We start from the raw sequence: 55,647 nt of genomic DNA, 5'->3' as shown, positions 1-55,647 counted from the left end.
AACTCCGGCCGGCTCGCGGCGCTCGAACGCGAACTCGACACGTTCACCGGTCCCGTCCGAAAGTACGCCGTCTTGGTCATGACCGGTGAGTCCGATGCCGCGCGGTTCTCCGTCCGAACGAGCGAGACGGGCGTCGTCCTCGGCGTCGTAGCTGACGGAGAGTACGTCCGCGAGGCCTACCGCGCCGGGCTCCGCAACCGCGACCAGAGCACGGTCTCCTACGAGGAGGCGCTCGACATCGTCGCGGAGAGCTACCCCACCATCTACTCGAGCCGCGCCGCGCAGAACGGGACCAACGTCATCAGCGCCGGTGACAGCCACCGCGTGCGAATCAACTACGACCGCGGTCAGTTGACCGCCTACGTCGACGCCGGGAGCGGGCGGGTGTTCAAGGAATCGCAGACCCGCCCCCTCGGTTCGATTGCGACCGGGGCCGTCGCGACCGAGGTCAAAGACGGCCTCGCGCTCACTGTCGACCGGACCTACCCCGGCGGACCGCTCCGAATCCAGCTGAACGAAAGCGGGAGCGACGACCCGGTAGACGCGAACGTCACCATCGGGCTCGAAGCCAGCCAAGAGAGCACGCTTCTCGGCCACACCGGCACCGACGGGACGCTCTGGACCGTCTCGCCGTCGTCCCCCTACACCATTACGGTGATTAAGGGCAACTCGGCGGTCGTGCTCACCACTTCACCGACGCCGATGCCCGACCTCGTCATGAACACGACCGCGGAGGCGAACGACAGCGCCGCGATGATGACCTCGACGCCGACCGAGTCGACGAGTTCCGCGTCGGTCGGTTCGGAGGGCGCACCGCCCGGTCCGCCGGCGGTCATCTGACCGGAGCTTCTTATCCCATGACGGGGCCACCCCGTCTCGATGTCCCGTCAGTTCCGCCGCTCGACTCGCGGCTCGTCCGTGCTCCTCGGGAGCGTGCTCCTCATCGGTCTCGTGGTCGTCGTCGCGGCCGCCGTCGGCGCGGCGGCGTTCGACGCGGCCGACTCCTCGCCGACGCCGACCCGGCCGACGGCGCTGTCGCTCGCGGTCTCGGGCGACACGCTGTCGCTGACCCACGAGGGGGGCGCGCCACTCGACGTGGAGTCACTCGCGATTCGAATCTCCGTGGACGGAGAGCCGCTCGCCCACCAACCGCCCGTGCCGTTCTTCTCGGCCAGCGGGTTCCGTCCCGGACCGACCGGTCCGTTCAACGCCGCGGCCGACTCCCGGTGGACCGCGGGCGAGACGGCGACGCTCGAACTCGCGGGGACGAACGACCCGGACATCGAACTCGGCGCGACGGTAACCGTCCGCGTCTTCGACGGGGAGACGCCGGTCGCGGCGCTCGAAGCGAGCGCGTCGTGAGTCAGGGGTGACGAAAACGAGCGTCCGAGTCGAACGCGGCGGTCGCGATTTATTCCTCTGGTGCGCGCGCGATGGTCACGATGGCCCGCGGACTGCCGGGCTGGCGCTGGAGGATGTGGTGTTCGATGTCGACGAAGCCGGCGGCCTCGAACATTCGGTCGGCCTCCTCCTCGTCGTAGAACAGCATGATGGCGTCCGCCAACTTCTGGAAGACGCCGGATTTCGGGTCGTCGGGACCGACGACGAGGACTTTGCTCCCCGGCTTCACCACGCGTCGGAACTCCTCGAGCGCGGTGACCGGGTTCGGCCAGTACTCGATGGAGCCGGACGACCAGATGACGTCGAAGGAGTCGTCGGCGAAGGGGAGCCGCTCCGCGTCCCCGCGATAGAACCTGACCTCGTCGTTCTTGCCGAACTTCTCCCACGCCTTCTGCATCTGGTGGATGCTCTGGTCGAGGCCGTGGACGTCGTCGGTGTAGCGGAGCAGTCCCTCGGTTCCGAAGCCGGTGCCACAGCCCACGTCGAGGACGCGGTCGCCCTGCTGGATGTCGAGCATCTCCAGCGCCTCGTCGCGCATCTCCTCGTTCCAGATGAACGGGTTCACCCGGTCGTACACCTTCGAGAGGTACTTGTAGAACAGGCGGGCCCGCGCTTTGTTTTCGAGGACTCCCATCGCGCCGGGATTAGGACTCACCGATGATAACGGTGCGGATTCGCCGCGCCGGTCGGCGTTCACGGGGGGGTAAACCGCCGCGTTCCCCGAGCGTCTGTCACAGACTTTCCGCAAACACCTTATACAGCGCTTGTGCAACGTTCCTGTGATACGAGTATGCCGAGACAAGAGGTTCTCGAACGAATCAAAACGGCCGAGCAGGAGGCCGACGACATCGTTGAAGAGGCCGAGGCCAAACGTGAGGAGCTCGTCGCGGAGGCGCGTCGCGAAGCCGATGAGATTCGCTCCGAGGCCGAAGAAGAGGCCGCAGAGCTCGAATCCGAGCGTCTACAGGAGGGACGCGCGGAAATAGAGACGGAGCGGGAACGCATCCTCGAAGAAGGCGAGGACGCCCGCGACGAATTGGTTGCCGAGGCGGAAGACCACATCGACGACGCGGTCGAATTCGCCATCGGCAAATTCGAGGAGGCGGTTGATGCTCAGACCTGAGCAGATGAGCAAGGTCTCGGTGACCGGTTCCAAGGGCGTCATGCCCGAGGTCATCGAGGCTGTCCACGACCTCCGACTGCTGCACGTCACCGAATACGACGGCTCGTGGCAGGAGGAGTTCGGATTCGAGACGGGGTCGCCCATCGAAGGCGCCGAGAGCGCGTCCGACAAGCTCGTCACCGTCCGCTCGCTCAAGAGCATCCTCGGGGTCGAAGACACCGACTCCGGCCGGCAGCGCATCGTCCCCGACGACGCGCTCGGCGAGCCCCTCGAAGAGATTCGAGCCGAGGTCAACGAACTGGACGACCGCCGCTCAGAGCTCGAAAACGAGCTCCGCGCGGTGGACGAAGAAATCGACGCGATGGAGCCGTTCGTCGACCTCGGGCTCGACCTCGACCTGCTTTCGGGGTACGAGACGCTGCAGGTCGTCGTCGGACAGGGGAAGGTCGAACCCGTCGAGCGCGCCGTCGTCGACGCCGACGAGATCAACGCTTACGAGATCTTCTCGGGCGAGCGAACGCACGCCATCTTCGGCCGCCCGGTCGACGGTGCCGACGAGATGGCGCTCGCCGACGCGCTCGTCGGCGTCGAGTTCGCCACGCTCGAAGTCCCGGACGCCTCGGGAAGCCCCGAAGAGCACATCCGCAACCTCGAACAGCAGAAGCGCGAAATCGAGTCGAAGCTCGAGACCGTCGAGTCCGAGCTTCACGACATCGCCGTCGAGGAGGGCGAGTTCCTCCTCGCCGCCGAAGAGCGCCTCGCAATCGACGTCCAGAAGACGGAAGCACCGCTCTCGTTCGCGACGACGGAGAACGCCTTCGTCGCCGAGGGCTGGATTCCGAGCGAGCGGTACAACACGTTCGCGAGCACGCTCAAAGACGAGGTCGGCGAGCACGTCGCGGTCGAGGAGCTCGAACGCGCCGAGTTCTCGCGTGACGGGCACGACCACGCGCGCGAGGATGTCGCCGAGAGTGGTGGCACGGTCGCCGCCACCGACGGCGGAACCGTCTCGATGTCCAGCGACGACCCGCCGGTCGTCCAGAAGAACAGCGGCGCAGTCAAGCCGTTCGAAATCCTCGTTCAGGCGGTCAATCGCCCGAGCTACTACGAGTTCGACCCGACCATCATCCTGTTCCTGACGTTCCCGACGTTCTTCGGGTTCATGATCGGTGACCTCGGGTACGGTGTCATCTACACCGCCATCGGCTTCTTCCTCTACTCGAAGTTCGATGACGGCGCGATCAAGAGCATGGGTGGCGTCACCATCGCCGCGGGGCTGTTCACGACGTTGTTCGGCATCCTCTACGGCGAGATATTCGGCTTCCACCTCATCACCGAGTACTTCTGGGAAGGCGTGCTCGGGATGTCGCACCCGCCCATCGAGAAGGGACTGTCGCCGGCCACCTCTGAGTGGGCCCTCGGTTGGCTCACCGTGAGCGTCGCCGTCGGTATCTTCCACGTCAACGTGGGGTACATCCTCGACTTCTTCGAGAACTACGAACTCCACGGCGCGAAGGACGCAGTCCTCGAAAGCGGTTCGTGGATCCTCATGCTGAACGGCCTGTGGATCTGGATCTTCAGCGACGCGCTCGGTGGCGTGCCGCCGGAGTTCCTGTTCACCACGTTCGCGGCTGACGGGCTCATCCCGCTCGGCTTCTCCGGCTTCTCGTTCATCGTCGGCTGGGCCGGCTTCGGGATGTACATCCTCGGCGCGGTGCTCCTCGGGATGGCCGAACTGGCCGAACTCGTCGAGTTCGCCGCCCCGCTTTCGAACGTCCTGTCGTACACGCGTCTCGGCGCGGTCCTCATCGCGAAGGCGTCGATGGCGTTCGCCGTCAACCTGCTCGTCTTCGGCGTGTACGTCGACGACCACGGCGGCTGGCACTTCGGGCTCGGCGGGATGCCCGACTCCGCCGCGGTGGCGGCACTCGGCGCGGGTGAAACGCTGAGTTACCACGGCTACGAAGTGACCGAGGTCCTGTTCGGCGGCATCTTCCACACGGGTGCCGCGGGCGTCGTGGGCGGACTGCTCGTCCTCGTCGTCGGTCACCTGGTCGTCCTCGCGCTCGGCGTCACGAGCGCCGGCCTACAGGCCGTGCGTCTCGAGTACGTCGAGTTCTTCAACAAGTTCTTCGAGGGCGGCGGCCGCGAGTACAACCCGTTCGGGTACGACCGCGAGTTCACGACCGAAGACTAACCCTCTCCGGCGATTCTTCTTTGACTTCGTTCGCTCGGAGCGGCCGCTTTTGCAATGACGACGATTCCGCCGTCGTAGACAGACCGTCCAGACGTTTTGGGAACCTTTATGATACGGCTGACGCCACATGCAGACGTTCGGAGACGACAATCCGGTACTCAGGAACACACAATGATTGAAGCAATTGAACCCCTCATGACTGCACTGCAGAATGAAACCGCTTCCTCGCCCGCTATCACCGCCGACGCTGCGGCGGCCCTCTCCGTCGGTATCGCCGCCTTCGCCGCAGGCTATGCGGAGCGTGGCATCGGTTCCGCTGCGATGGGCGCCATCGCGGAAGACGAGGACCTCTTCGTTAACGGGCTGGTCCTTACGGTTCTCCCCGAGACCCTCGTTATCCTCGCACTGGTCGTTGTCTTCGCGGCCTAAGCACCCCCTCTCTTTCCCATTATGAGTTTGGACAACGTCGTTGAGGACATCCGAGACGAAGCCCGCGCACGCGCAGAGGACATCAGGCAGGACGGCCAGGATCAGGCGGACGAAATCGTCGCCGAGGCCGAGGCCGACGCCGAAGAACTCCTCGAATCGCGGAAGGCGGACGTCGAGCAACAACTCGAACGGGAGCGCGAACAGGCGCTCTCCAGCGCGAAACTCGAAGCCAAGCAGGCTCGACTCAGCGCCCGTCGTGACGTGCTCCAGCGCGTCCGCGAGCAGGTCGAAAGCGAGCTCGCCGAGCTGGAAGGCGACCGTCGCGAAGAGCTCACCCGCTCGCTGCTCGACGCGGCGTCGGTCGAGTTCGAAGACGAAGACGAAGTCTCCGTCTACGGCCGTGCCGACGACGAGGACCTGCTTTCGAGCATCCTCGAAGACTACGACGGCTACGAGTTCGCCGGCGAGCGCGACTGCCTCGGTGGCGTCGTGGTCGAGGGCTCGAACTCGCGCGTCCGGGTGAACAACACCTTCGACTCGGTCCTCGACACAGTCTGGGAGGACAATCTGAAGGAAGTGAGTGCGCGACTGTTCGACGACCAATGAGCACTACAGGCGGCTCGAATCCCGAATACGTCATCGCTCGCGTTCGAGCGCGACGTAGTGCCCTGTTCGGCGACGAGGAGTACCGCAAACTGGTCCGCATGGGACCGGCCGAAATCGCTCGGTTCATGGAGGAATCGGAGTACGAAACCGAGGTCAACGCGCTCGGCAGCCGTTTTTCCGGCGTCGACCTCATCGAGTACGCGCTGAACCAGAATCTGGCGAAGCAGTTCAACGATATCCTCGACTGGGCAGACGGCCGCCTCTACGACCTCATCGCGCGGTACCTCCGGAAGTTCGACGCGTGGAACGTGAAGACGATTATCCGCGGCATTTACTCCGGCGCATCTCGCGAGGAGGTCGAATCCGATCTCATCCGCGCCGGCGAGTTCGACGACCGGCTCTTCTCGCGGCTGCTCGACGCAGGCGAGATGGAGGAGGTCGTCAACATCCTCTCCGGTACCATCTTCGGCGACGGCCTCGCGGCCGCCTACGAGGAGTACGAGGAAGTCGGCGTCCTCGTCCCCCTGGAGAACGCGGTCGACCGCGCCTTCTACGAGCAGCTGCTCGAGGGTCTGGTCGTCGGCGAAGAGGCAAAGCAGTACCGCGAGTTCCTCGAAGCCGAAATCGACTTCCGAAACGCTCGCAACGCGCTCCGCATCGCTCGCAGCGGTGCCGACCTCGACCCCGTCGACTACTTCATCGAGGGCGGCACGCTGTTCCGCGCGTCGGAGCTCGCGTCGCTGGCGACCAGCCCGGACGAGCTGGTGTCGAAGATTCGTGACAGCCGGTACGGCGACCGCCTCTCGACGGCCCTTTCGGACCTCGAAGAGGCCGACAGCCTCATCGGCTTCGAGCGCGCCCTCGACGCGGCGCTCTTGGAGTACGCGGACACGCTCGGTTACGTGTTCCCGCTTTCCGTCACGCCAATCGTCTCGTACATCCTCGCCAAGGAGCGCGAGGTCGACAACATCCGGGCCATCGCCCGCGGCCGCGAGGCCGGGCTGGACCCCGATGCAATAGAAGAGGAGCTGGTCATCCTATGAGCCAGGAAATCGCAGTTATCGGCAGTCCGGACTTCACCACGGGCTTTCGGCTTGCGGGCGTCCGCAAGTTCGAGAACGTCCCGGACGAAGCGAAGGACGACGAACTCGACGAAGCCGTGACGCGAACGCTGGAGGACGAGGACGTCGGCATCATCGTGATGCACGAAGACGACCTCGACCACCTCTCGCGCAACGCCCGGCAGTCGGTCGAGCGCAGCATCGAGCCGACGCTCGTGACGCTCGGCGGTTCCGGCGGCGCGAGCGGCCTCCGTGACCAGATCAAGAGAGCAATCGGTATCGATCTGATGGACGAATAACCAAACATGAGTCAGGCAACACAAGATTCCGTTCGCGAGGACGGAGTCATCGCAAGCGTGAGTGGTCCGGTCGTGACCGCCCGTGGCCTCGACGCCCGCATGAACGACGTCGTCTACGTCGGCGACGAAGGCCTAATGGGCGAGGTCATCGAAATCGAGGGCGACCTCACGACTATTCAGGTGTACGAAGAGACCTCCGGTGTCGGTCCCGGCGAACCCGTCGAGAGTACGGGCGAACCGCTGACCGTCGACCTCGGTCCGGGGATGATGGACGCCATCTACGACGGCGTGCAGCGCCCCCTGGACGTGCTGGAGGAGAAGATGAACTCGGCGTTCCTCGACCGCGGTGTCGACGCGCCGGGTATCGACCTCGAAAAGAAGTGGGAGTTCGAACCCACCGTCTCCGAGGGCGACGAGGTCGCCTCCGGCGACGTCGTGGGAACGGTCCCCGAGACCGTGACCATCGAACACAAGGTCATGGTCCCGCCGGACTTCGAGGGCGGCGAGGTCGTCGCCGTCGAGGAAGGCGAGTTCTCCGTCACCGAGACGGTCGTCGAACTCGACAACGGCGAGGAGATCACGATGCACCAGGAGTGGCCGGTGCGTCAGGCGCGTCCCGCCGCGGAGAAGAAGACCCCGCGCGAACCGCTCGTCTCGGGGCAGCGCATCCTCGACGGTCTGTTCCCCATCGCGAAGGGCGGAACGGCCGCGATTCCGGGTCCGTTCGGGTCCGGGAAGACGGTCACCCAGCACCAGCTCGCCAAGTGGGCCGACGCGGACATCGTCGTCTACGTCGGCTGTGGCGAGCGCGGTAACGAGATGACCGAGGTTATCGAGGACTTCCCGGAACTCGACGACCCGAAGACCGGCAACCCGCTCATGGCTCGGACGTGCCTCATCGCGAACACGTCCAACATGCCCGTGGCGGCCCGCGAGTCCTGTATCTACACCGGCATCACCATCGCGGAGTACTACCGCGACATGGGATACGACGTCGCGCTGATGGCCGACTCCACCTCCCGGTGGGCCGAGGCCATGCGCGAGATTTCCTCGCGTCTCGAAGAGATGCCCGGCGAAGAGGGGTACCCCGCGTACCTCGCCGCGCGTCTCTCCGAGTTCTACGAGCGCGCCGGCTACTTCACGACCGTCAACGGCGAGGAAGGTTCCGTCTCCGTCATCGGCGCGGTTTCGCCGCCGGGCGGCGACTTCTCCGAGCCGGTCACGCAGAACACCCTGCGTATCGTGAAGACGTTCTGGGCGCTCGACGCGGACCTCGCAGAGCGCCGTCACTTCCCGGCGATCAACTGGAACGAGTCGTACTCGCTCTACCAAGAGCAGCTCGACCCGTGGTTCGTCGAGAACGTCGAGGACGACTGGGCCGAAGAGCGCCAGTGGGCCGTCGACGTGCTCGACGAGGAGAACGAACTGCAGGAAATCGTTCAGCTCGTCGGTAAGGACGCCCTGCCGGAGGACCAGCAGCTGACCCTCGAAATCGCTCGCTACCTCCGCGAGGCGTACCTCCAGCAGAACGCGTTCCACCCGACGGACACGTACTGCTCCCCCGAGAAGACGTACGGTATCCTCACCGCCATCCACGCGTTCAACGACGAGGCGTTCAAGGCGCTCGAAGCCGGCGTCCCCGTCGAAGAGATTCAGGCCATCGAGGCGGCTCCCCGTCTGAACCGCATCGGTGTGCAGGAAGACTGGGAGGCGTACATCGAGGACCTCAAAGCAGAGATCACCGAGCAGCTCCGCGAGCTGTACTGAGACCATGAAGGAATACCAGACTATCACCGAAATCAGCGGCCCGCTGGTGTTCGCCGAGGTCGACGAGCCGATCGGTTACGACGAAATCGTCGAAATCGAGACGCCCCAAGGCGAAACCAAGCGCGGACAGGTTCTCGAATCCTCCGAGGGCCTCGTCGCGATTCAGGTGTTCGAAGGCACGACCGGTATCGACAGGAACGCGTCCGTCAGGTTCCTCGGCGAGACCCTCAAGATGCCCGTGACCGAGGACCTCCTCGGCCGCGTGCTCGACGGGTCCGGCCAGCCCATCGACGGCGGCCCCGAAATCGTCCCCGACGAGCGTCGGGACATCGTCGGCGCGGCAATCAACCCCTACTCCCGCGAGTACCCCGAGGAGTTCATCCAGACCGGCGTCTCCGCCATCGACGGCATGAACACCCTCGTCCGCGGCCAGAAGCTCCCAATCTTCTCCGCGTCGGGGCTTCCCCACAACAACCTCGCGCTCCAGATCGCCCGTCAGGCGACGGTGCCCGAGGACGAAGACAGCGGCGAGGAGTCCGAGTTCGCAGTCGTCTTCGGCGCGATGGGTATCACGCAGGAAGAGGCGAACGAGTTCATGGAGGACTTCGAGCGCACGGGCGCACTCGAGCGCTCCGTCGTCTTCACGAACCTCGCGGACGACCCCGCAGTCGAGCGGACGGTCACGCCGCGTCTCGCCCTCACCACCGCCGAGTACCTCGCGTTCGACAAGGACTACCACGTCCTCGTCATCCTGACCGACATGACCAACTACTGCGAGGCGCTCCGCGAGATCGGTGCAGCTCGCGAAGAGGTCCCCGGTCGCCGTGGTTACCCCGGTTACATGTACACCGACCTCGCACAGCTCTACGAGCGTGCAGGTCGCATCCAGGGTCGCGACGGGTCCGTCACGCAGATTCCCATCCTCACGATGCCGGGTGACGACGACACGCACCCGATTCCGGACCTGACCGGCTACATCACGGAAGGTCAGATCTACATCGACCGCGACCTCAACTCGCAGGGCATCCGCCCGCCGATCAACCCGCTTCCGTCCCTGTCGCGTCTCATGGACGACGGTATCGGTGAGGGCCTCACCCGCGAGGACCACGCCGACGTGTCCGACCAGATGTACGCGGCGTACGCGGAGGGTGAAGACCTGCGCGACCTCGTGAACATCGTCGGTCGCGAGGCGCTGTCCGAGCGCGACAACAAGTACCTCGACTTCGCCGAGCGCTTCGAAGCCGAGTTCGTCAACCAGGGCTTCGACACGGACCGGTCCATCGAGGACACCCTCGACATCGGCTGGGACCTCCTGTCGATGCTCCCGAAGTCCGAGCTCAACCGTATCGACGAAGAGCTCATCGAGGACTACTACCACGAAGACGCCGAGTCGGTCGAAGCGGAAGCCTAGACCGCGACGAACGCCGCGTTCGTCCCTCGGTTCGATTCTCCTCTTCTATTCGCGCCCCGAGCCGTGCGGCCGCGCGCCGTCCGCCGTCCGCCGTCCACCGTCCGCGAGAACTTCCTTATGGCTCGGCGACCACACCCCCGTATGGACGCCACTTCGTCTCGCGCGCACGTCCTCGCGGTCGTCGGTCCCGCCGTCGACCGGGAGCGACTCTTCGACGCGCTCTCGCCGCTTTCGGTGTCGTTCGCCGCGTCCGTCGATGCGGTGGCCCGGCGCGCCGAGGACGACCGGGTCGACTGCGTCGTGCTTGCGACCGACCGACTCGCGGACGTCGAAGCGGTCCACGGCGCGCTCGCGGTCCCGCTGGTCGTCGTCGTCCCGACCGACGGCGACCTCTCGGCGGCGGCCGCCCGCGACGCCGGCGCGGCCGACGTGGTGCCGGTCGTCGACTCGAACCTCTTCGAGCGGCTTCCCGAACGAGTCGAAAGCGTCGTCGCGTGGCGTCGCCGCGGCGCGACGGCCGCGAGCAAGATAACCGAGGATCTGAAGGAACAGGCGATAGACGAGGCACCGGTCGGCATCACCGTCGCCGACTGCTCGCTTCCCGACCGACCGCTCGTCTACGTCAACGAGGCGTTCGAGGCGATGACCGGCTACTCGGCCGACGCGGCGCTGGGGCGGAACTGCCGATACCTTCAGGGCCCGAACACCGACCCCGAGCGCGTTGCCGAACTCCGCCGCGCCATCGAGGCCGAAGAGTCGGCGTCGGTCGAACTGCTGAACTACCGCGAGAACGGCGAGACGTTCTGGAACCGGGTCGACGTCGCGCCGTTGAGCGGGCCGGACGGCGAGGTGACACACTACGTCGGCTTCCAGACCGACATCACGGAGCGCGTGCGCGCGGAGGCGGCCGCCGAGCGGTACGCCGAGAGAGTCGACGAAGAGCGCGAGCGTCTCCAGACGCTCGTCGAGCACATCGAGGGCTTGTTGGCGGACGTGACGAGCGCGCTCGTCCGCGCGGAGAGCAGACAGGAACTCGAAGCCGCCGTCTGCGACCGAGTCACCGCCGCCGGGTCGTTCACCTGCGCGTGGGTCGGTCACTGCGACCTCGCACCGGCGGTCATCGTCCCGAACGAGCGGGCCGGAACCGACACCGAATTCCTCGACGGCCTCGAAATCGACCGGTCCGACCCCGACGACCCCACCGCTCGCGCCGCGGAGACGCGGACCGTCCAGTCGGCGACCGTCGGTGACGGGAGCGTCTCCGGGGAGGCGCTCGTCCCGTTCGACTCGGTCATCGCGGTTCCGCTGGCCCACCGCGGGACGCTCTACGGCGTGTTGACCGTCTACACCGACGCCGCGGAACTCGACGACCAGGTTCGGGTGGTCTTCGGGACGCTCGGTCGGGCGGTCGGCGCGGCCATCGACGCGTTCGAGAGCCGGCGGTCCCTGCTGTCCGACGAGCGGCTCGAACTCGAAATCGAGGTGCGCGACGAGACGCAGCCGCTGGTCCGACTCGCCGCCGCGGGGGACTGCGAACTCTCGTACCGCGGCTCGGCCCAGCACGACGACGGGACCGTGAGTCTGTTCGTCTCGACGGACCCCGCGACGGAGTTCGACGAGGCCGACACCGCGCTCGACGGTCTTCGGAGCGTCGACGTCCTCCCCCGCGGTGACGACGCCGAACTCTACGAACTCACCTTCGCCGACGGGTCGCTCGTCCACCTCGTCGCCGACGCGGGCGGGCGACTCGTCGACCTCGAAGTAGACCGCCTCGGCTGTCGACTCACGGTCGTCGTCCCCGACCGCGTGGCGGGGCGGGCGCTCCTCGACGACTTCAAGTCGGTCGCGGCGAACGCCGAACTCCGCTCCGTGACGAACCGCTCCGAACCGCCGGAGGCGCGCCGCGAGTTCGTCGCGAGCGTCAACGACGACCTGACCGACCGCCAGCAGTCGGCCCTCCAACTCGCCTATCTCGGCGGGTATTTCGAGTGGCCGCACGCCGTCACCGGCGACGAACTCGCGGAGACGATGGGTGTCTCGCGGGCGACGTTTCACCAGCACCTGCACGCGGCGGAGCGAAAACTCATCTCTCGATTCTTCGACGGGGAGCCATACTAACGGGTCTCTTCGTTTTTCGATAGCCGCTCGATGTCTACCACTCTCGGTACGTCGACATCAGCACCGTGGCGACCCGCGAACTGAATCGCGGTCGTCGACCAACAGACGTGACACCACTCCGTCACGACGGATTTCGGGCGGTCCGGCCGGCCAGACAGTAAAAGATTAACACCCCAGGCGAACAACCCCCGCCAACGATGGCCGAAGACGTCAAGCCGACCCGCAAGAACTTGATGGCGATCGAAGATCGCATCGAACTCTCCGAGCGGGGCCACGACACGCTCGAACAGAAGCGTGACGGGCTCATCATGGAGTTCATGGATATCCTCGACCAGGCCCAGGACGTGCGGGCCAATCTCAACCAGGACTACGAGCGCGCGCAGAACAAAATCAACATGGCCCGCGCCATGGAGGGCGACGTGGCCGTCCGCGGCGCGGCCGCCGCGCTGAAGGAGTACCCGGAAATCACGACGCAGTCCAAGAACATCATGGGCGTCGTCGTCCCGCAGATCGAGTCCTCGCGCGTGAAAAAGACCCTCGACCAGCGCGGCTACGGGCTGCTCGGCTCTTCGGCCCGCATCGACGAGGCCGCCGACGCCTACGAGGAGCTCCTCGAATCCATCATCCTCGCCGCGGAGGTCGAGACGGCGATGAAGAAGATGCTCGAGGAAATCGAGACGACGAAGCGCCGCGTCAACGCGCTCGAGTTCAAACTCCTGCCGGAGCTCTACGAGAACCAGGAGTACATCGAGCAGAAGCTCGAAGAACAGGAACGCGAGGAGATCTTCCGCCTGAAGAAGATCAAGGCGAAGAAGGAAGAAGAAGAGAAGGAAGAACGCGCCGCCGAGGAAGCCGCCGCCGAAGCGGAAGCGGCGACGGCCGACTGAGGCCGACCCCGCGCGACCGTTCTCTCTCTAGTTCTCTCTCGGTCGGGTCTCCGACCGTTTTTCACCGTCTCGGCGCGTAGAGACTTCCATGTCCTGTCCCGACTGCGACGGTGAACTCGCCGTCTTCGCAGTGCCCGAACCGCTCGAGTCTCACGCGCCCGAGGCGGCGCTGACCGTCGGCTTGTGTGCCGGCTGCCTCCGACTTCACCCGGCGGAGACGGCGCCGACCGACGGCGACTCGCGCCCGCTCGCGGACGTGCTTCCCGAGGGCGACGCGGGCGCTTCGGTCGCGCTCCTCGTCGGCATGCTCGACTCGCTGGCGCTCAACCGCGCCGGCATCGTCGACTGCGTCGAGTTCGCCGAACGGTCCGGCATCGACGTGCATCTCACGCTCGACCGACTCCAGCGGGAGGCGGCCGACCCTCACTTCGACGTCGCCCGTCGGCAGGCGCAGTTGGACGCGTTCCTCTGAGCGCCGCCGCTCCGTGCTGTCTGACACCGTGGCGCGCGAAGACGCCGAGGAGGAGTCGTTTAGACGCCGGTGGAGTACCGGAGGATGCCGGCGATACCGCCGAACGCGTCGTAGAGCTGTTCGCCTTTCTCGAAGTCCGTGCTGATGAACTTCGTCTCGGTGCCGCGCTGGTCGGCGAGGTCCATGAGCCACTCGATGACGTCCTCGCGCTCTTTCAGTTCGGCCTCCGAGCCGCCTTCGCACTCGTGGGTCGGCGTGTTGTGACGGTGGTCGACGAGTTCGTACTCCTCTTGGCCGTCGCAGTCGTAGATGGCGATGTCCTTCCGCAGGTCCTCGGAGATGAGGAGGCGGTCGACCGACCCCATCACGAGGTTCTTCCGGGTCGCCTCGAATCCGTAGGTGGACTCGTTGCCGCGGTGGAGCTTCTCGAAGAACTCCTCCATCTGCTTTTTGTCCTTGATGACCTCTTGGTCGGCCAGCGCGTCCTGGCCGGCGTCGACGAGGTCGTACAGTCCGGACTCGTCGGTGTAGGCCACGTCGAACTTCCCGACGACGAGGTCCTGCAGTTCGTGGTGGAGGTAGTCGCCGTCGAGGAACTCGTCTTTCGTCGGCGAGGGACCGCCCACGAGGATGCCGTCCATCTCGTGTCGCTTGGGGACGAACAGGTCGTTGGCCATCCCGGCGACCTCCTGATAGAAGTTGTCGATGGCTTCGAGGCGGAGGCGGGCGAAACGCTGGGCGGACTGACCACCTTTGCGCTGCTTACCGGGGACGAGCGACGAGGCGCTCTTGACCGGCTCGACGCGCTTGCCCTTGAGCCAGCCGACGTTGGCCTCGCGGCGGTCGAGGACGATGAGCCCGAACAGGCCCTTGTCCATGAGCATGTCCTCGAGCGGTCCGGTGAGGAAGTTCGAGTCGCAGTGGTACCGGAACGACTGAATCGGCTCCGGCGGGCTCTCCAGCACCTTCGTGACCATGTCCGTCTGGCCGCCGCCGGAGTTGACCGCTCCGGAGAACATGACGATACCGCGGTCCGGTGGGAAGGTGTCGTAGTACCGGAGTCGGTCCTTGATGCTCGTCAGGGCGTCTTGGACGTTCGTTCGCGTCTGCTTCGATTTGATGTTAGACGCTTCGCTGTGCTCCGTGATGACGTGTTCGACCACGTCGGAAATCTGCTTGTCTTCGGGGATGTAGATGGTGACGAGCTGCGTTCCTGACCCTTCGTACTCTCGCAGGTCCTCGATGACCTTCTTGAATTCGTACTTTCGGCGGTCCTCGCTCGCCTCCTCGGCGTCGCTACTCATCACTCCACCTAGTCCCTCCAGCGGCTAAGTAACCTTTGACTGGGCACGTCCCGCGGTATCTCGCCGCATGAGCGGCCCTACGAACTGATTGTGGAGACCAGCGCGGTCGGAGAACATTTATGTGGCTGTCATGGGTGGACTTCGACGTTGGAATTATGGCCCGGGTGTACGCAGTTGCCAGCGCGAAAGGCGGGGTTGGAAAGACGACGACCACGGCCAACCTCGGGACGACGCTCGCGATGGCCGGTCACGACGTCGTCGTCGTCGACGGTGACCTCGGGATGCCGAACCTCGCCGGCGCGCTCGGCGTCGACCCGGACGGGGCGACGCTTCACGACGTATTGACAGGCGAGGCGGCGGTCGAGGCGGCCGTCTACGAGGGACCGGCGGGACTCTCGGTGCTCCCCGGCTCGAACGCCCTCGAAGCGTTCGCGACGGCGAACGCGAAGGAGCTCGAACCGGTCGTCTCGGCGCTCGAAGCGAGCTACGATATCGTCATCATCGACACCGGCGCGGGGCTGAGCGACGACACCTTCGTCCCGTTGAAGCTCGCCGACGAGGTCGTCTTGGTCTCCACGACGGAGCGCGAGTCGCTCGGGGACACCGAGAAGACCCGACAGCTCGCAGAGCGCATCGGCGCCGACGTGGTCGGCGTCGTCCTCACGCGCGTCAACCAGTCGAACCCGAACGCCGACGTGGTCGCCTCGCTCCTCGACGCCGGCGTCATCGCCGTCGTCCCCGAGGACCCGGCCATCCGCGAGGCGCTCAGCACGCAGGTTCCGGTCGTCGCCCGCTCGCCCGACAGCATCGCGGCCGCGGGCTACCGCGCCCTCGCCGAAGCGCTCACCGGCAAGCCGGTGCCGATTCCGGACGACGCGGTCGACTCGGCCGACTCCGAGGTCGCGGCGGACGAGTCGGACACGGAACCCGAACCGGCGGCCACCGCGGAACCCGCTTCCGACGCGGCCAGCGACGACGGCCGAGTCGACGACGAAGCGGACACGCCGGAGGCGAGTGAGCACACGTCGGTCGTTCAGGTCGACGCGGACCCCGAAGCGGACCCCGAGCCGAACCCGGAACCCGAAGTCGAAGCCGAGACCACTGACACGGACCCGGACCCGGCGGTCGAGGACACTGACGCCGACCCCGAACCGGATGACGACCTCGCGGCGTCGATTCCGTTCTCCGGTGGCTCCGTCGAGGCGTCGGACGACTCCACCGAACCCGACGCGGACCCCGCCGAGGACGCGGTCGAAGCGGACGCAGTCGCCGACCCGATGGATGGTGACGACTCCGCCGAACCCGACGGTGTCGTCGAAGCCCCAGACGCTGGTGCGGCCGCCGTCGAAGCCGGTGATGACGACGCGCCGGCCGACCCGCTGGCCGCCGACGCGTCCGACGACTCGATGGTCGCCGCCCCCGAATCGGTCGGCGACGAGGAACCGGAGAGCGACCCGCTGGCGGCGGACCTCGAAGCGGTCACTCGCGGCACCTCGACCGCCGACGACGAGGCCCTCGGTGACGCCGACGACGAGGCCGCCCTGGATGTCGACGCCGACGCCGGTGCGACGGGCGCGGACCCGCTCGCCGAAGGGGCGGTCGAAGAAGAGTCGGTCGGCGACCTGTCGCCAAGTTCACCGTCCGACGACCCCGCCGAGGCTTCCGAGACGCCGGCGGACGATGCTGACCCGGTGACTGCGGGTTCCGAATCTGAGGGTTCCGAATCCGCGGAGTCCGTCCCTGCGGACTTCGACCCCGCCGCCGAGGAGACGGACGCGCACGGCGCGGACGAACCCCTCGTCGCCGAGGCCGAGCCGAGTACTACCGACGCTGAGGCTGATGCGGACGCCGACGCCGACGAATCGCCCGAAGCCGGCGGCGACGAGGAGGGCGTCTACACCACTTCGCTCGTCGAGGAGGTCGAGTCGTTCGACGACGACGAGCGCGACGAGAAGAAAAAGGGATTCTTCAGTCGTTTCCTCGGCTAAACGGGAAGGCCTTTTACTCGCGTCTGCGGAAAGCCCTCTATGGCAGACTCTGAGTCCGTTCCCTTCTGGTGGATAGTCCTGTTTCTCGTCCTCGCGCTCGGCAGCGGTGCCGCCGTCGTCTTCTCGGTCGGCGGGTCGCTCATCGCCGGGGCCGCGGCGCTCCCGATTTTCTTCTGAACCGCCGGAAAAAAGCCGTCTCCGAAGAACTCGCTCAGCCCGCGGTCACATCGACTCGGGCGCTTCCACGCCCACGATAGCGAGTGCGTTCGCCACCGCGTTCCGCGAGGCCTCCACGAGCGCGAGGCGGGCCGCGCCGACCTCCTCGTCGGCGTCGAGCACGGGGCACTCGCGGTAGAAGGTGTTGAACACCTCGGCGAGCTCGCGGGCGAACGTCGCCACGGTGTGGGGTTCGAGGTCGTCGGCCGCGGCCTCGACGACGGCGGGGAACCGCGCGATGGTCGCCAGCAGGTCGCGCTCGGCGTCGGTCGTCAGCACGGTCGGGTCGACCTCGCTCGCGTCGAGGCCGGCGGCGGCCGCCTCGTCGGCGATGCCGCAACAGCGCGCGTGGACGTACTGGATGTACGGCGCGGACTGCGCCTCGAAGTTGAGCGCCTGGTCCCACTCGAAGGTGATGGTCTTCGTGGGCTGTTTGGAGACGATGTCGTAGCGGACCGCGCCGATGCCGACCTGCCGGGCGATGCGGTCGATGTCGGCCTCGCCGAGGTCGTCGTCGCGGGTGCGGCCTTCGAGGCGGGTCTCGACCTCGTCGCGGGCGCGGTCGATGGCCTCGTCGAGGAGGTCGTCGAGCATGACGCCCGTCCCCTTGCGGGTGGACATCGTCTCGCCGCCGGGGAGGTTGACCCACGAGTAGATGACGTTCTCCAGTTTGTCCACGTCGTTGCCGAGGATGTCCAGCGCGGCGCGGAGCTGTCCGGACTGGAGCTTGTGGTCCTCGCCGAGGACGGTCACGGCGCGGTCGTAGTTGTCGAACTTCCACTCGTGGTGGGCGAGGTCACGGGTCGTGTACAGCGAGGTGTCGTCCGACCGCAGGAACACGAGGTTCTTCTCGAAGCCGTAGTCGTCGAGTTCGAGCTGCCACGCGTCTTCCTCGTAGACGGCGTGGTCGGTCTCCTTGAGGCGCTCGGCGAGGTCGCGGGTGCTCCCGTCGAACATGAACCGCGTCTCCTTGACGAACTCGTCGAACTCCGCGGGGAGGCGTTCGAGACACTCGCGCATGCCGCCGAGCACCTGGTCGACCACGGTCTCGACGCGGGCGTAGGTCTCCTCGTCGCCCTCCTCGATGCCCTGGAGTATCTCGGTGATTTCCGCTTCGGCCTGTTCGACTTCCTCGGGGTCGGCCTCTTCGAGGAACGCGTTGCCCTTGCGGTAGTAGCGGACGAGGTCGTACTCGACGCGCTCGCGCGCGGGTTCGCTGTCGAGTTCCGCTTCGTCGAACGTCTCGTAGGCCCACGTGAAGACGGCCATCTGGCGGCCGGCGTCGTTCACGTAGTAGTGGCGGTCGACGTCGTTGCCGGCGAAGTCGAGCAGGTTGGCGACGGCGTCGCCGATGACCGGGTTGCGGGTGCGACCGACGTGGACCGGACCGGTCGGGTTCGCGCTCGTGTGCTCGACGACGACGCTGTCGCCGGTCGCGGGCAGGCGACCGTACTCCTCGTCGGCCGCGGCGGCTTCGAGGGTGTCGTCGTAGTAGGCGTCGGAGACGTGGAAGTTGACGTACGGGCCCTGCGTGTCGACCGCGGCGAGGTAGTCGTAGCCCTCGACGGAGAGTTCGTCTGCGATGTCGACGGCGATTTTCGGCGGCGGCGCGCCGACGACCCCGGCGAGTCTGAAGGCGACGCTGGAGGCGAGCGTCGCGGGTACGTCCTCCGGCGGTTCCTCGACCCCGAGGTCGTCGGTGGGCAGGTCGAGCGACGAGAGCGCCGCAGAGAGCGCCGTCTCGACCTCCTCACGGAACTGTCTGAACATGTACGCGGATTCTCGATAGGCGGCTAAAGGCCTTTCCGAACCGTCCGAGCGACCGCGCGCCGCATCGAACGGTGACGCTCGCTTCCCCGGTCGACGGGGTGGTCTCACCGCCGCTCGCTCCGATACCTTACTGGTTAGGTAATAGTGGTATATCGTAAGCGGACGACATTCAAATCACGGGCGGCGACCCGCCGCTCTCACCACCCCACCCATGAGTCAATGCAACCACTGCGATGCGTTCGTGTCGAACAACTTCGTCCGAGTCTTCGGCGACCAGGACGGCAACGTGTACGCGTGTCCCAGTTGCTCGGCGAACGCGGGTATCTCACAGGTCAGCACCGAGCGGAGAGCGTCCTCCCTCTGAAGTCGCCACCCGGCCGCAGACCTTGACAGGTCCGACGCACGCGGAAGCACGCGCTCGCCACACCACCCACCGCACTACCCACCACACACCCACGGCGCTTTCCGCGTCTCAACGCACCCCCACACCGACCACAGCGGCCGGCACCGGTTCCCCGAATCGCGAGGTTTGGCCGCGTTGCCCCCGGACAACACCCTTTTCGCCGCGATAGACTGACCGACGGACTTACCCGTCCGCGATTGGAACTGTCGCGTATCCACGGCGGTCGCGCCCCGCCGCTTCTCTCCCCGCAAGCCATCTCATTTTTGGAACGCATTCCACTTACGATACGCTTATGGGGCGCGCGTTCGAAGCCGAGGGTATGTCAGAATCGGCAGTCGCCGCGGCGGTCGGGTACGACGAGTTGGCCACGCTCAAACTCGTCGCGCTCGACGGCGGGCGCTCCGGCCCGGTCAAGCTCTCCTGTTCCGGCGTCGCGAACCGACTCGACGTGTCGAACCAGACGGCCTCTCGTCGCCTCCAGCGCCTCGAAGAAGCCGACTTCATCGACCGCGAGGTCGTCGCCGACGGCCAGTGGATAACCATCACCGACGCGGGCGAGTCCGCGCTCAGACAGGAGTACGCCGACTACCGACGCATCTTCGAGACGCCCTCGGTTGTCGTCCTCGACGGCGAGGTCACCGGCGGGATGGGCGAGGGTCGCCACTACATCTCGCTTTCGGGCTACATGGAGCAGTTCAAAGACCGGCTCGGCTACGAGCCGTTCCCCGGCACGCTGAACGTCCGCCTCGACGACGACGCGGTCCGCGCTCGCGCCGGCATGACCGCCCTCGACGCGGTCCCGATAGACGGTTGGGAAGACGACGAACGCACCTTCGGCCCGGCGACGTGTTACGCCGCCTCGGTCGCGGTCGGCGACGAGTCCTACGAGCCGGTCCACATCATCGTCCCCGAGCGAACCCACCACGACGAGTCGCAACTGGAGATAATCGCGCCCGATAAGCTCCGCGACGAACTCGACCTCGACGACGACGACGAGGTCACGGTCCGCGTCGAGGAGGCGGATTACGAATGAGCCGCACCGCCGAGTCGACCGGCGACTTCGACGCCGTCTCGCGCGTTCTCGACGCCTTCCGCGCCGGCGAACCGGTGCTCGTCCACGACTTCGACGACCGCGAGGGAGAGACCGACCTCGTCTACCCCGCGGGCGCGGTCGGCCCCGCCGACGTGGCCCGGATGCGCAACGACGCCGGCGGCCTCGTCTGCGTCGCTCTCCCGAACGACGTGTCAGAGTCCCTCGGCCTCCCGTTCATGGACGACGTGCTCGACCACCCGGCCGCGTCGTCTCACGACCTCGCCTACGACTCTCGGTCGTCGTTTTCCTTCACCGTGAACCACCGCGACTCGTTTACGGGCATCACCGACCGCGACCGCGCGATGACCATCTCTCGACTCGCGCCCGTCGCCCAAGCCGCCCGCGCCGGCGACTACGACGCCGACGACTTCGGCGGCGAGTTCCGCGCGCCCGGACACGTCCACCTGCTCCGCGGCGCGCCGAACCTGCTTTCTGACCGGCAGGGCCACACCGAACTCGGCCTCGCGATGGCCGACGAGGCGGGTATCCCGCCGGCGGTCGTCGTCTGCGAGATGCTCGACGACGAGACCGGCGCGGCCCTCTCGAAGGACGCCGCCCGCGACTACGCCGACCGACACGGCTTCGCCTTCGTCGACGGCGACGGCCTCATCGACGAACTCGTCTGAGCGGTCGAGGGGGGTCCGCCCCGGTTTACCTTCTCACGCGCGCCCGTCGCGCCACGACCACGTCGGTTCCCAGCCGAGCAGCCGCTCCGCCTTCTCGGTCGAGACGAGCGCCTCGTGGCCCGAAAGGGTCGTTCTCACCTCCGCGCCGGGGTAGACCTCGCGGGCGACCCTCGCCGACTCGACGGTCGTCGAGGTGTCGGCGGCCGCGGCCCAGAACACCTCGTGGCCCGCGAAGTCGGCTTCGAGCGCCCGACGGACGAGTCGCGCGGCGTCCTCTCTGCCGAGGTACGAAAAGAGCGTGTTGCGCGCGGTGTGGAAGTGCCCGGCGTCCCGCAGTCCCGACAGCGAGCGGTCGGCCTCGGCGAAGGTCCGGCGGGCCTCCTCTTCGCTCGGCATCCACGGGAACCGGAGGCTGGCGACCGTTTCGGGGGCGTCGTCGCGGCGGACGAACCCCGCGGCGGTCTGCTCGGCGACGTACTTCCCGAGGCCGTAGGGGTTCGAGGGCGTCGCGCGGTGGGTCTCGTCCACCGGGAGGAAGTCGACGCGGGCGGGGTCGGGTTCGAAGCTCCCGCCGATGGCGCTCATGCTGGAGGCGGCGACCACGCGGTCGATGCCGAGCGCGGCGGCGACTTCGAGGACGACGTAGGTCGACTGGACGTTGCTCTCGAAGACGCGGTGGCCGGGGTCGTTCGTCGGCGTCGAGATGGTTCCGAGGTGGACGACCGCGTCGGCGTCGACGTCGCTGAGCGCCGCGGTGAGGTCGCCCGGGTCGAGCGCGCTCACGCGGTAGTCGCGGTCCGCGAGCGACGACTCGCTGTGCCGCGAGAGATTCGTGACGGTGTAGCCGCTCGCGCGGAGGTGGGCGACGACGGTCGGCCCGAGGTTTCCGGTCCCGCCCGTGACCGCGACGGATTCGAGGCTCATACCCCGTCATGGCGGCCCGCGGACAAAACCGCGGGGGACGCGGTGGTCGGGTCGTCATGATTTTAGAGGGGGGCCGCCGAAGGCCACTACATGGGATTTGACGAGATGGATGTCTCGACGATCTGGCAGAGTGGAGAGTACAAGGACTGGGAGGACGCGACGGTGCACGTCCTCACCCACGGTCTCCACTACGGGACGGGCGTCTTCGAGGGGGTTCGCGCCTACGACACCGACCGCGGCCCGGCTATCTTCCGCTGGGAGGAGCACCTCGAACGGCTCTATCAGTCCGCGAAGCCCTACGACATGGAGATTCCGTACACGCGCGAGGAACTCACCGAGGCGACCCTGGAGGTCATCCGGCGCAACGACCTCGACGGCGGATACATCCGCCCCATCGCGTTCTACGGCTACGACTCGCTCGGCGTCAGCCCCAAGGACAACCCGACTGAGGTCGCCATCGCGGCGTGGCCGTGGGGGACCTACCTCGGCGAGGACGCGCTCGAAAACGGCGTCGACGTGATGGTCTCGTCGTGGCGCAAGCACGCCTCCAGCCAGATTCCGACGAACGCGAAGACGACCGGGCTCTACGTGAACTCCATGCTCGCGGGCGAGGAAGCCCGCCGCAACGGCTACGTCGAAGCCATCGTCCTGAACAAGGAGGGCAACGTCGCCGAGGGCCCCGGCGAGAACATCTTCATGGTCCGCGACGGGAAGATTTACACCCCCGGTCTCTCCCAGAGCATCCTCGACGGCATCACCCGCGACACCGTCATCACGCTCGCCCGCGAGCGCGGCTACGAGGTCGACGACAGTGCGACCATCAGCCGCGGCGAACTCAACACGGCCGACGAGCTGTTCTTCACCGGCAGCGCCGCCGAAGTGACCCCCATCCGCAAGGTCGACAACGTCGTCATCGGCGAGGGCACCCGCGGCCCGGTCACGGAGGAACTGCAGTCCGCCTTCTTCGACCTCGTGGAGCGCCGCACCGACGACCACGAAGAGTGGTTCACCTACGTCGACGAGCAGTAGACGCCCGCGAAAACGAGCTCCCTTTTCACGTCACTGTACCGCCGCGTCCCGATAGCGACGGCCGCCGCCGCCGAATCCTTACTCGTTGCTGGGGACGCGCCCGTCGCCGGACTCCTCGGTCACTTCGATGTTGAACTCGTCCACGTGGTCCTGTTCTGCGAACCCGGCCGAGAGGACGCGCGTGAGTGCCTCTTCGACCTTCTCGCCGGTCTCCTCGATGTCTTCGGGGTCGACTTCCATCACGAACCCGGTGGTGATGTTCGGCGCGGTCGGCATGAAGACGATCTCCTTGCCGTCTTTGGTCGTCTTCCCGGTCTTGAACGCGGTCATTCGGATGCCCGGCCACGTTTCGAGACGGACCGGCTTCTGGAGGTCTTCGGTACCAGTGAGAGCGGTTTCGACCGCGAGCTTAGAAGCGTTGTAGACGACGCGAACGAGCGGGACCTTGTTCATGGCGCCGTCGAGGCCGGATTCGAGCAGGCGACCGGCCGTCGTCCGCATCAGGTAGCCGACCGAGAGAATCAAAAGCAGGAAGATGACGATGGCGACGAAGAAGCCGAACACCTCCGAGAGGTAGGCGTACTGGTCGGGGAACTCGAGGAGCGTCGCGACGTAGGGTATCCTGACGATGGCGTTGTAGAAGAGTGCGAGGATGTACAGGATGACGATGAGCGGAACGAGGACCACGAGGCCGCTGGCGAAGTCGCGTCTCCACGAGGACATTGATATCGGGTACGTGAACCCGCGGGCATAAGGGGATTTCTAGTGCGGGACGGGGGCGTACCCGCACCCCACCGCCCTCTCAGACGCCGACGACGGCCCGGAGCGCGAACAGGGCGTTTTCCTTGCGCTCGCGGACCCGGCGGTAGAAGTAGGAGAACCACTTGTCGCCGTAGGGCGCGTACTGCCACACCTCGACGCCCTCGGCGGCGAGTTCGCGCTGGGCGTCCTCGCGCACGCCCATGAGCATCTGCACCTCGTAGTCGCGGTCGTACTCCGCGCCGAGGTCCCGGGCGTAGGCTATCATCTCGGGGTCGTGGCTGCCGACCGCGATACCGCCGTCGTACTCCCGAAACAGGTACGCGAGGAGTTCCTTGTACGCCTCGTTGACCGCCGATTTCTGCTTGTGGGCGACCGCCGCCGGCTCGTCGTACGCGCCCTTGACGAGGCGGATTTTCCCCGGCACGTCGGCGAGGCGTTCGAGGTCCTCGGGGGTGCGCTTGAGGTTCGCCTGCACGCACAGCCCCATCCCGCCGTCGAACTCGCGGGCGAGTTCCTCGAAGGCGTCGAGGGTCACGTCGGTCGTCTCGTGGTCCTCCATGTCGCACCACAGGAAGACGCCGTGTTCGTCCGCCGCCTCGGCGATGCGCCGGTAGTTCTCCTCGAACACGCGGTCGCCCGCGTCGAGGCCGATTTGCGAGGGCTTGACCGACACGCAGGCGTCGATGCCGGTCGAGGCGATGTCCTCGACGAGGCTGACGTACGCCGCCGCGTCCTCGTCCGCGGGGCCGCGTTCGCCGTAGTGCTCCCCGAGGAGGTTGAGGATGACCGCCACGCCGTCGTCGTTCATCCGTCGGGCGTGGTCGAGCGCTCCCGCCGCGGACTCTCCCGCGACGAACCTGCTCGCGATGGGCGGAATCATAACGAACGATTACGACCCTCAGCTATTGAGGGTTATCATCGGTTCGGACGCGAAATCGAACGACCCCGGCGCTTCGAACGGCGACGAACCGTCGGAACTTACATTCTTCGCCGCCGACGGGTCGGTATGGTCGTCTCTCTCGTCGCCACCGCCTTCTGGGCGATGCTGCCCGCGTACGTGCCGAACAACGCCGCCGTCCTCGCCGGCGGTGGCCGCCCCATCGACGGCGGGCGCACGTGGGGCGGCCGGCGCGTCCTCGGAGACGGAAAGACGTGGCGCGGCACCGCCGCCGGGACGCTGGCCGGGACGCTCCTCGCCGTCGTCCTCAACGCCGTCGGGCCCGCGGTCTCGGGCGCACTCGGCGTCTCGCTCCCGACGTTCCCGCTCGCCGCCGGGTTCGGCCTCGCGCTCGGCGCGATGCTCGGCGACATCGGCGCGTCGTTCCTCAAGCGTCGGTCGGGCCGCGAGCGCGGTGCCGCCTTCCCCGGCCTCGACCAGCTCGACTTCGTCGTCGGCGCGCTCGTCCTCGCGCTCGTCGCCGCGCCCGGCTGGTTCTCGGCGACGTTCACCCTCCCCGTGCTCGCGGTCGTGCTCGTGATGACGCCCGTGCTCCACGTCGTCACCAACGTCGGCGCGTACCTGCTCGGGCTGAAAAACGAGCCGTGGTAGGCGGTCGAGCGTCCGCGCGCCGGGTCGCCAACCGACGCGCGCGAGTCGACGAGGTCGGTCCCGCGGTCGCTCGCGCCGCCGCCCCTTCGGTCCCCGCTCGTTCCTGTTACGAAGCCGATATCACCGCGAGACACCGCGATTAACTCGGGATAATCCGGGTCAAACGTCCCGTACTGCGCTGGACGGACGCCTCGGTTCAAGTCCCTCCGACGGTTGCGACTCGGCCAGATGAAGACAGAACGAATCTCACTCATCGTCGGTGGACTCGTGGCCGTCCTCGCGGCCGTCGGGACGGCCGCGCCGTGGCTCGCACCCGGCGGGGTCGACTGGACCGCCGCGGGCGAACTGCTGGTCGTCGGAACGACGGCGCTTTTCACCCTCACGGCCCTCGTCTGGGTCGTCCTCACCTACGTCGTCGGCGCGGGCTACGAGCCCCCGGCCCCGGAGTACGGCCCCGACGAGATTCAGGTCCGCATCCTCACCGTCGACGCCGAGTCGGTCGTCCAATCGACCGTCGACTCGCTCCCGGCGTCGTTCGACGAGGTCCACGTCGTCGCCGAGACCGACATCGACGTCGCGGGCGCAGCGGTCCACGCCGTCCCTGACGAGTTCGACTGCGACGCCGTCCGGAAGGGCCGCGCAATCGAGTGGGCGCGGCGGAACCTCGAAACCGACCGCGAGTACGTCCTCTACCTGGACGAGGACAGCCTGCTGGAGTCGTTCGACGGGCTTCCCGGCTCCGACGTGGTCCAACTGCGCGAGCGGCCGCGTCGGACCGACTCGCTGTTTTCCTACCTCGCCGACGTCTACCGGATGGGCGTCCAGATAGAACAGCGCGCCTTCGCGCGCCTCTCGATTCCGCTGTTCGCGTGGGGCGGCGGTATCGCCGTCCGCCGAGAGGTCGAAGAGGCGGTCACGTGGGACCGCGAGACGCTCGTCGAGGACACCGCGTTCGTCTGGGCGGCCGCACAGGAACTCGACGACTTCACGTTCGACCTCGCGACGGCGACCTGCGCCAACGAGGCCCCGCCGTCGCTCACCGAGATTCTCCAACAGCGCCGCCGCTGGGCCGCCGGTAACCTCGACGCCGCGACGGCGCTCCCCGCTCACTATCAGCTTCTCACTCGCGTCCGCAACTACGCGTGGGCGCTCTCGCCGGTGGTCACGGTCGTCGCCGTCCCCCTGTCGGTCCTCGGCGTCGGCCTCGTCGCCAGCGGCCTGTTCGCGCTCGCGTCGCTCGCGCTCGGCGCGCTCACGGCGTTCTGGTACCTCCGGGGCGTGGTCTACTACGGCCGCGACAAGTTCTCGTGGGCGCTCGCGGTCCCGCTCGCGCCGGTCGTCACCGTCGTCCACTCGATGGGGACGGTCGCGGGCATCCTCGACCCGCCCCGCGACTTCCGCGTGACGAAGAAGACCGGAAAGTAGGGGTCGCCCACAGTTCCGCGGTCGCGGGGGTCGCCGCGTCCGAACCACCCTGAGCATCGCGAACCGCCTCGAACCGCTCCGAACTTCCTCCGGACCGGTCCGAACCGCCCCCGAACCGTCCCGCTTAAGCGCCTCCCTGAACCCTCTCGAAACAAGATGGCGAACGCAGCACTCATCGAGGCGCTTCGAGCCGCCGACGCGGTCCAGTTCGGCGAGTTCGAACTCTCCCACGGCGGCACGTCGAGCTACTACGTGGACAAGTACCTCTTCGAGACCGACCCCCGGTGTCTGAAGCTCATCGCTGAGGCGTTCGCGGAGCGCGTCGCGGACGACGACAAGCTGGCGGGCGTCGCGCTCGGCGCGGTCCCGCTCGTGGCCGCGACCGCGGTCGAGACGAACAAGCCGTACGTCATCGCCCGCAAGAAGGCGAAGGAGTACGGGACCGCGAAGCGCATCGAGGGCGCGCTCGACGAGGGCGAGGAAGTCGTCGTCCTCGAAGACATCGCGACGACCGGCCAGAGCGCCGTCGACGCCGTGGAGGCGCTCCGCGAGGCCGGCGCGGTCGTCGACCGCGTCATCGTCGTCGTGGACCGACAGGAGGGCGCAGCGGAGCTGTTAGCCGAACACGACATCGAACTGGAGTCGCTTCTCACCGCCGAGGATCTGCTGGCTGACGCCGACCGCTAATACACGCTTGTGACTAATTCACTCGGAATCGGCAATCGAAGTATTCATTTTTGTGCAAGTACGAAGGCGGAGGCATGAACAGAGCAGAGAAGGCCGCACTCCAGTTGCAGGCTGTCTCCGTGCTCCGGATGCTCAAAGAGACCCGGACGTACGACGAGCTGGCCGAACTCACGGGACTGCCGGCCGGCGACCTCAACCGCTACGTCAACGGGCACGTCCTGCCCGGGGTCGAACGCGCCCGGGAGGTCGTCGAGGGCGTCGGCCGCGACGCGCTCGCCGACGAACTCGAAGCCCGCGTCCGATTCGACGACGAGGGCTACGTCGACAACTCCGGCGTCGTCTTCGACCAGTCGTTCCTCGACCTCGTCGCGCCCGTCGCGGCGAACACGCTGAACCTCGAACGCCCCGACGTGATTCTGACCGCGGCGACCGACGGCATCACTCTCGGCGCGGCGATGGCGAGCTACTTCGGCGCGCGACTCGCGTACGCGAAGAAGTCGAAAGAGACCGCCGTCGAGGACTTCATCGAGTCGCGCCAGCGCCTCGCGTCCGGCATCGAACTCACCTACTACCTCCCCGCCAGCGCCATCGACGACGGCGAGCGCGTCCTCGTCGTCGACGACCTCATCCGCTCGGGCGAGACGCAGGAACTCCTCTTGGACATCGCGCTGCAGGCCGACGCCGACATCGCCGGCGTCTTCGCGCTCATCGCCGTCGGCGACGAGGGGACGAACCGCGCCCGCGAACTCACCGACGCCCCGGTCGGCGCGCTGAGCAGTTTCGACTGAGGCTCCCCCGCGGCCGCTCGGATAAACGGCTCTAAACTCGTTAGTTCACTTACAACTGGTGGGAAAATAGGCACTTCTGTGCCGTTCTCACACGTCGAATGGGTCGTTTAACTCACGTTCGTGGGTAATTCTCCCCGGGAGGATGGTAATGCTTATGTGTGCAATCGTGGGTATGCTTAGTCGTGCATCATGGGGCTCTCTGAAACCCTCGCAAACTACTTCGACGTGCATAAACACGGGTCCACGGTCAGGACCGAGATTCTCGCGGGCATCACGACGTTCCTCACGATGTCGTACATCGTCGTGGTCAACCCGTCGCTTCTCACAGACCAACCGTACATCGAGGGCGTCGACGGCATCGCCATCGCCGGGTACACGCCGGGCGAGGTCCAGTCCATGCTCGCCGTCGTCACCATCCTCGCGGCCGCAATCGCGACCACGGTCATGGCGTTCTACGCCAACCGACCCTTCGCGCAAGCGCCGGGCCTCGGCCTGAACGCCTTCTTCGCGTTCACCGTCGTCGGTGCGTTGGGCGTCCCGTGGCAGACGGCGCTCGCGGCCGTCTTCGTCGAGGGCATCATCTTCATCGCGCTCACCGCGGCCGGCGCGCGGGAAGCTATCATCAAGGTGTTCCCCGAACCGGTCAAGATGGCCGTCGGAACCGGTATCGGGCTGTTCTTAGCGATTATCGGGTTGCAGGCGATGGGCATCGTCGTCGACGACACCGCGACGCTCATCACGATGGGTGACCTCGCGTCGAACCCCGTCGCCATCGTCTCCATCGTCGGCCTGTTCTTCACGTTCGCGCTCTACGCGGCGAACGTCCCCGGTTCCATCATTATCGGCATCGTCGGCACGTCGCTTCTCGGCTGGGGCCTCACCGTCTCGGGCGTCGTCTCGTCTGAGGCCAGTCTCGTCGCCGGTTCCTCGGCGGCCACCTACGACATCACGCCGCTGGCCGGCGCGTTCATCTCCGGCTTCGGCAACGTCGAGGCGTTCAGCTTCGCGCTCATCGTCATCACGTTCTTCTTCGTCGACTTCTTCGACACCGCCGGCACGCTCGTCGGCGTCGGCCAGGCCGGGGACTTCCTCGACGAGAACGGCGACCTCCCCGACATCGACAAGCCGCTCATGGCCGACGCGGTCGGTACCACCGCGGGCGCGATGCTCGGCACCTCGACGGTCACGACCTACATCGAGTCCGCCACGGGCGTCGAAGAGGGCGGCCGCACGGGCCTCACCGCGCTCGTCGTCGCCCTCCTGTTCCTCGGCTCGCTCGCCATCGTCCCGCTCGCGACGGCCATTCCGCAGTACGCCTCCCACATCGCGCTCGTCGTCATCGGCGTCGTGATGCTCCGCAACGTCGTCGACGTCGCGTGGGACGACATCACCGTCACCATCCCCGCCGGTATGACCATCCTCGTCATGCCCTTCACGTACTCCATCGCATACGGCATCGCGGCGGGCATCGTCTCGTACCCGCTCGTGAAGGTCGCCGCCGGCGAGTACGACGAGGTCAGCGCCGGCCAGTGGGGACTCGCCGTCGCGTTCTTCCTCTACTTCGTCATCCGCACCTCGGGCATGCTGCAAGCGCAGGTCTGAGACGCCGACCCGCGACCGCTCGGTTCCCCCGCGGGCGTGCGTTTCTCTCCGATGCGTCCGCGACACACACCACCGCCGCGTTTTTCCGCTCGGACTCCATACCTCCGAGCGATGTCTCAACTCGTCCTCTACGAACTGCAGGGCTGTCCGTACTGCGCGAAGGTGAAGAACAAGCTCGCCGAACTCGACCTCGAATACGAGTCGCGGATGGTTCCCAGCGCCCACGCCGAGCGCACGGAAGTCGAGGAGGTAAGCGACCAGACCGGCGTTCCCGTCCTCGTCGACGAGGAACACGGCGTCGAGGGGATGCCCGAGAGCGACGATATCGTCGACTACCTCGAAGAGACCTACGGCTCGGCGGCGTAACCCCCTCCCTCCCCTCTCGCGGCGGCCGCCGGGCTCCCGCTTACTGTTCTCGTTTTCGACCGCACGCGGTCTCGTAGCTCGCGCGGAGCGCGTCCGAGAGTTCGGTGATTCGGCTCGGCTCGATATCGACGGTCGCCCACGACCCGACGATGCGACCGTTCGCCTCGAACGGCAGGACGCGGTGTCGTTTCGCCACCGCCGCCCGCGACTCGGCCGACAGCGACGTGAGCGAGAGCCCCTGCTCGGAGACGACGGCGAAGAGCGTCCCGTTCGCCCGAAACGACGGGCAGCCGAAAAGCGCCGTCCGCTCGACCGCCGGCCACGAGGCGGCCTCGCGCCACACCGCGGCCGCGAGCGTTTCGACGGCGGCCCGCGATTCCTCACTCACGCCGTCGTTCCCGTTCGGCCCTCGCACGTTCGACATAGCAACCGCTACGCTGGCGACGATGATAACCATAGTAGCAACCGCACGAGAGCGTGCCGCGACCCTGCGGTTAGCTCTCTGCGGGGTCGCGGGTCCGCTCTCGAATCAGGTCGCGAATCTCGTCGGGGTCGTCGATGGCGGCGAGTTCCTCGCAGCTGACGATGCCGGTTCCGTCGACCGACTCGCGCTTCTGCTGTTCCTCGACGAAGTAGACCGAGCGCGTCCGCGTGATTTCGCCGAGCGAAGACATGATTTGGGCGCGCTTTTCGGCGCTGCGGGTGAACGACGAGTGGCCCGTGAGGACGTTCGTCTCCTTCTTGCGTCCGGCGTCCTCGCTGACGGCCTTGAACGGTGCGCGGGCGGTCGGGTGGACGGTGAAGCCGGCGCGCGTCAACACCGACAGAACGTGTTCGTCGTCGGGGTCCACGTCCGGGTCTTCGGGAGTCGGCTCGGCGTCGCGCACGTCCTCCGCGCCCGTGAGCACGTCGACCGGGCTCGAGAAGGGCCGGTCGAACAGCTCTTCGAGGTGAATCGCCACTTCGATGCTCGCGTTCATGCCGTTTTCGTACTTCGAGACGGTGCGCCGCGAGACGCCGAGCTCGGTCGCGAGCTGTCCGAGGCTCCACCCGCGTTCTTGCCGCTCTTCGGCGAGCACGTCGCCGTCGAGGCTCACGTACAGACCGCCGGGGGCGGCGTAGATGAGCGGGGGAACCTCCTCGACGAACAGGTCCATGGCGGTGTCGGGGTTCAACACCGGCACGCCGTGACGGAAGTAGACGACTCCGGGTTTGAGGTCCTCGTCTCGGGTCCGAAGCCCGACGACCAACGGCGTGGCGTCGAGGTACGAGCCGAGGCGTCGCATCTCGGAGCCGGTGACGCCGTCGAACGCGTCGATGTTCCCCAGTATCTTGAGGAGCAACAGGTCCTCACCTCTCCGGGCGGCGAGGTCGAAGCTCTTCGGCCGGATGGCGATGCGGTCGCTCACGACGAAGCCCGCGTCTTGGAGCATCGCGGCGACATTACCAACCAGCGCTGACCGGGACATAGGGGGCAATAAGCGATTCGGCCCATAAAGCGTTTTCCCCGGTATCGCCGCCCTCGCCGACGTGTATCCCTTCTCGATGCCGCATTTATATAGCCGCGACCGACCCGAAAGGCGTTACTGCGCCCTCCGGCAATCTCCGGCGATGACCGTCATCGGCCTCGACGACACCGACTCCCGCACCCTCGGGATGTGTACGACGTACTTGGCGACGCTCGTCGCAGAGGCAGTCGAGGCCCGCGGCGGGACCGTCGAGCGGCGACTCCTCGTCCGCTTGAACCCCGCGGTCGAACACAAGACCCGCGGGAACGCGGCGCTGGCGCTTCACACCGACCTCCCCGCGGGCGCGGCGCTCGACGTCGCCCGCGACGAGCTCGACCGCTGGGCCGTCCTCGACGACGACCGAACCAGTCCGGGCCTCGTCGTCGCGCCGGGGTCGCCCGACACGGTTTCGACCGCCGTCGCCGACTTCGCCCGCGACGCCGTCCGCGACTTCCACGACCTCGACGACGCGGTCGACCTCGCGGAGCGCTCCGGGTTTCTGACCGAGGGTTGGCACGGCGGGCGGGGGCGCATCGGCGCGCTCGCGGCCGTCGGCGCGTGGGCCGCTTTCGACGAGTGGACCTACGAACACATCTCCTACCGCGAGTTCCACCGCTGCGGGACGCCCCGCGAGGTCGATTTGGACTCCGTCTTCGACGCGGCCGACGCGGCGTATCCCGACGCGTGGGACACCGTGGACCGCGAGGAGGGCGAGGCCGTCTGCGTGCCGAACGCGCCGGGACCGATTCTCCACGGCATCCGCGGCGACGACGCCGACACCGTCCGCGAGGTCGCCGCCGCCATCGACTCCGAGCCCGTCGACCGCTCGGCGACGTTCCTCACGAATCAGGGGACCGACGCGCACCTCCGCGACGGCGCCGTCTCGGACCTCCGCGACGGCCGCGCCTACCGCGTCGCCGGCACCGTCGCCTCCGACCCGGAGACGCGCGCCGGCGGCCACGTCTTTTTGGACCTCGAAGCCGGCGACTCGACGGTCTCCGTCGCCGCCTTCGAACCGACGAAGCGCTTCCGGAACCGGGTGCGGGCGCTCCGCGTCGGCGACGCCCTCACCGCCTGCGGCGAGGTCGGAGACGGGACGCTCAAACTGGAGAAGTTCGCGGTCCGCGACCTCGTGCGCACGGAGCCCGCGACGCCGGTCTGCCCCGACTGCGGGCGGACGATGAAAAGCGCCGGGCGGAATCAGGGCTACCGGTGTCGCGACTGCGGGACCGACGCGCCCGGCAAAGTCGAGCGGGCGGTCGACCGCGACCTCGAACTCGGCTGGTACGAGGTGCCGCCCTGCGCCCGCCGACACGTCGCCAAACCGCTCGTTCGCGGCGGCTTCGACGCGGCGACGCACCCCGAACGCTGAGCCCGCGGCTCGCGGCCGTCTCCCTCAGTCTTGGACGACCAGCACGTTCGTGTTCTCGCGGCGGTCGACGAACGACCCCCCGGCGGGCGGCTTCACGTCCACGACGAGCGTCCCGTCTTCGCGGTTCGCCCCGAGTTCGGCGTCGACGTGAACAGTCGCTGCCCCGCCGCCGCCGGTCTTTGCCGTCTCAACGCCGTCGATTTCCGCGGTACCGGATTTCACGATGACCGTCGCCCCCTCGACGGGGTTTCCCTCGTGGTCGACGACGGTGAAGTCGAGGTCCTGTGCGCCCGGACCGACCACGTCTGGCGTCGGCTTCACGTCGAGTTCCGAGGTGGCGAGACCCTGCACTCCCGAGAGCATGTTGAGCATGACGCTCATGCTGGCGACGCCGACCACGAGGGCGACGACGAGGCGGACCGGGAGACCTTCGATGGCGCGCGTGTCTGACCGAAACGTATCGAGCATGGGCCGTCTGGCCGCGGGTTCGTATATAAACTCTCGCCCGGAGGTTCAAGTCGCATCGCGGGACCAGTCCGCGCCATGCACACCATCGGCCGCGACTCGGACGAAGAAGGCCCCGTCTGCCGGTTCGGGAACTACCGCGCCCGCGACGGGAGCGAGGGCGCGGCCGTCGGCCTCGACGTGAACCGCCCGCACGCGGCGGTCGTCGTCGGCAAGCGCGGAAGCGGGAAATCCCACACGCTCGGCGTCATGGCCGAGGGTCTGGCGCGCGCCGCGGGCGTCGCGCCGGTCGTCATCGACCCGATGGGCGTCTTCGGTGGCCTCGAAGCGTCGCCGATAGACGGGACGGTCCACGACGCGCCGAGCGTCCGCGCCGACGCGCTCCCGCCGAGCGCGTGGCCGGACCTGCTCGGTCTCGACCCGACCGCCCCCGCGGGGTCGCTCGTCTGGCGACTCGCGGCCGAGGAAGACTCGCTCCTTGCGATGCGCGGGGCGGTCGACGACGCCGACGCCGCGCCCGAGACGCGCAGAGCCGCGGCGAACCACCTCGCGCTCGCCGACTCGTGGGGCGTGTTCCACCCCGACGGGCTCGACCCGCGGTCGCTCTGCGGTCCCGCGCCCGACGTGCTCGACCTCTCGGGACTGGACGAGACCCCCGCGAGCGCCGTCGTCCGCGTCGTCGCCCGCGGTCTCTACGACGCCCGCGTCGCGGACGCTGTCTCTCGCATCCCGTGGGTGCTTCTCGACGAGGCCCACGCGTTCGTCGGCGGGCTCGCAGACTCCGCGCTTCGGACGCTTCTCACGCGCGGGCGAGCCCCCGGCGTCGGCGTCGTTCTCGCGACCCAGCGGCCCTCGGCGCTCCCCGAGGTCGCCGTCTCGCAGGCCGACCTCCGGGTCGTCCACCGACTCACCGCCGGTCCCGACGTGTCGGCGATGGCGGCCGCAGACCCGACGTACTTCGACGAATCGCTCCGCGCTCGGCTCCCGCGGGAACGCGGGTGCGCGCTCGTCGTCGACGACACCACGGAGACGGTCCACGACGTGCGGGTGCGTCCCCGAGAGACGCCGGACGGGGGTGCGACGCCGCGGGCGGTTCCAGACCGTGACCGTTCCGAAACCATCGAGTAGTCCGGCCGGAGAAGAGCCGTATGGACCGCTCGGAACTGGCACTGGTCGCCTTCGGCGGCTTCGCCGGGGCGCTACTGCGCTACGGCGCCTCCGTCGCGATTCCCGGCGCGGGCGGTACCCTCGCCGTGAACGTCCTCGGGAGCTTCGTCCTCGGGACGTTCATCACGTCGGTCTCCTCCCGCCGGGCGCAGTTGTTCTTCGGGACCGGGCTGCTCTCGTCGTTCACGACGTACAGCACGTTCGCCGTCCAGACCGCGTCGCTGTCGCCGATGGGCGGCGCGCTCAACGTCGGCGCGAACTACGCGCTCGGCTTCGCCGCCGCCGCGCTCGGCCTCGCGTTCGGAGGACGGCGATGAGTCTCTCGCTTCTCTCGGCCGTCCTCGTCGGCGTCGGCGGGATGGCCGGCGCGGTCTCTCGGCACACCGTCGACCAGCGAATCGTCGGCAAGTGGAGCACCGTCACCGTCAACGTCCTCGGGAGCGTCGCGCTTGGATTTCTCGTCACTGCGCCCGTCGGCGACGCGGCGGTGGCGCTCGCCGGAACCGGATTCTGCGGGGCCTTCACGACGTTCTCGTCGTTCGCGGTCGGCGTCGCGGAACTCGCGGACGCGGGCGACTACGACACGGCGGCCCGCTACGCCTTTGGGACGTTGCTGGCGGCGTTGGTTGGGGTGGCGATTGGCGGGGCGGTGGGTGGGACGGTCGGGTGAGTCCGGCGCTCACCGCCCGCCCGATTCGACGGCCGCCTCGCGCTCGTCGAGGAACCGTTTGGTCCCCCGCCTGACGATGAACGGGAAGCGGCGGGCGAGATACAGCCCGATTCTGGTCGTCAGGTCGGCGGTGACGACGAGACGGGTCGACTCGATTTTGTCGGCGAACTTCCGCCCCACGTCTTCGGGGTCACTCATCATCGACGACGGGAGTCCGAGTCGGGCCGCCGACCGGGTGGCGGTGTAAGGCGGGTGCATCACCGAACAGGAGACGTTCTCGCGTTGCAGTTCCATCCGGAGCGAACGGGTGAACGCCTCGATTGCGCCCTTCGTCGACGCGTACCCCGATAGTCCCGGCGTGCCGACGAGTCCGACGCCGGAACTCACGTTGTGGATGTGCCCCGAGTTTCGGGCCCGCATGTGCGGCAGGACGGCCCGTATCATCCGAAGGTAGCCGAAGTAGTTCACCTCGAACTCCTCGCGCGTGTCGTCGAGCGTTCGGTCGTCGAACAAGCCGAAGTTGAATATCGCCGCGTTGTTGAGGAGGATGTCGATGTGTCCCCACTCGTCCAGGAGTCCAGCCACCGCCGCCTCCACGTCGTCGTCGTTCGTCACGTCGCACTCGTAGACGCGGACGCGGTCGGGATACGCCTCCTGAAGCGGGCGAAGGGCGTCCACGTTGACGTCGAGCCCGGCGACTCGGTAGCCCTTCTTCAGGAGCGCCACTAGCGTGTGGTAACCGATTCCCTCGTTCGCGCCGGTCACCACGACGACCCGCCCGTCGGTTGTCCCACTCGTCATACTGTACCGACGTCACGCGAGAATATGGCGGTGTTGACGCCCCCTTACGGCGCTCTTCCGGTAAGGGTCGGGGATTTGAACCTCAGTCGCTCCGCTCGCTACCGCTCGCTTCGCTCCTTGGTTCAAATCCCGCCTGTCGTCGCTTACAGATTTCACTCACTGTCGCTCGGCGACGAGACGCCTCGCTGGAGGAGTTGAAATCAGAGAAGCGCCCGAGGCGGGATTTGAACCGTGCCGACGTCACTCGCTACACTCGCTCGTCGTCGGGTTCAATCCCTTTGGGGTATTCACGAGAATTACGCTCGCGCCGAGACGAGACTCGGCGCTCAGAGAGTAATTCATCGAAAAGTACGCCCGAGGCGGGATTTGAACCCGCGTCACGACCGTGACAGGGTCGTATGATGGGCCACTACACCACCCGGGCTTACTGAAGTGAGTTTTGCGGTACGGAGAGCGCCCGAGGCGGGATTTGAACCCGCGTCACGACCGTGACAGGGTCGTATGATGGGCCACTACACCACCCGGGCCCTCCGTCTGCACTCATCCGTAGCCGAGGTTTATAGATAAGACTTACCATCTGGGTTGCCCTTGGCCCGCGGTACCGCGATTCTTGCCCCGAAGACATTTATATCGCGATACCCCATGCCAACACGTGACGATTCGCGCATCTCCGGTGCGTGACCTCCGATAGCGTCGCCTTTCTTCGACGCAGTTGGCAAGTGTTAAATGGGTGCGTCCCAAAATCAGCCGTAGTATCCCGTGACAGCTTCTTCCAGCACCCAGCAGCACCATACATGGTAGACGTAAGCCAACACAAACTGGTTCCGGAACACACGAAACTCGACGACGAGGCCGTCGAGGACGTGTTACAGGAGTATAACGTCGAGAAGACGAACCTCCCGAAGATCAAGCTGAAGGACCCGGCGCTCCCCGAGGACGCAGAGCCCGGCGACGTCATCAAGATCGTTCGGAACTCTCGAACGACAGACAAAGCAGTCGTATACCGACTGGTGATCGAATGAACCGACAAGCGCGACGCGAGGTCTCTCGCAAGTACTTCTCCGAAGAACGGCTCGCTGAACACCACTTCCGCTCGTTTAACGCGTTCCTCGAACGCGGCATGATGGACGTCGTCGAGGAGAAGGCGACCATCGAGACCGACATCGGCGACAAGGAGGGCGAGGAACCCGTCTACGTCGAACTCGGTGGCGTCCGCGTGGAGACGCCCCGCGTCCGCGAGGCCGACGGCTCCGAGGAACTGCTCTTCCCGCAGGAAGCGCGCCTGCGCAACATCACCTACTCCGCCCCCGTGTTCATGGAGATGTCCATCGTCCGCGGCGGCGAAGAAGAAGAGGAGGTCGTCGTCGACACCGCGGAGACGAAGGTCGGCCGGATGCCCATCATGGTCGGCTCCTCGAAGTGCAACATCGCCGAGCTCTCCGACGAGGACCTCGTCGAAATCGGCGAAGACCCCGTCGACCCCGGCGGCTACTTCATCGTCAACGGCTCCGAGCGCGTGCTCATGACCTCGGAGGACCTGGCGCCGAACAAGATTCTCGCCGAGTACGACACGAAGTACGGCGACGAGATTCAGGTCGCGAAGACGTTCAGCCAGCGCCGCGGCTACCGCGCGCTCGTGCTCTGCGAGCGCAACCGCGAGGGACTCCTCGAAGTGTCGTTCCCGTCCGTCTCCGGGAGCGTCAACTTCGTCACGCTCGTCCGCGCGCTCGGCCTCGAATCCGACGAGGAGATCGTCCACCGCGTCTCCGACGACCCGGAGATTGTGAAGTTCATGCTCGAGAACCTCGAGGAGGCCGAGGTGCAGACCCAAGAGCAGGCCATCGAGGCGCTCGGCAAGCGCGTCGCCGGCGGCCAGGGCAAGAACTACCAGCTCAAGCGCGCCAACTACGTCATCGACCGCTACCTGCTCCCGCACCTCCACGAGGAGGGCGCGGAGGAAGAGGAAGTGCGCATGAACAAGGCGTACTACCTCTGTCGCATGGCCGAGGCGTGTTTCGAACTCGCGCTGCAGCGCCGCGACTCCGACGACAAGGACCACTACGCCAACAAGCGCCTGAAGGTCTCCGGCGACCTCATGAAGGACCTTTTCCGGACGGCGCTCAACAAGCTGGCACGCGACGTGAAGTACCAGCTCGAGCGCGCCAACATGCGGAACCGGAACCTGACGGTCAACACCGTCGTCCGGTCCGACGTGCTCACCGAGCGGCTCGAACACCCCATCGCGACGGGTAACTGGGTCGGCGGCCGCTCCGGCGTCTCCCAGCTCGTCGACCGCACCGACTACATGGGTGTGCTGTCGCACCTTCGCCGCCTCCGCAGTCCGCTGTCGCGGTCGCAGCCGCACTTCGAGGCGCGCGACCTGCACGCGACCCAGTGGGGTCGCATCTGTCCCTCCGAGACTCCCGAGGGACCGAACTGCGGTCTGGTGAAGAACTTCGCGCAGGCGATGGAACTCTCCCAGAACGTCGAAGACGAACAGTCGCTGAAACGAGAACTCGCGTCGATGGGTGTCGAGGGTATCCCCGGCATCGACAGCGTCGACGCCACACCCGCGGACGACTAACATGGCTCAGGCACAGCGAGAAGCGAAAGTATACGTCAACGGTAGTCTCGTCGGGACCCACCCGGACCCCAACCAACTCGCGGCACAGATCCGAGAGGCGCGCCGCCGCGGCGACGTGAGCCAGATGGTGAACGTCTCCGTCAAAGAGCGCACCCGCGAAGTCATCATCAACGCCGACGCGGGCCGCGCCCGCCGTCCGCTCATCGTCGTCGAAGACGGTGAGCCGCTCCTCGACGACGACCACGTCGAGGCGCTCGACAACAACGACCTCGACTTCGACGACCTCGTCGAGCGCGGACTCGTCGAGTTCATCGACGCCGAGGAGGAAGAAGACATCTACGTCGCGGTCGACGAGGACGAACTCAACGAGGACCACACGCACCTCGAAATCGACCCGCAGCTCATCTTCGGCATCGGTGCCGGGATGATTCCGTACCCGGAGCACAACGCCTCGCCCCGCATTACGATGGGTGCAGGGATGATGAAGCAGTCCCTCGGGCTGCCCGCGGCGAACTACCGCATCCGCCCGGACACCCGTCAGCACCTCATGCACTACCCGCAGCTCTCGATGGTCAAGACGCAGACCACGGAGCAGATCGGGTTCGACGAGCGACCCGCGGCCCAGAACTTCGTCGTGGCCGTCATGTCCTACGAGGGCTTCAACATCGAGGACGCGCTCGTCATGAACAAGGGCTCCGTCGAACGCGCCCTCGCCCGCTCGCACTTCTTCCGCACCTACGAGGGCGAAGAGCGCCGCTACCCCGGCGGTCAGGAAGACCGCTTCGAGATTCCGTCGCAGGACGTGCGCGGCGCGCGCGGTGAAGACGCCTACTCGCACCTCGACGAGGACGGCCTCGTCAACCCCGAGACGGTCGTCGACGAGAACTCCGTGCTGCTCGGCAAGACCTCGCCGCCGCGGTTCCTCGAGGAACCCGACGACATGGCGGGGCTCTCGCCGCAGAAGCGCCGCGAGACCTCCGTCACGATGCGCTCGGGCGAGTCCGGCGTCGTGGACACGGTCACGCTCATGGAGGGCGAAGACGGCTCGAAGCTCGCCAAGGTGTCCGTCCGCGACCAGCGCGTTCCGGAACTCGGCGACAAGTTCGCGTCCCGCCACGGACAGAAGGGCGTCGTGGGCCACCTGGCACCCCAGGAGGACATGCCGTTCACCGCGGATGGCGTCGTTCCCGACCTCGTGCTTAACCCGCACGCCCTGCCGTCGCGGATGACGGTCGGCCACGTGCTGGAGATGCTCGGCGGCAAGGTCGGTGCGCTCGAAGGCCGCCGCGTCGACGGCACCGCCTTCCAGGGCGAAAACGAAGAGGAGCTCCGCTCGGCGCTCGAAGAGCGCGGCTTCATGTCCTCCGGCAAGGAGGTCATGTACTCCGGCGTCACCGGCGAGAAGATCGAGGCCGAAATCTTCGTCGGCATCATCTTCTACCACAAGCTGTACCACATGGTGAGCAACAAGCTGCACGCCCGCTCGCGCGGTCCCGTGCAGGTGCTCACCCGCCAGCCGACGGAGGGGCGCGCCCGCGAGGGTGGCCTCCGTCTCGGGGAGATGGAGCGCGACACCGTCATCGGCCACGGTGCCGCGATGGTGCTCCAGGAGCGCCTGCTCGACTCCTCCGACAAGGAGAAGGTCTACATCTCCGCCGACACCGGCATGGTCGCCGTCGAGGACCGCGACCAGCGCCGCATCTACGACCCGGTCACCGGCGACGAGGACAACATCCACGAGATCGAGATCAGCTACGCGTTCAAGCTGCTCCTCGACGAGATGGTCGCGCTCGGCGTCCGGCCGCGAATCGAACTGAAGGACGCGGTCTAACCACTCATGTCAATGCAGACACCCAAAGAAATCGGCAGCATCCAGTTCGGGTTGATGGACCCGGAGACGTACCGAGACATGTCCGCGACGAAGGTCATCACCGCGGACACCTACGACGACGACGGCTACCCAATCGACATGGGTCTCATGGACCCGCGGCTGGGCGTCATCGACCCCGGCCTGCAGTGCCGCACCTGCGGCCAGCACTCCGGGTCGTGTAACGGGCACTTCGGCCACATCGAACTGGCCGCGCCCGTCATCCACGTCGGCTTCACGAAGCTCATCCGCCGCCTGCTCCGCTCGACGTGCCGCGAGTGCGGTCGCCTCTCGCTCACGGACGAGGAAGCAGACGAGTACCGCGACAAGCTCGGTCGCACGAAGGAACTCGGCGACGACTGGAGCGACGTGATGAAGTCGGCGGTCCGGCAGGCCCGCAAGGCCCACCGCTGTCCCCACTGCGGCTCGCCGCAGCACGACATCAAACACGAGAAGCCGACGACCTACTACGAGGTCCAGAACGTGCTCGCCGGGGACTACTCCGAGCGCATCGCCGAAGCGATGCAGCCCGACCCCGACGACGAGGACGACGAGGGCGTCGACCCCGTCACCCTCGCTAACGAGACCGGCCTCGACGCCGAGCGCGTCAACCAGGTGCTCGCCGGCGAGTTCCGCCCGGTCGGCGACGACCGCAAGGCGCTTGAGAAGGCGCTCGACCTCGACCTCACGGAAGAGGACATGAACAAGCTGATGCCCTCGGACATCCGCGACTGGTTCGAGGACATCCCGGACGAGGACCTCATCACGCTCGGCATCGACCCCGACCGGTCGCGCCCCGAGTGGATGATTCTGACCGTCCTCCCCGTCCCGCCGGTCACGGCGCGTCCCTCTATCACGCTGGACAACGGCCAGCGCTCCGAGGACGACCTGACCCACAAGCTCGTGGACATCATCCGCATCAACCAGCGGTTCATGGAGAACCGCGAGGCGGGTGCCCCGCAGCTGATTATCGAGGACCTGTGGGAGCTGCTTCAGTACCACGTCACCACGTTCATCGACAACGAGATTTCGGGCACGCCGCCGGCGCGGCACCGCTCCGGCCGCCCGCTGAAGACGCTCAGCCAGCGCCTGAAGGGTAAGGAGGGTCGCTTCCGCGGCTCCCTGTCCGGCAAGCGCGTCAACTTCTCGGCTCGTACCGTCATCTCGCCGGACCCGACCCTGTCGCTCAACGAGGTCGGCGTCCCGGACCGCGTCGCGTCCGAGATGACCCAGACGATGAACGTCACCGAGCGCAACATCGACGAGGCTCGCCAGTACGTCCGTAACGGACCCGAGAGCCACCCCGGCGCGAACTACGTCCGCCGTCCGGACGGCCGCCGCCTGAAGGTGACCGAAAAGAACTGCGAGGAACTCGCGGAGAAGGTCGAACTCGGCTGGGAGGTCAACCGCCACCTCGTCGACGGCGACATCGTCATCTTCAACCGACAGCCGTCGCTGCACCGGATGTCCATCATGGCGCACGAAGTCGTCGTGATGCCGTACAAGACGTTCCGCCTGAACACCGTCGTCTGTCCGCCGTACAACGCCGACTTCGACGGCGACGAGATGAACATGCACGCCCTCCAGAACGAGGAGGCCCGTGCCGAGGCGCGCGTCCTCATGCGCGTCCAAGAGCAGATTCTCTCGCCGCGCTTCGGTGAGAACATCATCGGCGCGATTCAGGACCACATCTCGGGCACCTACCTGCTCACCCACGACAACCCCGAGTTCGTCGAGACGCAGGCGCTCGACCTGCTCCGCGCGACGCGCGTGGACACCCTGCCCGAGCCCGCGGGCGAAAACGAGGACGGCCAGCCCTACTGGACCGGCCAGCAGATCTTCTCCGAACTCCTGCCCGACGACCTGAACATGGAGTTCACTTCGAAGGTCGGCGACACGGTCACCATCGAGGACGGCCAGCTCACTCAGGGCACCATCGACGAGGACGCCGTCGGCGCGTTCGGCGGCGAAATCGTCGACGCCCTCGCCAAGGACTACTCGAAGACGCGCTCGCGCATCTTCATCAACGAGATCGCCTCGCTCGCGATGCGCGCCATCATGCACTTCGGGCTCTCCATCGGTATCGACGACGAGTCCATCCCGGACGAGGCGACGGCGCAGGTCGACGAGGCCATCGACGCCGCCTACGACAAGATTCAGGAACTCATCGAAATCTACGAGGCGGGCGAACTCGAGTCCCTGCCGGGCCGCTCCGTCGACGAGACCCTGGAGATGAAGATCATGCAGCGCCTCGGCAAGGCGCGTGACTCCGCCGGTGAAATCGCGGAGGACCACTTCGAGGAGGACAACCCCGCGGTCGTGATGTCGAAGTCCGGCGCGCGTGCGTCCATGCTCAACCTGACCCAGATGGCCGGCTGCGTCGGCCAGCAGGCGGTTCGGGGCGAGCGCATCAACCGCGGCTACGAGGGTCGCACCCTGAGCCACTACCAGAAAGGCGACCTCTCGGCCGAGGCCCACGGCTTCGTCGAGAACTCCTACCGCGCCGGCCTCACGCCGCGTGAGTTCTTCTTCCACGCGATGGGTGGCCGCGAAGGGCTGGTCGACACGGCAGTCCGGACCTCGAAGTCCGGGTACCTGCAGCGTCGGCTCATCAACGCCCTCTCCGAACTCGAAGCGCAGTACGACGGCTCCGTCCGCGACACGTCGGGGACCATCGTCCAGTTCGAGTTCGGCGAAGACGGCACGAGCCCGGTGAAGGTCTCGTCCGACGACGAGACGCCGATCGACGTCGAGAACATCGCCGACCGAATCCTCACCTCGGAGTTCAGCTCCGCCGAGGAGAAGGAACGCTTCCTCGGCGAGCGCGAACCGCCGACCAACCTCTCCGAGCACGCCGAACCGCGTGTCGACGCCCGTGCGGGGGTCGAATCCGATGACTGAACACGACGCAACCGCCGACTACGAGTTCGTCGACGACGCCATCGTCGACGTCGTCGAGTCCAAAGAGCTGTCTCGACGCCTGAAGGACCGCATCTACCAGACCATCGAAGAGCGCGAGGGCGTCTCGTTCGAACAGGCCGGCGAAATCGCGCAGGCCGTCGAGGCGCGCTACCTCGACACCCGCGTCGACCCGCTCGACCCCGTCGGGACGGTCTCGGCGCAGTCCATCGGTGAGCCGGGGACGCAGATGACGATGAACACGTTCCACTACGCGGGCGTCGCCGAAATCGACGTCACGCAGGGGCTGCCGCGCCTCATCGAACTGGTGGACGCGCGGAAGACCCCCGACACGCCGATGATGACCGTGTACCTCGAAGACGAGTACGCGAACAACCGCGAACTCGCCCACCAGGTCGTCTGGAACATCGAGTCCACGAAGATTCTGGCGCTCGGCGACATCTCGACGAACGTCGCCGACATGGTCGTCCAGATCAACCTCAACGACGAGACGCTCCTCGAACGCTGGCCGACCTACGACGACGAGGGCGTCGTCGCGAGCGAAATCGCGGAGACCATCGAGGACGCGCTCGGTATCAAGACCCGCCGCGAGGGGACGCTCATCGAGTTCGGTCCCGAGAGCCCGAGTTACCGCCGACTCCTCCAACTCGTCGAGGAGCTTCGCGACATCGTGTTCAAGGGCATCGAGGAGGTCTCCCGCGTCGTCATCCGCAAGGAGAACAACGAGGACACCGACGAAGAGGAGTTCGTCCTCTACACCGAGGGTTCGGCGTTCGGCGACGCGCTCGCCATCGAGGGCGTCGACGCCTCCCGGACCACCTCGAACAACATCCACGAGGTGCACAAGCAACTCGGCATCGAGGCCGCCCGCGAGGCCATCATCGACGAGACGATGAACACGCTCCGCGAGCAGGGTCTCGACGACGTGAACATCCGCCACCTGATGCTCGTCGCGGACATCATGACGAACGACGGGACCATCGAGTCCATCGGTCGTCACGGCATCTCCGGGTCGAAGGACTCCGTCCTCGCCCGCGCCGCGTTCGAGGTCACGGTCAACCACCTTCTCGACGCCGCCATCCACGGCGAGGAAGACGACCTCGACGGCGTCATCGAGAACGTCATCGTCGGCAAGCCGATTGCGATCGGCACCGGCGACGTGGACCTCCGCATGGGCTCGCTCGACGTCGAGGACGCGGACGCCAACGCGGCACCCGAACCGTCTGACGACTGACGATGAAAGTTACGCTGTCGGATACGGCCCGGCGCTTCATCGCCCTCTTCGAGGAGGAGACGGAGGCGACCGCCCACGACTGCCTCGTGTTCGAGGACCGCGTCGTCTTCCTCGTCGCCGCGGGCGACATGGCGACGGCTATCGGCCCCGGCGGGCGGACCGTCCAGTCGGTCGAGCGACAACTCGGTCGGTCGGTCGAACTGGTCGAGGACGCCGACACGCCGGAGGCGTTCGTCGCGAGCGCGCTCGCGCCGGCGGCCGTCCGACACGTGACTCTCTCGCGGCAGAACGACACCGTCGCGTACGTCGAGGTCGCCGAAGCCGACCGCGGCGTCGCCATCGGCGCGAGCGGAAAGACCATCGACACCGCGCGCGAGCTGGCGCGTCGTCACTACGACATCGACGACATCCAGTTGACGTAGGGCGGCGGTCGACTCGACCACACGTTTTTGTCCTCACCGAACGGCGAGCTACGCATGTCGCCGATACGACAGTCTGTCGGAGTCGCGGTCGGACAACTCGACCCGACGGGATTCGCCGAGTACGAGGAGCTCGCGAGCGCGACCGTGGGGTTCGCCGCCGCGGCGGTCGTGGTCTATCTCGTCGGTCGGCTCCTCGTCGTCCCGGGCGTGACCAGGCTCGTCAGCGCCCGGAACCGGAACAACCCGACGCTGCAGTCGGCGACGGAGACCTACGCGCACGCGTTCGTCATCGCGCTCGCAACGCTCGCGGGCGTCGTCGGCGCGGGCTACGCGTCGGTGCTGACCGACACCGCGCTCATCGTCGCGGCGCTGACGCTCGTCGTCGGCGTCGCCGGGCAGGAGGTCATCGGCGCGCTCATCAGCGGCCTCTTTCTCGTGGCCGACCCGGACTTCAACGTCGGCGACTGGATATCGTGGCCCGGCGGCGAGGGCGTCGTCGAGGCGGTCGACTTCCGGGTCACGCGCGTGCGGACGGTGAATAACGAGACTATCTCCGTGCCGAACACGGAACTCACGACGAACGCGCTCACCCGCCCGTACGGCCGAGAGCGGTACCGAATCACCGAGCGCGTCGACGTCGCGTACGCCGACGACACGGAGTTGGCGCTCCGCGAACTCGTCGAGACGGCGCGGGAGGACGACCGCGTGCTCGACGACCCGGAGCCGACCGCGCGCATCCTCGAGTTCGCCGGGAGTTCGATCGGCCTGCAGGCGGAGTTCTGGGTCGAATCGCCGATGGACGTGAGTCTCGTCGACGTTCGCTCGCAGTACCGGCGTCGAGTCAAGCGGCGGTTCGACGAGGAGGGGCTGACGCTGGGCCCGGCGTCGGGCCGGGAGGTCAGCGGCCGCCTCGACGTGGACCTCGTCGGGGAGCGCGGCGGCGAGTGACCCGGTCAGACGGGCGCGTCACCCCGCGTGCGTGTCGTTCGCACGGGTGGACGAAACGACACCATCTCCGGGCGGTTTAGTCCCTCTTCGCCGCGGAGGGGGCGTCGTTCGAATCGGAGAAACGACCTCAGATTCCTCCTTAGGGGTCGCTAATCGCTCCTGAAGCCGTCTCGTCGGATTCGAAAAGGGAGGCTTAAGTAGCTCCATCTGGAACTGTTGTTCACTATGGCGAACGGCAAATACGCCGCGCGCAAGCTCAAGCAGGACCGGCAGAAGCGCCGCTGGTCCGACTCTGAGTACGCGCGCCGTGAGCGCGGTCTCGGCAAGAAGTCCGACCCGCTCGAGGGTGCTCCGCAGGGTCGCGGCATCGTCCTCGAGAAGGTCGGTATCGAAGCGAAGCAGCCGAACTCGGCGATTCGGAAATGCGTCCGTGTTCAGCTCATCAAGAACGGAAAGCAGGTCACCGCCTTCTGTCCCGGTGACGGCGCGATTTCGTTCATCGACGAACACGACGAAGTCACCATCGCCGGTATCGGCGGCGCGAAGGGTCGCGCGATGGGTGACCTTTCGGGTGTCAACTACAAGGTCGAGAAGGTCAACGGCGTCTCGATGATCGAACTCGTCCGCGGGAACGCTGAAAAGCCGGTGCGCTAACCATGTCGGAAAGCGACGCACCCGAGCCCGAGTCCCCCGCGAGCAGCGAGGAAGCAAAGGAGAACGCGCTTCTGTTCGGCGTCTGGGACGTCTCCGAGATGGAGTACACCGACCCCAGCATGAGCCGGTACATCAAGGCGACGCCCATCGCCCACACGATGGGTCGTCACGCCTCGAAGCAGTTCCAGAAGTCCGAAATCAGCATCGTCGAGCGGCTCATCAACCGCCTGATGCAGACCGAGGACAACACGGGACACAAGCAGAAGACGAGCAAAATCGTCAAGGAAGCGTTCGAAATCGTCAACGAGCGCACCGAGGAGAACCCCGTGCAGGTGCTCATCCGCGCGGTCGAGAACGCCGGTCCCCGCGAGGAGACCGTCCGCCTCAAGTACGGCGGTATCTCGGTCCCGCAGGCCGTCGACGTCGCCCCGCAGCGCCGCGTCGACGAGGCGCTGAAGTTCATCGCGCAGGGTACGCTCAGCGGCTCCTACAAGACGACGACCACCGCCGCCGAGGCGCTCGCACAGCAGCTCATCGGCGCGGCCGACTACGACGTCCAGACGTACGCTATCTCCCAGAAAGAGGAGAAAGAGCGCGTCGCCGAAGCGGCCCGGTAATCTCTCCACTCTCTTTCGTTTTTCACTGCGCCGAGTGACGACGCTGTACGGTCGGCCCGTGGGACCACAGCGTTCGCCTGACGCCTCGCGACCGGCGCGCGTCGCTCAGTCGGCGGCCATCCCCGGATTGACCACGTAGTGTTTCACCACGTCGACGAGCGTCCGGCGGTACTCGCTTTTCGAGGGGTCGTCGGCGAGCGTTCGGAAGTGCTCTTTGAACGTCTCGAGAGACACCGACGGCGCGTCGTCGCCCGCGGCGTGAGCGAGGTCGTACAGCCGGTGGTCGGACTCGACGAGGTCGTGTCGCTCCACGAGCGCGAGGGCGAACGCGGCGTTCACGGCCGTGATTTCGGGGTCCGAACCCGCGGTGACGAGTCGGGAGCCGGGGCGGCCGGACGCCTGCGGTCGGTCGGCGAGCGCCGCCGCCAGTTGCGACTCGAGGAACTGGACGAGCTTGTCCGCGGGCGCGACAGACAGCGTCAGGTCGTCGGCGTAGATGTCCTTGCAGTGGTTGGCGATTTGATAGCAGTGCGCGAGCTTTCGGCGCTCGACGGTGCGCCCCGCGAGCGCGAGAAAGACCGCCTCGCGCGTGGACTGGTAGTGCGAGACGTGCCCCTCTTCGTTTCGGGCCATGTGTGAGAGTTCGTGGAGCGCGAGCTCGCGGGCCATCGCGCTGGTGGCGGCCTGTCGGGAGATGTTGAGGACGTGGCGGTCCTGATAGTGGCCGGCCCACGTGCGGGAGTCGGGATCATCGCGAACGCGCACGTACACGGGGTACGAAAGCTCGAACTCGGTTTCGAACAGGTCGGCGGCGCTCAAGAACGGGTCTGCCGGTGCGCCCCCGACGACTCGGAGGTCCATTCGACTTGAGAAATGTTATCAATCGACATGACTCTTACGCCGACCCCGGCACCGAGATTCGCGTCCGGCGGACAGTCTCGCCTATCGTGACAAAAATGCTCATACCCCGGCGGTAGGACGGCTGAAAATGGGAAATCCGCTCGGCAAAAACACTACTCTTTTGACCCTCCTGCCGGTAGACCCCTGTATAATGGGCCGACGAAAGAAGATCGTCCAGGAATGTGAGAAACTGATGGACAAGCCGGAGCAGATCCGGAACATCGCCATCGCCGCTCACGTCGACCACGGTAAGACGACCCTCTCCGACAACCTCCTCGCGGGTGCGGGCATGATCTCTGACGAGACTGCCGGCCAGCAGCTCGCGATGGACACGAAGGAAGACGAACAGGAACGCGGCATCACCATCGACGCCGCAAACGTCTCGATGACCCACGAATGGGAAGACAAGAACCACCTCATCAACCTCATCGACACGCCGGGCCACGTCGACTTCGGTGGCGACGTGACGCGCGCGATGCGCGCCGTCGACGGTGCGCTCGTCGTCGTCGACGCCGTCGAGGGTGCCATGCCGCAGACCGAGACGGTCCTGCGTCAGGCGCTCCGCGAGGGCGTCAAGCCGGCGCTTTTCATCAACAAGGTCGACCGCCTCATCAACGAGCTGCAGGAAGGTCCCGAGGAGATGCAGAAGCGTCTCGTCGACGTCATCTCCGACGTCAACGAACTCATCCGCGGGATGACCGAGGAGAAGGACTACGACTGGACGGTCTCCGTCGAAGACGGAACCGTCGCCTTCGGGTCCGCCCTCTACAAGTGGGGCGTCTCCATGCCGTCGATGGAGGAGACCGGTATCTCCTTCGGCGACATCATGGAACTCGAGCGCGGTGGCGACCGCCAGGAACTCCACGAGCGCACGCCGCTTTCGGACGTCGTCCTCGACATGGTTGCGGAGCACTTCCCCAACCCGCTCGACGCCCAGCCCCGTCGTATCCCGACGGTCTGGCGCGGTGACTCCGAGTCCGACCTCGCGCGCCAGATGCGCGAAGTCGACGACGACGGCGAAGTCGTCTTCATGGCGACCGACATCTCGATGGACCCCCACGCGGGCGAAATCGCGACGGGTCGCCTGTTCTCCGGCACCATCCGCAAGGGGCAGGAGCTCTACGTCTCCGGGACCGCGGGCAAGAACCGCGTCCAGTCCGTCGGTGTCTTCATGGGCGGCGAGCGCGAGGAACTCGACCGCGGCGTCCCCGCGGGGAACATCGCGGCCGTCACGGGTCTCCGTGACGCCATCGCCGGTTCCACCGTCTCCTCCGTCGAGATGACGCCGTTCGAGTCCATCGAGCACATCTCCGAGCCCGTCATCACGAAGTCCGTCGAGGCAGAGCGCATGGACGACCTGCCGAAGCTCATCCAGACGCTCCAGCAGGTCGCGAAGGAAGACCCGACCATCCGCATCGAGATTAACGAGGACACGGGCGAGCACCTCATCTCCGGTCAGGGCGAGCTCCACCTCGAAGTCATCACCCAGCGTATCCGCGACAACCAGGGCATCCCGGTCCGCACCGGTGAGCCGATTGTCGTCTACCGCGAGCAGGTCCAGGGCAAGTCCCACGAGGTCGAGGGCGTCTCCCCGAACCGCCACAACAAGTTCTACATCACGGCGGAACCCCTCTCGCAGGACATCGTCGACTCCATCAAGCTCGGCGAAATCTCGATGGACATGCCCGAACTGGAGCGCCGCGAGGCCCTCCAGGAAGCCGGCATGGACAAGGACACGTCCCAGAACGTCGAACACATCCACGGGACGAACATCCTCATCGACGACACGAAGGGTATCCAGCACCTCAACGAGACGATGGAACTCGTCATCGAGGGTCTCGAAGAGGCGCTCGACGACGGTCCGCTCGCCGCGGAGCCCGTTCAGGGGACGCTCCTGCGCCTCCACGACGCGCGACTCCACGAGGACACCATCCACCGCGGTCCCGCCCAGGTCATCCCTGCGACGCGTGACGCGGTCCACCGCTCGCTCATCGCGGGTCAGGTGAAGCTCCTCGAACCCATCCAGAACGTCCGCATCGACGTTGCCTCCGAATACATGGGCTCGGCCTCCGGCGAGATTCAGGGTCGCCGCGGCCGCGTCGACGACATGTACCAGGAAGGTGACCTCATGGTCATCGAGGGCATCGCGCCCGTCGAAGAGATGATCGGCTTCTCGTCGGACATCCGTTCGGCCACGGAAGGTCGCGCCTCCTGGAACACGGAGAACGCCGGCTTCCGCGTGCTCTCGGACAACCTCCAGCGCGAGAAGATCATGGAGATCCGCGAGCGCAAGGGCATGAAGCTCGAGCTCTCGCAGGCTATCGACTACATCTAAGCGCGAACCTTCGCGCCTTCTTTCGTTTTTTCACCCGGGCAGCGATGGCCCCGGTCCGTCGGCCCGCCACCGTGCCGCGTCCGACGGCCTTCCCGCGTCGTCTCCCGGTGGCCGAGACCGTCTTCGAGCGCTCTGTCGCGGTCGACCTCTCCGTGACACATGCCAGCACGCTGTCGACGTCGGCAAACCGTGTCGGCTGCGAAGGCTTATACCACGTGGCCGAATCACGGATACGTATGCGTAAGGGTACGTCTCTCGACTCCTGGCGCGACGACGCGAAACCACGACCGAACCGCGCGTCGCGGACAACAGCGTCGGGACGGCCCACGGGGGTGGGGCGATGAGCGCACAGGACCTCGACGGCGGGAGCGACGCCGAGACCGACGGGAGCGGCGAGATGCCGAAACCGCACACGATTCGGCTCGAACTCGTCGACGAGCCCGGACAGCTTTTAGCCGCGCTCAAGCCCATCTCCGACAACGGCGGTAACCTGCTTTCCATCTTCCACGAACGCGGGAGTCTGACTCCCCGGGGGCACATCCCCGTGGAGGTCGACCTCGAATGCCCGCCCGACCGCTTCGAGCGAATCGTCGAGGCGCTCCGCGAGGCCGGCGTCAACGTCATCCGCGCCGGCGCGGAGCACTTCGGTGAGGAGGTAATGGTCATCCTCGTCGGCGACATCGTCGATTCCGACCTCTCGGACACGCTCCACCGCATCGAGTCCTCGGCGGACGCGACCCTGCAGGACCTGTCGCTGTCCGCCCGCGAGGGGACCGACGAGGCGTCGAGCGCCCGACTCCGACTCGCGGTCCGCTCCGGCCGCGTCGACGAGACGCTGTCGGTCGTTCGCGACCTCGCCGCCGAGAAGGGACTGCACGTCGTCGAACCGCTCGCGGAGGGGTCCCAATGAGCCTCAGACTCGCCGTGCTCGGCGCGGGCGCGGTCGGCGGCTCGGTTCTCGATCTCGCGGGCGACTACGGTCACGACGTCGTCGCGTTCGCGGACTCGTCTTCCTCCGCGGTCGACCCCGCCGGACTCGACCCGAGCGCGGTCCACGACCGAAAGGAACGCGACGGCGTGGTCGGCGAGGCGGCCCCCGAGGCGGTGTTCGACGCCGACTACGACGTGTTGGTGGAGGCGACGCCGACGACGCTCGGTGACGCCGAGCCCGGCTTTTCGCACGTCGAGCGGGCGCTGGCGGACGACCGCCACGTCGTGCTCGCGAACAAGGGTCCGGTCGCGGAACGCTACGCCGACCTGCGCGCGCTCGAAGCCGAAAGCGAGGGGACCGTCCAGTTCGAGGCCGCCGTCGGCGGCGCGATTCCCGTCCTCTCGACCATCTCGGACCTCGGTGCGCCCCACGTGACCGCCGCTCGCGGCGTGCTGAACGGGACGGCGAACTTCATCCTCTCGCGGATGGCCGCCGAGGGGCTCGACTACGAGCACGTGCTCGCGGAGGCCCAGGACCTCGGCGTCGCCGAGGCGGACCCGACGTTCGACGTCGACGGCATCGACGCCGCGCTGAAGTTCGTCATCCTCGCGAACGTCCTCTCCGACGGCGAGACCGAGTACGCGCTCGACGACGCCGAGGTCGAGGGCATCCGCAACGTGCCGGGAACGGCGCTCGACCTCGCCGCCGAGGACGGTCGGACGGTCCGCCTCATCGGCGAGGCGACGGCCGACGGGGTCCGCGTCGCTCCGCGGCTGATTCCACAGGGCTCCGCGCTGTCGGTCACGGGCACGCAGAACATCGTCCAGTTGGAGACCAAACACGCGGGTCAACTGAATATCAGCGGCCGCGGAGCGGGCGGTCCCGAGACGGCGACCGCCGTCCTGTCCGACGTTTCACGCCTCGAATAGCGGCACAGGCGGCCCGTACCCCTGTTTCTTTCGACTGTCGGTATCCACCGGACACGCCGTTTCCGGGACCATGGTATGGTTCCGCAAATCGCAGTACGGCGGTTAGACGGCCCGTAGCGCGTATCGAAATCGTTTTAGGGGTTTCAGCAAAAACATTCCCCACAGAGCGCCTTAGCGCGTGAACACACCAATGAGCGACAAACCCCACCAGAATCTGGCCATCATCGGCCACGTCGACCACGGTAAGAGTACGCTCGTCGGCCGACTCCTGTTCGAGACCGGCTCCGTCCCGGAGCACGTCATCGAGCAGCACCGAGAGGAAGCCGAGGAGAAGGGCAAGGGCGGATTCGAATTCGCCTACGTCATGGACAACCTCGCCGAAGAGCGCGAGCGCGGTGTCACCATCGACATCGCCCACCAGGAGTTCGACACGGACGAGTTCTACTTCACCATCGTCGACTGTCCTGGCCACCGCGACTTCGTCAAGAACATGATCACCGGTGCCTCGCAGGCTGACAACGCGGTCCTCGTCGTCGCCGCCGACGACGGTGTCGCGCCTCAGACCCGCGAGCACGTCTTCCTCGCCCGCACCCTGGGCATCGGCGAACTCATCATCGCGGTCAACAAGATGGACGTCGTCGACTACAGCGAAGACAAGTACAAGGACGTCAAGGAGCAGGTCAACAAGCTCCTCAAGCAGGTCCGCTTCAACTCCGACGACGCGACCTACGTCCCGATTTCGGCCTTCGAGGGCGACAACATCGCCGAGCGCTCCGACAACACGTCGTGGTACGACGGCGACATCCTCCTCGAAGCGCTCAACAACCTGCCGGCACCGCAGCCGCCGACGGACGCGCCGCTGCGCCTGCCCATCCAGGACGTCTACACCATCTCCGGCATCGGTACGGTCCCGGTCGGCCGTATCGAGACGGGTACCCTCAACCCCGGCGACAACGTGAGCTTCCAGCCCTCTGACGTCGGCGGCGAGGTCAAGACCGTCGAGATGCACCACGAGGAAGTCGACCAGGCCGGACCTGGCGACAACGTTGGTTTCAACGTTCGTGGCGTCGGCAAGGACGACATCCGCCGCGGCGACGTCTGTGGCCCGGCTGACGACCCGCCGAAGGTCGCCGAGACGTTCAAGGCGCAGGTCGTCGTCATGCAGCACCCCTCGGTCATCACCGCTGGCTACACGCCGGTCTTCCACGCCCACACGGCGCAGGTCGCGTGTACCATCGAGTCGATCGACCAGAAGCTCGACCCCGCGTCGGGCGAGGTTGCTGAGGAGAACCCGGACTTCATCAAGTCCGGCGACGCCGCCATCGTGACCGTCCGTCCGCAGAAGCCGCTCAGCATCGAGCCGTCCTCCGAGATTCCGGAGCTCGGCAGCTTCGCTGTCCGTGACATGGGTCAGACCATCGCGGCCGGCAAAGTGCTCGAAGTCAACGAGCGATAACGATGCAACAGGCACGCGTTCGGCTCGCCGGCACGAGTCCGGAAGACCTCGACGATATCTGCGACGACGTCCGCGAGATCGCGAACAAGACGGGCGTCAACCTCAGCGGGCCGATCCCGCTGCCCACGAAGACGCTCGAAGTCCCCGCCCGCAAATCGCCTGACGGCGAGGGGACGGCGACGTGGGAGCACTGGGAGATGCGCGTCCACAAGCGTCTCATCGACCTCGACGCTGACGAACGCGCTCTGCGCCAGCTGATGCGCGTTCAGGTTCCGAACGACGTCAGCATCGAGATCGTCCTCGAAGACTAACGACGGCGCTGTCCGGACTCCCGGATCGCCCGTTCGTGACGGCCCGCCCGTCACACTCGCGGTTGTCGAGGCGCGCGTCCGGAGGACTCTGCCTCCGAGCTGACTTTCAGCGCTAAGGCGCGTGTCATCTCACTTCCGTTCGACACGCGAGCAGACGCCCGTAGAATCACCCGACGGAACGGGATGCTATCGCATGCCCGACCGCGGACAAAACATAGGGTATAAGTGTATCCCACGACTCCGTGGGAATGAGGGCTCGTAGATCAGTGGCAGATCGCTTCCTTCGCAAGGAAGAGGCCCGGGGTTCAAATCCCCGCGAGTCCACTACTTTCTCTCGACACCACGCCTTCGAGCAGTGGCTCCGTCAGGAGCCCTGCGAGTCACGTCGGTGTCGAGTGTAATCGTGCCTGTTCGAGCGGGGATTTGAGCAGCGAGCAACGCGGAGCGTTGCGAGTGAGTTCAATATCCCCGCGAGTCCATTTCCTTCCGTCACTTCGTTCCGTCAGTCAATAGACTCGCTTGCCCCCACTCGCTTCGTTCGTGGGGACCCCGCGAGTCCGCTCCCATTTTCGCGACGCCACCCAACGTGACTCGGTCGTCGAGCTTGGCTCGCTGACACGCCTTCACTTCCGCCGAACCCGACACTTTCACTCCGCTCATGGCGGACTCTCTTACCGTCTCGCTCCGAGGGCGTCGGTATGGAAACACGACGAGGCGAACCCCCGTCGGACCCGACGGCCCTCTTTCGAGCCATCGTCTCGAAGCTCCGCGAGACGCGCCGGGGAGTCCACCAACACCGCATGGCGCAGGCGCTCCTCCAGAAGGACGCCAACGGCTCGCGGCTGGTCGGACTCGACGAGGACACCGAGCGGGCGGTCTTTTTCAATCCCGCGTCGCGGACGCTCGAACTGATACCGTTCGACCGGGAGGGAACTCACGAGGAGCGCGCGACGGTGCTGTCGCGTCGGCTGAGCGACCCGTCGTCGTGGGTCGAAGCCAACGCCGCGGGGCTGTCGTGGGTTCACCCGCACTTCCGGTGGGCCTGCGGGTTGGACGACGCCGGGCACTCGTGAGTCGTCAGACCGTAACCGGTGTCCGACCGTGAAGAATTATACGCACGCCGCGCGCACAACACGTCCATGAACGACGAGGAACTCGACGAACTCCGGTCGTCCCTCACGCCCTACGAGTCGAGCGGCGGCGTCACCACCTACCAGAACACCGTCTCCATCGCCTGTCCGGCCTGTGAGAAAC

At 66.6% G+C, this 55,647-nt stretch carries 56 protein-coding genes and 3 tRNA genes (2 of these 59 running past the window's edge); 46 read left to right on the top strand and 13 right to left on the bottom strand.

All coding sequences use genetic code 11. From position 1 onward, the window contains the following. Together C454_RS05930 and C454_RS05925 are read left to right on the top strand one after the other, a co-directional pair. Nucleotides 1-840: the 3' portion of a DUF7094 domain-containing protein gene (locus C454_RS05930; protein ID WP_049904987.1), read on the top strand. The gene continues 528 nt to the left of window position 1, outside the view; 840 of the gene's 1,368 nt are visible here — the last part of the coding sequence; its start codon lies beyond the left edge, outside the window; its stop codon occupies nt 838-840. Nucleotides 841-879: 39 nt separating this feature from the next. Further along, nucleotides 880-1,362, top strand: coding sequence for a type IV pilin (locus tag C454_RS05925; RefSeq protein ID WP_004973653.1), 483 nt, complete (start codon nt 880-882; stop codon nt 1,360-1,362). A 49-nt stretch (nt 1,363-1,411) separates the two neighbouring features. On the opposite strand, the gene C454_RS05920 is transcribed toward C454_RS05925, so the two are convergent. Then, on the bottom strand, nt 1,412-2,035 hold the full coding sequence (locus tag C454_RS05920) for a methyltransferase domain-containing protein (RefSeq protein WP_004973651.1): 624 nt from the start codon (nt 2,033-2,035) through the stop codon (nt 1,412-1,414). A gap of 156 nt (nt 2,036-2,191) precedes the next feature. Between C454_RS05920 and ahaH the strand changes: the two genes are divergently transcribed. From ahaH to C454_RS05865, 11 genes are all read left to right on the top strand, one after another. Further along, on the top strand, nt 2,192-2,524 hold the full coding sequence (ahaH, locus tag C454_RS05915) for an ATP synthase archaeal subunit H (protein WP_004973649.1): 333 nt from the start codon (nt 2,192-2,194) through the stop codon (nt 2,522-2,524). Beyond that, a complete protein-coding gene (locus C454_RS05910) occupies nt 2,511-4,721 on the top strand; it encodes a V-type ATP synthase subunit I (RefSeq protein WP_004973647.1) in 2,211 nt (736 codons plus the stop codon). Before ahaH ends, C454_RS05910 begins: the two co-directional genes overlap by 14 nt. 171 nt (nt 4,722-4,892) lie before the next feature. Next, on the top strand, nt 4,893-5,150 hold the full coding sequence (locus C454_RS05905; protein WP_004973645.1) for a F0F1 ATP synthase subunit C: 258 nt from the start codon (nt 4,893-4,895) through the stop codon (nt 5,148-5,150). Nucleotides 5,151-5,171: 21 nt separating this feature from the next. Further along, entirely contained in the window at nt 5,172-5,756 is a 585-nt protein-coding gene (locus tag C454_RS05900) for a V-type ATP synthase subunit E (protein WP_004973643.1), read from the top strand. After that, nucleotides 5,753-6,799 (top strand): V-type ATP synthase subunit C, encoded by a 1,047-nt coding sequence (locus C454_RS05895; protein ID WP_004973640.1) that lies wholly within the window; start codon nt 5,753-5,755, stop codon nt 6,797-6,799. The genes C454_RS05900 and C454_RS05895 overlap by 4 nt, the downstream gene beginning before the upstream one ends. Then, a complete protein-coding gene (locus tag C454_RS05890; protein WP_004044608.1) occupies nt 6,796-7,116 on the top strand; it encodes a V-type ATP synthase subunit F in 321 nt (106 codons plus the stop codon). The genes C454_RS05895 and C454_RS05890 overlap by 4 nt, the downstream gene beginning before the upstream one ends. Before the next feature lie 6 nt (nt 7,117-7,122). Next, on the top strand, nt 7,123-8,883 hold the full coding sequence (locus C454_RS05885; protein ID WP_004973639.1) for an ATP synthase subunit A: 1,761 nt from the start codon (nt 7,123-7,125) through the stop codon (nt 8,881-8,883). Between the two features lie 4 nt (nt 8,884-8,887). Continuing rightward, nucleotides 8,888-10,294 carry an ATP synthase subunit B gene (locus tag C454_RS05880; RefSeq protein WP_004973637.1) on the top strand — a complete coding sequence of 469 codons (1,407 nt, stop codon included), beginning with the start codon at nt 8,888-8,890 and terminating at the stop codon, nt 10,292-10,294. Nucleotides 10,295-10,435: 141 nt separating this feature from the next. Further along, a complete protein-coding gene (locus C454_RS05875; RefSeq protein WP_004973634.1) occupies nt 10,436-12,412 on the top strand; it encodes a bacterio-opsin activator domain-containing protein in 1,977 nt (658 codons plus the stop codon). Between the two features lie 197 nt (nt 12,413-12,609). Beyond that, nucleotides 12,610-13,299 (top strand): V-type ATP synthase subunit D, encoded by a 690-nt coding sequence (locus C454_RS05870; RefSeq protein WP_004973633.1) that lies wholly within the window; start codon nt 12,610-12,612, stop codon nt 13,297-13,299. 88 nt (nt 13,300-13,387) lie between these two features. Further along, a complete protein-coding gene (locus tag C454_RS05865; RefSeq protein WP_004973630.1) occupies nt 13,388-13,771 on the top strand; it encodes a DUF6276 family protein in 384 nt (127 codons plus the stop codon). 59 nt (nt 13,772-13,830) lie between these two features. Here C454_RS05865 and prf1 read toward each other — a convergent pair whose 3' ends face one another. Further along, a complete protein-coding gene (gene prf1, locus C454_RS05860; protein WP_004973628.1) occupies nt 13,831-15,075 on the bottom strand; it encodes a peptide chain release factor aRF-1 in 1,245 nt (414 codons plus the stop codon). 155 nt (nt 15,076-15,230) lie between these two features. Between prf1 and minD the strand changes: the two genes are divergently transcribed. Both minD and C454_RS20680 read left to right on the top strand, forming a co-directional pair. Further along, nucleotides 15,231-17,063, top strand: coding sequence for a cell division ATPase MinD (gene minD, locus C454_RS05855; RefSeq protein ID WP_004973625.1), 1,833 nt, complete (start codon nt 15,231-15,233; stop codon nt 17,061-17,063). Nucleotides 17,064-17,102: 39 nt separating this feature from the next. Next, a complete protein-coding gene (locus tag C454_RS20680) occupies nt 17,103-17,240 on the top strand; it encodes a hypothetical protein (protein WP_004973624.1) in 138 nt (45 codons plus the stop codon). A gap of 45 nt (nt 17,241-17,285) precedes the next feature. On the opposite strand, the gene argS is transcribed toward C454_RS20680, so the two are convergent. Beyond that, nucleotides 17,286-19,049 (bottom strand): arginine--tRNA ligase, encoded by a 1,764-nt coding sequence (gene argS / locus C454_RS05850; RefSeq protein ID WP_004973621.1) that lies wholly within the window; start codon nt 19,047-19,049, stop codon nt 17,286-17,288. Nucleotides 19,050-19,260: 211 nt separating this feature from the next. On the opposite strand from argS, the gene C454_RS21340 reads away from it, so the two are divergent. The 3 genes from C454_RS21340 (at nt 19,261) to ribB (ending at nt 21,171) form a co-directional block, all read left to right on the top strand. Next, nucleotides 19,261-19,413 (top strand): DUF7563 family protein, encoded by a 153-nt coding sequence (locus C454_RS21340; RefSeq protein ID WP_425492066.1) that lies wholly within the window; start codon nt 19,261-19,263, stop codon nt 19,411-19,413. 331 nt (nt 19,414-19,744) lie between these two features. Next, nucleotides 19,745-20,485: a DUF120 domain-containing protein gene (locus C454_RS05845; protein WP_004973619.1), complete on the top strand. Its 741-nt coding sequence runs from the start codon at nt 19,745-19,747 to the stop codon at nt 20,483-20,485. Further along, nucleotides 20,482-21,171, top strand: coding sequence for a 3,4-dihydroxy-2-butanone-4-phosphate synthase (gene ribB / locus C454_RS05840; RefSeq protein WP_004973617.1), 690 nt, complete (start codon nt 20,482-20,484; stop codon nt 21,169-21,171). Before C454_RS05845 ends, ribB begins: the two co-directional genes overlap by 4 nt. 33 nt (nt 21,172-21,204) lie before the next feature. On the opposite strand, the gene C454_RS05835 is transcribed toward ribB, so the two are convergent. Beyond that, nucleotides 21,205-22,095, bottom strand: coding sequence for an NAD-dependent epimerase/dehydratase family protein (locus C454_RS05835; RefSeq protein WP_004973615.1), 891 nt, complete (start codon nt 22,093-22,095; stop codon nt 21,205-21,207). 90 nt (nt 22,096-22,185) lie between these two features. On the opposite strand from C454_RS05835, the gene C454_RS05830 reads away from it, so the two are divergent. Further along, nucleotides 22,186-23,124, top strand: a complete 939-nt coding sequence (locus C454_RS05830) for a branched-chain amino acid transaminase (RefSeq protein ID WP_004044594.1) — start codon at nt 22,186-22,188, stop codon at nt 23,122-23,124. A 78-nt stretch (nt 23,125-23,202) separates the two neighbouring features. On the opposite strand, the gene C454_RS05825 is transcribed toward C454_RS05830, so the two are convergent. After that, nucleotides 23,203-23,847, bottom strand: coding sequence for a DUF502 domain-containing protein (locus tag C454_RS05825; RefSeq protein WP_004973610.1), 645 nt, complete (start codon nt 23,845-23,847; stop codon nt 23,203-23,205). A gap of 79 nt (nt 23,848-23,926) precedes the next feature. Continuing rightward, nucleotides 23,927-24,766, bottom strand: coding sequence for a proline dehydrogenase family protein (locus C454_RS05820; protein ID WP_004973608.1), 840 nt, complete (start codon nt 24,764-24,766; stop codon nt 23,927-23,929). Between the two features lie 126 nt (nt 24,767-24,892). Between C454_RS05820 and C454_RS05815 the strand changes: the two genes are divergently transcribed. The 6 genes from C454_RS05815 to C454_RS05790 all read left to right on the top strand — a co-directional run bounded on the left by C454_RS05815 (nt 24,893) and on the right by C454_RS05790 (nt 30,303). Next, nucleotides 24,893-25,435: a CDP-2,3-bis-(O-geranylgeranyl)-sn-glycerol synthase gene (locus C454_RS05815; protein WP_004973607.1), complete on the top strand. Its 543-nt coding sequence runs from the start codon at nt 24,893-24,895 to the stop codon at nt 25,433-25,435. A 228-nt stretch (nt 25,436-25,663) separates the two neighbouring features. Further along, nucleotides 25,664-26,860, top strand: a complete 1,197-nt coding sequence (locus tag C454_RS05810) for a glycosyltransferase family 2 protein (RefSeq protein ID WP_004973604.1) — start codon at nt 25,664-25,666, stop codon at nt 26,858-26,860. Between the two features lie 156 nt (nt 26,861-27,016). Further along, on the top strand, nt 27,017-27,547 hold the full coding sequence (gene pyrE, locus C454_RS05805) for an orotate phosphoribosyltransferase (protein WP_004973603.1): 531 nt from the start codon (nt 27,017-27,019) through the stop codon (nt 27,545-27,547). A gap of 74 nt (nt 27,548-27,621) precedes the next feature. Next, entirely contained in the window at nt 27,622-28,335 is a 714-nt protein-coding gene (locus C454_RS05800) for a phosphoribosyltransferase family protein (protein WP_004969046.1), read from the top strand. Nucleotides 28,336-28,524: 189 nt separating this feature from the next. Continuing rightward, entirely contained in the window at nt 28,525-29,937 is a 1,413-nt protein-coding gene (locus C454_RS05795; protein ID WP_004973598.1) for an NCS2 family permease, read from the top strand. A gap of 111 nt (nt 29,938-30,048) precedes the next feature. Next, nucleotides 30,049-30,303: a glutathione S-transferase N-terminal domain-containing protein gene (locus C454_RS05790; RefSeq protein ID WP_004973596.1), complete on the top strand. Its 255-nt coding sequence runs from the start codon at nt 30,049-30,051 to the stop codon at nt 30,301-30,303. A 40-nt stretch (nt 30,304-30,343) separates the two neighbouring features. On the opposite strand, the gene C454_RS05785 is transcribed toward C454_RS05790, so the two are convergent. Together C454_RS05785 and C454_RS05780 are read right to left on the bottom strand one after the other, a co-directional pair. Beyond that, nucleotides 30,344-30,727: a hypothetical protein gene (locus C454_RS05785; RefSeq protein ID WP_004973595.1), complete on the bottom strand. Its 384-nt coding sequence runs from the start codon at nt 30,725-30,727 to the stop codon at nt 30,344-30,346. A 70-nt stretch (nt 30,728-30,797) separates the two neighbouring features. Beyond that, nucleotides 30,798-31,772, bottom strand: coding sequence for a transcriptional regulator (locus tag C454_RS05780; RefSeq protein ID WP_004973594.1), 975 nt, complete (start codon nt 31,770-31,772; stop codon nt 30,798-30,800). A gap of 142 nt (nt 31,773-31,914) precedes the next feature. Between C454_RS05780 and C454_RS05775 the strand changes: the two genes are divergently transcribed. After that, complete coding sequence (locus C454_RS05775; protein WP_004973593.1) at nt 31,915-33,183, top strand: tRNA(Ile)(2)-agmatinylcytidine synthase; 1,269 nt, start codon at nt 31,915-31,917, stop codon at nt 33,181-33,183. A gap of 24 nt (nt 33,184-33,207) precedes the next feature. Here the strand turns inward: C454_RS05775 and C454_RS05770 are convergent, their stop codons facing one another. Further along, nucleotides 33,208-33,651 (bottom strand): DUF7382 domain-containing protein, encoded by a 444-nt coding sequence (locus tag C454_RS05770; RefSeq protein WP_004973592.1) that lies wholly within the window; start codon nt 33,649-33,651, stop codon nt 33,208-33,210. Nucleotides 33,652-33,726: 75 nt separating this feature from the next. Between C454_RS05770 and C454_RS05765 the strand changes: the two genes are divergently transcribed. The 3 genes from C454_RS05765 to C454_RS05755 are packed head-to-tail and all read left to right on the top strand — an operon-like array spanning nt 33,727 to nt 35,485. Further along, complete coding sequence (locus C454_RS05765) at nt 33,727-34,776, top strand: ATP-binding protein (RefSeq protein ID WP_004973587.1); 1,050 nt, start codon at nt 33,727-33,729, stop codon at nt 34,774-34,776. Nucleotides 34,777-34,796: 20 nt separating this feature from the next. After that, entirely contained in the window at nt 34,797-35,132 is a 336-nt protein-coding gene (locus C454_RS05760) for a CrcB family protein (protein ID WP_004973586.1), read from the top strand. Beyond that, nucleotides 35,129-35,485, top strand: coding sequence for a fluoride efflux transporter FluC (locus C454_RS05755; protein ID WP_004973585.1), 357 nt, complete (start codon nt 35,129-35,131; stop codon nt 35,483-35,485). The genes C454_RS05760 and C454_RS05755 overlap by 4 nt, the downstream gene beginning before the upstream one ends. A gap of 9 nt (nt 35,486-35,494) precedes the next feature. Here the strand turns inward: C454_RS05755 and C454_RS05750 are convergent, their stop codons facing one another. The 3 genes from C454_RS05750 to C454_RS05740 form a co-directional block, all read right to left on the bottom strand. Then, a complete protein-coding gene (locus tag C454_RS05750; protein ID WP_004973584.1) occupies nt 35,495-36,286 on the bottom strand; it encodes an SDR family NAD(P)-dependent oxidoreductase in 792 nt (263 codons plus the stop codon). A 351-nt stretch (nt 36,287-36,637) separates the two neighbouring features. Next, nucleotides 36,638-36,710: transfer RNA gene (locus C454_RS05745), tRNA-Asp, on the bottom strand. Between the two features lie 30 nt (nt 36,711-36,740). Continuing rightward, nucleotides 36,741-36,813, bottom strand: a tRNA-Asp gene (locus C454_RS05740). 267 nt (nt 36,814-37,080) lie between these two features. Here C454_RS05740 and C454_RS05735 point away from each other — a divergent pair. The 9 genes from C454_RS05735 to C454_RS05695 all read left to right on the top strand — a co-directional run bounded on the left by C454_RS05735 (nt 37,081) and on the right by C454_RS05695 (nt 47,531). Continuing rightward, nucleotides 37,081-37,308 carry a DNA-directed RNA polymerase subunit H gene (locus C454_RS05735; RefSeq protein WP_004044577.1) on the top strand — a complete coding sequence of 76 codons (228 nt, stop codon included), beginning with the start codon at nt 37,081-37,083 and terminating at the stop codon, nt 37,306-37,308. After that, on the top strand, nt 37,305-38,870 hold the full coding sequence (locus C454_RS05730; RefSeq protein WP_004969057.1) for a DNA-directed RNA polymerase subunit B'': 1,566 nt from the start codon (nt 37,305-37,307) through the stop codon (nt 38,868-38,870). The genes C454_RS05735 and C454_RS05730 overlap by 4 nt, the downstream gene beginning before the upstream one ends. A gap of 1 nt (nt 38,871) precedes the next feature. Next, entirely contained in the window at nt 38,872-40,701 is a 1,830-nt protein-coding gene (rpoB, locus tag C454_RS05725; protein WP_004973581.1) for a DNA-directed RNA polymerase subunit B, read from the top strand. 12 nt (nt 40,702-40,713) lie between these two features. Further along, on the top strand, nt 40,714-43,638 hold the full coding sequence (locus C454_RS05720; RefSeq protein ID WP_004973579.1) for a DNA-directed RNA polymerase subunit A': 2,925 nt from the start codon (nt 40,714-40,716) through the stop codon (nt 43,636-43,638). Then, nucleotides 43,631-44,890, top strand: coding sequence for a DNA-directed RNA polymerase subunit A'' (gene rpoA2 / locus C454_RS05715; protein WP_004973577.1), 1,260 nt, complete (start codon nt 43,631-43,633; stop codon nt 44,888-44,890). Before C454_RS05720 ends, rpoA2 begins: the two co-directional genes overlap by 8 nt. 2 nt (nt 44,891-44,892) lie before the next feature. Continuing rightward, the gene (locus C454_RS05710) at nt 44,893-45,312 is read left to right on the top strand and encodes a NusA-like transcription termination signal-binding factor (RefSeq protein WP_004973575.1); all 420 of its coding nucleotides are present in this window, start codon (nt 44,893-44,895) and stop codon (nt 45,310-45,312) included. Nucleotides 45,313-45,366: 54 nt separating this feature from the next. Further along, entirely contained in the window at nt 45,367-46,260 is an 894-nt protein-coding gene (locus tag C454_RS05705) for a mechanosensitive ion channel family protein (RefSeq protein ID WP_004973574.1), read from the top strand. A gap of 225 nt (nt 46,261-46,485) precedes the next feature. Next, the gene (locus tag C454_RS05700; protein WP_004044570.1) at nt 46,486-46,914 is read left to right on the top strand and encodes a 30S ribosomal protein S12; all 429 of its coding nucleotides are present in this window, start codon (nt 46,486-46,488) and stop codon (nt 46,912-46,914) included. A 2-nt stretch (nt 46,915-46,916) separates the two neighbouring features. Further along, nucleotides 46,917-47,531, top strand: a complete 615-nt coding sequence (locus C454_RS05695) for a 30S ribosomal protein S7 (RefSeq protein ID WP_004973571.1) — start codon at nt 46,917-46,919, stop codon at nt 47,529-47,531. Nucleotides 47,532-47,636: 105 nt separating this feature from the next. On the opposite strand, the gene C454_RS05690 is transcribed toward C454_RS05695, so the two are convergent. Further along, nucleotides 47,637-48,392, bottom strand: a complete 756-nt coding sequence (locus C454_RS05690) for a DUF5781 family protein (RefSeq protein WP_004973570.1) — start codon at nt 48,390-48,392, stop codon at nt 47,637-47,639. Nucleotides 48,393-48,582: 190 nt separating this feature from the next. Between C454_RS05690 and C454_RS05685 the strand changes: the two genes are divergently transcribed. From C454_RS05685 to C454_RS05650, 8 genes are all read left to right on the top strand, one after another. Beyond that, a complete protein-coding gene (locus C454_RS05685) occupies nt 48,583-50,766 on the top strand; it encodes an elongation factor EF-2 (RefSeq protein WP_004973569.1) in 2,184 nt (727 codons plus the stop codon). 340 nt (nt 50,767-51,106) lie between these two features. Further along, nucleotides 51,107-51,676: an amino acid-binding protein gene (locus C454_RS05680; protein ID WP_004973566.1), complete on the top strand. Its 570-nt coding sequence runs from the start codon at nt 51,107-51,109 to the stop codon at nt 51,674-51,676. Then, on the top strand, nt 51,673-52,626 hold the full coding sequence (locus C454_RS05675; RefSeq protein WP_004973563.1) for a homoserine dehydrogenase: 954 nt from the start codon (nt 51,673-51,675) through the stop codon (nt 52,624-52,626). The genes C454_RS05680 and C454_RS05675 overlap by 4 nt, the downstream gene beginning before the upstream one ends. A gap of 190 nt (nt 52,627-52,816) precedes the next feature. After that, entirely contained in the window at nt 52,817-54,082 is a 1,266-nt protein-coding gene (tuf, locus tag C454_RS05670) for a translation elongation factor EF-1 subunit alpha (protein ID WP_004044564.1), read from the top strand. 2 nt (nt 54,083-54,084) lie between these two features. Continuing rightward, entirely contained in the window at nt 54,085-54,393 is a 309-nt protein-coding gene (gene rpsJ / locus C454_RS05665; protein WP_004044563.1) for a 30S ribosomal protein S10, read from the top strand. 252 nt (nt 54,394-54,645) lie between these two features. Further along, nucleotides 54,646-54,717: transfer RNA gene (locus C454_RS05660), tRNA-Ala, on the top strand. A gap of 374 nt (nt 54,718-55,091) precedes the next feature. Next, the gene (locus C454_RS05655; RefSeq protein ID WP_004973561.1) at nt 55,092-55,466 is read left to right on the top strand and encodes a hypothetical protein; all 375 of its coding nucleotides are present in this window, start codon (nt 55,092-55,094) and stop codon (nt 55,464-55,466) included. Nucleotides 55,467-55,532: 66 nt separating this feature from the next. Further along, on the top strand, nt 55,533-55,647 hold the beginning of the coding sequence (locus C454_RS05650; protein WP_004065334.1) for a DUF7385 family protein. The gene runs 125 nt beyond the window's last position; 115 of the gene's 240 nt are visible here — the first part of the coding sequence; the start codon lies at nt 55,533-55,535; its stop codon lies beyond the right edge, outside the window.

Origin of the sequence: Haloferax gibbonsii ATCC 33959 (genome assembly GCF_000336775.1) — an archaeon.
In the GTDB taxonomy this organism is placed as follows: domain Archaea; phylum Halobacteriota; class Halobacteria; order Halobacteriales; family Haloferacaceae; genus Haloferax; species Haloferax gibbonsii.
This window is presented reverse-complemented; position numbering and strand designations above follow the sequence as displayed.

Excerpts from the sequence above, each read along its gene's own strand:
- minD (WP_004973625.1), top strand. The coding sequence starts at position 15,231 with ATGGCCCGGGTGTACGCAGTTGCCAGCGCGAAAGGCGGGGTTGGAAAG.
- C454_RS05780 (WP_004973594.1), bottom strand. The coding sequence starts at position 31,772 with ATGTCCCGGTCAGCGCTGGTTGGTAATGTCGCCGCGATGCTCCAAGAC.
- C454_RS05870 (WP_004973633.1), top strand. The coding sequence starts at position 12,610 with ATGGCCGAAGACGTCAAGCCGACCCGCAAGAACTTGATGGCGATCGAA.
- pyrE (WP_004973603.1), top strand. The coding sequence starts at position 27,017 with ATGGCGAACGCAGCACTCATCGAGGCGCTTCGAGCCGCCGACGCGGTC.
- C454_RS05790 (WP_004973596.1), top strand. The coding sequence starts at position 30,049 with ATGTCTCAACTCGTCCTCTACGAACTGCAGGGCTGTCCGTACTGCGCG.
- tuf (WP_004044564.1), top strand. The coding sequence starts at position 52,817 with ATGAGCGACAAACCCCACCAGAATCTGGCCATCATCGGCCACGTCGAC.
- C454_RS05765 (WP_004973587.1), top strand. The coding sequence starts at position 33,727 with ATGCACACCATCGGCCGCGACTCGGACGAAGAAGGCCCCGTCTGCCGG.
- C454_RS05755 (WP_004973585.1), top strand. The coding sequence starts at position 35,129 with ATGAGTCTCTCGCTTCTCTCGGCCGTCCTCGTCGGCGTCGGCGGGATG.
- C454_RS05835 (WP_004973615.1), bottom strand. The coding sequence starts at position 22,095 with ATGAGCCTCGAATCCGTCGCGGTCACGGGCGGGACCGGAAACCTCGGG.
- C454_RS05925 (WP_004973653.1), top strand. The coding sequence starts at position 880 with ATGTCCCGTCAGTTCCGCCGCTCGACTCGCGGCTCGTCCGTGCTCCTC.
- C454_RS05875 (WP_004973634.1), top strand. The coding sequence starts at position 10,436 with ATGGACGCCACTTCGTCTCGCGCGCACGTCCTCGCGGTCGTCGGTCCC.
- C454_RS05770 (WP_004973592.1), bottom strand. The coding sequence starts at position 33,651 with ATGCTCGATACGTTTCGGTCAGACACGCGCGCCATCGAAGGTCTCCCG.
- C454_RS05865 (WP_004973630.1), top strand. The coding sequence starts at position 13,388 with ATGTCCTGTCCCGACTGCGACGGTGAACTCGCCGTCTTCGCAGTGCCC.
- C454_RS05760 (WP_004973586.1), top strand. The coding sequence starts at position 34,797 with ATGGACCGCTCGGAACTGGCACTGGTCGCCTTCGGCGGCTTCGCCGGG.
- C454_RS05910 (WP_004973647.1), top strand. The coding sequence starts at position 2,511 with ATGCTCAGACCTGAGCAGATGAGCAAGGTCTCGGTGACCGGTTCCAAG.
- argS (WP_004973621.1), bottom strand. The coding sequence starts at position 19,049 with ATGTTCAGACAGTTCCGTGAGGAGGTCGAGACGGCGCTCTCTGCGGCG.
- C454_RS05655 (WP_004973561.1), top strand. The coding sequence starts at position 55,092 with ATGGAAACACGACGAGGCGAACCCCCGTCGGACCCGACGGCCCTCTTT.
- C454_RS05680 (WP_004973566.1), top strand. The coding sequence starts at position 51,107 with ATGAGCGCACAGGACCTCGACGGCGGGAGCGACGCCGAGACCGACGGG.
- C454_RS05830 (WP_004044594.1), top strand. The coding sequence starts at position 22,186 with ATGGGATTTGACGAGATGGATGTCTCGACGATCTGGCAGAGTGGAGAG.
- C454_RS05735 (WP_004044577.1), top strand. The coding sequence starts at position 37,081 with ATGGTAGACGTAAGCCAACACAAACTGGTTCCGGAACACACGAAACTC.
- C454_RS05895 (WP_004973640.1), top strand. The coding sequence starts at position 5,753 with ATGAGCACTACAGGCGGCTCGAATCCCGAATACGTCATCGCTCGCGTT.
- C454_RS05750 (WP_004973584.1), bottom strand. The coding sequence starts at position 36,286 with ATGACGAGTGGGACAACCGACGGGCGGGTCGTCGTGGTGACCGGCGCG.
- C454_RS05795 (WP_004973598.1), top strand. The coding sequence starts at position 28,525 with ATGGGGCTCTCTGAAACCCTCGCAAACTACTTCGACGTGCATAAACAC.
- C454_RS05885 (WP_004973639.1), top strand. The coding sequence starts at position 7,123 with ATGAGTCAGGCAACACAAGATTCCGTTCGCGAGGACGGAGTCATCGCA.
- C454_RS05880 (WP_004973637.1), top strand. The coding sequence starts at position 8,888 with ATGAAGGAATACCAGACTATCACCGAAATCAGCGGCCCGCTGGTGTTC.
- C454_RS05810 (WP_004973604.1), top strand. The coding sequence starts at position 25,664 with ATGAAGACAGAACGAATCTCACTCATCGTCGGTGGACTCGTGGCCGTC.
- C454_RS05730 (WP_004969057.1), top strand. The coding sequence starts at position 37,305 with ATGAACCGACAAGCGCGACGCGAGGTCTCTCGCAAGTACTTCTCCGAA.
- C454_RS05710 (WP_004973575.1), top strand. The coding sequence starts at position 44,893 with ATGAAAGTTACGCTGTCGGATACGGCCCGGCGCTTCATCGCCCTCTTC.
- C454_RS05825 (WP_004973610.1), bottom strand. The coding sequence starts at position 23,847 with ATGTCCTCGTGGAGACGCGACTTCGCCAGCGGCCTCGTGGTCCTCGTT.
- C454_RS20680 (WP_004973624.1), top strand. The coding sequence starts at position 17,103 with ATGGCAGACTCTGAGTCCGTTCCCTTCTGGTGGATAGTCCTGTTTCTC.
- ribB (WP_004973617.1), top strand. The coding sequence starts at position 20,482 with ATGAGCCGCACCGCCGAGTCGACCGGCGACTTCGACGCCGTCTCGCGC.
- C454_RS05675 (WP_004973563.1), top strand. The coding sequence starts at position 51,673 with ATGAGCCTCAGACTCGCCGTGCTCGGCGCGGGCGCGGTCGGCGGCTCG.
- C454_RS21340 (WP_425492066.1), top strand. The coding sequence starts at position 19,261 with ATGAGTCAATGCAACCACTGCGATGCGTTCGTGTCGAACAACTTCGTC.
- C454_RS05815 (WP_004973607.1), top strand. The coding sequence starts at position 24,893 with ATGGTCGTCTCTCTCGTCGCCACCGCCTTCTGGGCGATGCTGCCCGCG.
- C454_RS05890 (WP_004044608.1), top strand. The coding sequence starts at position 6,796 with ATGAGCCAGGAAATCGCAGTTATCGGCAGTCCGGACTTCACCACGGGC.
- C454_RS05905 (WP_004973645.1), top strand. The coding sequence starts at position 4,893 with ATGATTGAAGCAATTGAACCCCTCATGACTGCACTGCAGAATGAAACC.
- C454_RS05690 (WP_004973570.1), bottom strand. The coding sequence starts at position 48,392 with ATGGACCTCCGAGTCGTCGGGGGCGCACCGGCAGACCCGTTCTTGAGC.
- ahaH (WP_004973649.1), top strand. The coding sequence starts at position 2,192 with ATGCCGAGACAAGAGGTTCTCGAACGAATCAAAACGGCCGAGCAGGAG.
- prf1 (WP_004973628.1), bottom strand. The coding sequence starts at position 15,075 with ATGAGTAGCGACGCCGAGGAGGCGAGCGAGGACCGCCGAAAGTACGAA.
- C454_RS05820 (WP_004973608.1), bottom strand. The coding sequence starts at position 24,766 with ATGATTCCGCCCATCGCGAGCAGGTTCGTCGCGGGAGAGTCCGCGGCG.
- C454_RS05695 (WP_004973571.1), top strand. The coding sequence starts at position 46,917 with ATGTCGGAAAGCGACGCACCCGAGCCCGAGTCCCCCGCGAGCAGCGAG.
- rpoB (WP_004973581.1), top strand. The coding sequence starts at position 38,872 with ATGGCTCAGGCACAGCGAGAAGCGAAAGTATACGTCAACGGTAGTCTC.
- C454_RS05900 (WP_004973643.1), top strand. The coding sequence starts at position 5,172 with ATGAGTTTGGACAACGTCGTTGAGGACATCCGAGACGAAGCCCGCGCA.
- C454_RS05800 (WP_004969046.1), top strand. The coding sequence starts at position 27,622 with ATGAACAGAGCAGAGAAGGCCGCACTCCAGTTGCAGGCTGTCTCCGTG.
- rpsJ (WP_004044563.1), top strand. The coding sequence starts at position 54,085 with ATGCAACAGGCACGCGTTCGGCTCGCCGGCACGAGTCCGGAAGACCTC.
- C454_RS05920 (WP_004973651.1), bottom strand. The coding sequence starts at position 2,035 with ATGGGAGTCCTCGAAAACAAAGCGCGGGCCCGCCTGTTCTACAAGTAC.
- rpoA2 (WP_004973577.1), top strand. The coding sequence starts at position 43,631 with ATGACTGAACACGACGCAACCGCCGACTACGAGTTCGTCGACGACGCC.
- C454_RS05685 (WP_004973569.1), top strand. The coding sequence starts at position 48,583 with ATGGGCCGACGAAAGAAGATCGTCCAGGAATGTGAGAAACTGATGGAC.
- C454_RS05785 (WP_004973595.1), bottom strand. The coding sequence starts at position 30,727 with ATGTCGAACGTGCGAGGGCCGAACGGGAACGACGGCGTGAGTGAGGAA.
- C454_RS05845 (WP_004973619.1), top strand. The coding sequence starts at position 19,745 with ATGGGGCGCGCGTTCGAAGCCGAGGGTATGTCAGAATCGGCAGTCGCC.
- C454_RS05720 (WP_004973579.1), top strand. The coding sequence starts at position 40,714 with ATGCAGACACCCAAAGAAATCGGCAGCATCCAGTTCGGGTTGATGGAC.
- C454_RS05705 (WP_004973574.1), top strand. The coding sequence starts at position 45,367 with ATGTCGCCGATACGACAGTCTGTCGGAGTCGCGGTCGGACAACTCGAC.
- C454_RS05775 (WP_004973593.1), top strand. The coding sequence starts at position 31,915 with ATGACCGTCATCGGCCTCGACGACACCGACTCCCGCACCCTCGGGATG.
- C454_RS05700 (WP_004044570.1), top strand. The coding sequence starts at position 46,486 with ATGGCGAACGGCAAATACGCCGCGCGCAAGCTCAAGCAGGACCGGCAG.